The 53,081-nt window shown below is 60.3% G+C and carries 66 protein-coding genes and 1 pseudogene (1 of these 67 running past the window's edge); 47 read left to right on the forward strand and 20 right to left on the reverse strand.

Going from position 1 to position 53,081, the window contains the following annotated elements; translation table 11 throughout:
• From P0N66_RS05255 to P0N66_RS05280, 7 genes are all read left to right on the forward strand, one after another.
• Positions 1–202, forward strand: a 202-nt coding sequence (locus P0N66_RS05255) for a DUF4160 domain-containing protein (protein ID WP_275802976.1), incomplete at its 5' end; no start/stop codon positions are given.
• Positions 162–428, forward strand: coding sequence for a DUF2442 domain-containing protein (locus tag P0N66_RS05260; protein ID WP_275802978.1), 267 nt, complete (start codon positions 162–164; stop codon positions 426–428). The genes P0N66_RS05255 and P0N66_RS05260, both read left to right, overlap by 41 nt.
• Before the next feature lie 120 nt (positions 429–548).
• Positions 549–1,643 (forward strand): DUF6765 family protein, encoded by a 1,095-nt coding sequence (locus P0N66_RS05265; RefSeq protein WP_275802980.1) that lies wholly within the window; start codon positions 549–551, stop codon positions 1,641–1,643.
• A 146-nt stretch (positions 1,644–1,789) separates the two neighbouring features.
• Positions 1,790–2,083 carry a nucleotidyltransferase family protein gene (locus P0N66_RS05270; protein WP_275802982.1) on the forward strand — a complete coding sequence of 98 codons (294 nt, stop codon included), beginning with the start codon at positions 1,790–1,792 and terminating at the stop codon, positions 2,081–2,083.
• A gap of 138 nt (positions 2,084–2,221) precedes the next feature.
• Entirely contained in the window at positions 2,222–2,413 is a 192-nt protein-coding gene (locus P0N66_RS12895; RefSeq protein ID WP_431190013.1) for an addiction module protein, read from the forward strand.
• A complete protein-coding gene (locus tag P0N66_RS05275) occupies positions 2,382–2,573 on the forward strand; it encodes an addiction module protein (RefSeq protein WP_275802983.1) in 192 nt (63 codons plus the stop codon). The genes P0N66_RS12895 and P0N66_RS05275 overlap by 32 nt, the downstream gene beginning before the upstream one ends.
• 20 nt (positions 2,574–2,593) lie before the next feature.
• A complete protein-coding gene (locus P0N66_RS05280) occupies positions 2,594–2,767 on the forward strand; it encodes a hypothetical protein (RefSeq protein ID WP_275802985.1) in 174 nt (57 codons plus the stop codon).
• Here P0N66_RS05280 and P0N66_RS05285 read toward each other — a convergent pair.
• The 6 genes from P0N66_RS05285 to P0N66_RS05310 all read right to left on the reverse strand — a co-directional run bounded on the left by P0N66_RS05285 (position 2,750) and on the right by P0N66_RS05310 (position 6,215).
• On the reverse strand, positions 2,750–3,418 hold the full coding sequence (locus tag P0N66_RS05285; protein ID WP_275802987.1) for an RloB family protein: 669 nt from the start codon (positions 3,416–3,418) through the stop codon (positions 2,750–2,752). The two genes, P0N66_RS05280 and P0N66_RS05285, sit on opposite strands and share 18 nt — an antisense overlap.
• Positions 3,418–4,671: an AAA family ATPase gene (locus P0N66_RS05290; protein WP_275802989.1), complete on the reverse strand. Its 1,254-nt coding sequence runs from the start codon at positions 4,669–4,671 to the stop codon at positions 3,418–3,420. The genes P0N66_RS05285 and P0N66_RS05290 overlap by 1 nt, the downstream gene beginning before the upstream one ends.
• Before the next feature lie 148 nt (positions 4,672–4,819).
• Positions 4,820–5,215, reverse strand: coding sequence for a type II toxin-antitoxin system VapC family toxin (locus P0N66_RS05295; RefSeq protein WP_275802991.1), 396 nt, complete (start codon positions 5,213–5,215; stop codon positions 4,820–4,822).
• The gene (locus tag P0N66_RS05300) at positions 5,212–5,445 is read right to left on the reverse strand and encodes a type II toxin-antitoxin system Phd/YefM family antitoxin (RefSeq protein WP_275802994.1); all 234 of its coding nucleotides are present in this window, start codon (positions 5,443–5,445) and stop codon (positions 5,212–5,214) included. The genes P0N66_RS05295 and P0N66_RS05300 overlap by 4 nt, the downstream gene beginning before the upstream one ends.
• Before the next feature lie 100 nt (positions 5,446–5,545).
• On the reverse strand, positions 5,546–5,986 hold the full coding sequence (locus tag P0N66_RS05305) for a type II toxin-antitoxin system VapC family toxin (protein ID WP_275802996.1): 441 nt from the start codon (positions 5,984–5,986) through the stop codon (positions 5,546–5,548).
• Positions 5,973–6,215: a type II toxin-antitoxin system Phd/YefM family antitoxin gene (locus P0N66_RS05310; protein WP_275802998.1), complete on the reverse strand. Its 243-nt coding sequence runs from the start codon at positions 6,213–6,215 to the stop codon at positions 5,973–5,975. Before P0N66_RS05310 ends, P0N66_RS05305 begins: the two co-directional genes overlap by 14 nt.
• A gap of 190 nt (positions 6,216–6,405) precedes the next feature.
• On the opposite strand from P0N66_RS05310, the gene P0N66_RS05315 reads away from it, so the two are divergent.
• From P0N66_RS05315 to P0N66_RS05330, 4 genes are all read left to right on the forward strand, one after another.
• Entirely contained in the window at positions 6,406–7,656 is a 1,251-nt protein-coding gene (locus P0N66_RS05315; protein ID WP_275803000.1) for an ATP-binding protein, read from the forward strand.
• 98 nt (positions 7,657–7,754) lie between these two features.
• On the forward strand, positions 7,755–8,177 hold the full coding sequence (locus P0N66_RS05320; RefSeq protein ID WP_275803002.1) for a secondary thiamine-phosphate synthase enzyme YjbQ: 423 nt from the start codon (positions 7,755–7,757) through the stop codon (positions 8,175–8,177).
• 19 nt (positions 8,178–8,196) lie between these two features.
• A complete protein-coding gene (locus P0N66_RS05325; RefSeq protein WP_275803004.1) occupies positions 8,197–9,171 on the forward strand; it encodes an RluA family pseudouridine synthase in 975 nt (324 codons plus the stop codon).
• Between the two features lie 78 nt (positions 9,172–9,249).
• Complete coding sequence (locus tag P0N66_RS05330; RefSeq protein ID WP_275803006.1) at positions 9,250–9,396, forward strand: hypothetical protein; 147 nt, start codon at positions 9,250–9,252, stop codon at positions 9,394–9,396.
• A 76-nt stretch (positions 9,397–9,472) separates the two neighbouring features.
• Here P0N66_RS05330 and P0N66_RS05335 read toward each other — a convergent pair whose 3' ends face one another.
• Entirely contained in the window at positions 9,473–9,838 is a 366-nt protein-coding gene (locus tag P0N66_RS05335; RefSeq protein WP_275803008.1) for an SHOCT domain-containing protein, read from the reverse strand.
• Between the two features lie 244 nt (positions 9,839–10,082).
• On the opposite strand from P0N66_RS05335, the gene P0N66_RS05340 reads away from it, so the two are divergent.
• Positions 10,083–10,487 carry a sigma factor gene (locus P0N66_RS05340; RefSeq protein ID WP_275803010.1) on the forward strand — a complete coding sequence of 135 codons (405 nt, stop codon included), beginning with the start codon at positions 10,083–10,085 and terminating at the stop codon, positions 10,485–10,487.
• A gap of 86 nt (positions 10,488–10,573) precedes the next feature.
• On the opposite strand, the gene P0N66_RS05345 is transcribed toward P0N66_RS05340, so the two are convergent.
• Positions 10,574–11,164, reverse strand: coding sequence for a DUF6448 family protein (locus P0N66_RS05345; protein WP_275803012.1), 591 nt, complete (start codon positions 11,162–11,164; stop codon positions 10,574–10,576).
• A 232-nt stretch (positions 11,165–11,396) separates the two neighbouring features.
• Between P0N66_RS05345 and P0N66_RS05350 the strand changes: the two genes are divergently transcribed.
• The 3 genes from P0N66_RS05350 (at position 11,397) to P0N66_RS05360 (ending at position 13,981) form a co-directional block, all read left to right on the forward strand.
• Complete coding sequence (locus P0N66_RS05350) at positions 11,397–12,350, forward strand: DMT family transporter (RefSeq protein WP_275803014.1); 954 nt, start codon at positions 11,397–11,399, stop codon at positions 12,348–12,350.
• 70 nt (positions 12,351–12,420) lie between these two features.
• Positions 12,421–12,573 (forward strand): hypothetical protein, encoded by a 153-nt coding sequence (locus P0N66_RS05355; RefSeq protein ID WP_275803016.1) that lies wholly within the window; start codon positions 12,421–12,423, stop codon positions 12,571–12,573.
• Between the two features lies 1 nt (position 12,574).
• Positions 12,575–13,981: a dihydrolipoyl dehydrogenase gene (locus P0N66_RS05360; RefSeq protein WP_275803018.1), complete on the forward strand. Its 1,407-nt coding sequence runs from the start codon at positions 12,575–12,577 to the stop codon at positions 13,979–13,981.
• Between the two features lie 36 nt (positions 13,982–14,017).
• On the opposite strand, the gene P0N66_RS05365 is transcribed toward P0N66_RS05360, so the two are convergent.
• Positions 14,018–15,451, reverse strand: coding sequence for a mechanosensitive ion channel family protein (locus P0N66_RS05365; RefSeq protein WP_275803020.1), 1,434 nt, complete (start codon positions 15,449–15,451; stop codon positions 14,018–14,020).
• Between the two features lie 434 nt (positions 15,452–15,885).
• Here P0N66_RS05365 and P0N66_RS05370 point away from each other — a divergent pair, with 434 nt between their 5' ends.
• Both P0N66_RS05370 and P0N66_RS05375 read left to right on the forward strand, forming a co-directional pair.
• Positions 15,886–16,437 (forward strand): superoxide dismutase family protein, encoded by a 552-nt coding sequence (locus tag P0N66_RS05370; protein WP_275803022.1) that lies wholly within the window; start codon positions 15,886–15,888, stop codon positions 16,435–16,437.
• Positions 16,438–16,587: 150 nt separating this feature from the next.
• A complete protein-coding gene (locus tag P0N66_RS05375) occupies positions 16,588–17,607 on the forward strand; it encodes a serine hydrolase domain-containing protein (protein ID WP_275803024.1) in 1,020 nt (339 codons plus the stop codon).
• A gap of 44 nt (positions 17,608–17,651) precedes the next feature.
• Here the strand turns inward: P0N66_RS05375 and glgX are convergent, their stop codons facing one another.
• From glgX to P0N66_RS05410, 7 genes are all read right to left on the reverse strand, one after another.
• Positions 17,652–19,760 carry a glycogen debranching protein GlgX gene (gene glgX, locus P0N66_RS05380; protein WP_275803026.1) on the reverse strand — a complete coding sequence of 703 codons (2,109 nt, stop codon included), beginning with the start codon at positions 19,758–19,760 and terminating at the stop codon, positions 17,652–17,654.
• Between the two features lie 103 nt (positions 19,761–19,863).
• The gene (locus P0N66_RS05385) at positions 19,864–20,361 is read right to left on the reverse strand and encodes a ferritin-like domain-containing protein (RefSeq protein WP_275803028.1); all 498 of its coding nucleotides are present in this window, start codon (positions 20,359–20,361) and stop codon (positions 19,864–19,866) included.
• Positions 20,362–20,519: 158 nt separating this feature from the next.
• On the reverse strand, positions 20,520–20,876 hold the full coding sequence (locus tag P0N66_RS05390) for a TusE/DsrC/DsvC family sulfur relay protein (RefSeq protein ID WP_275803030.1): 357 nt from the start codon (positions 20,874–20,876) through the stop codon (positions 20,520–20,522).
• 101 nt (positions 20,877–20,977) lie between these two features.
• On the reverse strand, positions 20,978–21,832 hold the full coding sequence (locus P0N66_RS05395; RefSeq protein ID WP_275803032.1) for a thiamine pyrophosphate-dependent enzyme: 855 nt from the start codon (positions 21,830–21,832) through the stop codon (positions 20,978–20,980).
• On the reverse strand, positions 21,829–23,544 hold the full coding sequence (locus tag P0N66_RS05400; protein ID WP_275803034.1) for a 2-oxoacid:acceptor oxidoreductase subunit alpha: 1,716 nt from the start codon (positions 23,542–23,544) through the stop codon (positions 21,829–21,831). The genes P0N66_RS05395 and P0N66_RS05400 overlap by 4 nt, the downstream gene beginning before the upstream one ends.
• A gap of 17 nt (positions 23,545–23,561) precedes the next feature.
• The gene (locus tag P0N66_RS05405; RefSeq protein WP_275803036.1) at positions 23,562–23,858 is read right to left on the reverse strand and encodes a hypothetical protein; all 297 of its coding nucleotides are present in this window, start codon (positions 23,856–23,858) and stop codon (positions 23,562–23,564) included.
• Positions 23,859–23,927: 69 nt separating this feature from the next.
• A complete protein-coding gene (locus tag P0N66_RS05410) occupies positions 23,928–24,185 on the reverse strand; it encodes a hypothetical protein (protein ID WP_275803038.1) in 258 nt (85 codons plus the stop codon).
• Positions 24,186–24,593: 408 nt separating this feature from the next.
• Here P0N66_RS05410 and P0N66_RS05415 point away from each other — a divergent pair, with 408 nt between their 5' ends.
• Positions 24,594–25,112, forward strand: coding sequence for a type 1 glutamine amidotransferase domain-containing protein (locus P0N66_RS05415; protein WP_275803040.1), 519 nt, complete (start codon positions 24,594–24,596; stop codon positions 25,110–25,112).
• Between the two features lie 310 nt (positions 25,113–25,422).
• Positions 25,423–26,460, forward strand: coding sequence for an Lcl C-terminal domain-containing protein (locus P0N66_RS05420; protein WP_275803042.1), 1,038 nt, complete (start codon positions 25,423–25,425; stop codon positions 26,458–26,460).
• Between the two features lie 44 nt (positions 26,461–26,504).
• On the opposite strand, the gene P0N66_RS05425 is transcribed toward P0N66_RS05420, so the two are convergent.
• Positions 26,505–26,630: a hypothetical protein gene (locus P0N66_RS05425; RefSeq protein WP_275803044.1), complete on the reverse strand. Its 126-nt coding sequence runs from the start codon at positions 26,628–26,630 to the stop codon at positions 26,505–26,507.
• 60 nt (positions 26,631–26,690) lie between these two features.
• Between P0N66_RS05425 and P0N66_RS12970 the strand changes: the two genes are divergently transcribed.
• The 4 genes and pseudogenes from P0N66_RS12970 to P0N66_RS05445 all read left to right on the forward strand — a co-directional run bounded on the left by P0N66_RS12970 (position 26,691) and on the right by P0N66_RS05445 (position 28,690).
• On the forward strand, positions 26,691–26,867 hold the full coding sequence (locus P0N66_RS12970) for a DUF4382 domain-containing protein (RefSeq protein ID WP_275803047.1): 177 nt from the start codon (positions 26,691–26,693) through the stop codon (positions 26,865–26,867).
• 18 nt (positions 26,868–26,885) lie between these two features.
• Positions 26,886–27,140, forward strand: a pseudogene (locus P0N66_RS12975) (DUF4382 domain-containing protein); the annotation flags it as partial.
• A 256-nt stretch (positions 27,141–27,396) separates the two neighbouring features.
• Entirely contained in the window at positions 27,397–28,017 is a 621-nt protein-coding gene (locus tag P0N66_RS05440) for a tetratricopeptide repeat protein (RefSeq protein ID WP_275803049.1), read from the forward strand.
• Positions 27,983–28,690 (forward strand): InlB B-repeat-containing protein, encoded by a 708-nt coding sequence (locus P0N66_RS05445; protein ID WP_275803051.1) that lies wholly within the window; start codon positions 27,983–27,985, stop codon positions 28,688–28,690. Before P0N66_RS05440 ends, P0N66_RS05445 begins: the two co-directional genes overlap by 35 nt.
• 36 nt (positions 28,691–28,726) lie before the next feature.
• Here the strand turns inward: P0N66_RS05445 and P0N66_RS05450 are convergent, their stop codons facing one another.
• Positions 28,727–29,497 (reverse strand): formylglycine-generating enzyme family protein, encoded by a 771-nt coding sequence (locus P0N66_RS05450; RefSeq protein ID WP_275803053.1) that lies wholly within the window; start codon positions 29,495–29,497, stop codon positions 28,727–28,729.
• 220 nt (positions 29,498–29,717) lie between these two features.
• The gene (locus P0N66_RS05455; RefSeq protein ID WP_275803055.1) at positions 29,718–31,889 is read right to left on the reverse strand and encodes a glutamine synthetase III family protein; all 2,172 of its coding nucleotides are present in this window, start codon (positions 31,887–31,889) and stop codon (positions 29,718–29,720) included.
• A 476-nt stretch (positions 31,890–32,365) separates the two neighbouring features.
• Between P0N66_RS05455 and P0N66_RS05460 the strand changes: the two genes are divergently transcribed.
• The 9 genes from P0N66_RS05460 (at position 32,366) to ccoS (ending at position 39,903) form a co-directional block, all read left to right on the forward strand.
• Positions 32,366–32,758: an RrF2 family transcriptional regulator gene (locus tag P0N66_RS05460; RefSeq protein ID WP_275803057.1), complete on the forward strand. Its 393-nt coding sequence runs from the start codon at positions 32,366–32,368 to the stop codon at positions 32,756–32,758.
• Between the two features lie 163 nt (positions 32,759–32,921).
• Positions 32,922–34,325, forward strand: a complete 1,404-nt coding sequence (locus P0N66_RS05465; protein WP_275803059.1) for a cbb3-type cytochrome c oxidase subunit I — start codon at positions 32,922–32,924, stop codon at positions 34,323–34,325.
• A 12-nt stretch (positions 34,326–34,337) separates the two neighbouring features.
• On the forward strand, positions 34,338–35,204 hold the full coding sequence (locus P0N66_RS05470; RefSeq protein WP_275803061.1) for a cbb3-type cytochrome c oxidase subunit II: 867 nt from the start codon (positions 34,338–34,340) through the stop codon (positions 35,202–35,204).
• On the forward strand, positions 35,201–35,359 hold the full coding sequence (locus tag P0N66_RS05475) for a cbb3-type cytochrome c oxidase subunit 3 (RefSeq protein ID WP_275803063.1): 159 nt from the start codon (positions 35,201–35,203) through the stop codon (positions 35,357–35,359). Before P0N66_RS05470 ends, P0N66_RS05475 begins: the two co-directional genes overlap by 4 nt.
• Complete coding sequence (locus P0N66_RS05480) at positions 35,356–35,568, forward strand: cbb3-type cytochrome c oxidase N-terminal domain-containing protein (protein WP_275803065.1); 213 nt, start codon at positions 35,356–35,358, stop codon at positions 35,566–35,568. The genes P0N66_RS05475 and P0N66_RS05480 overlap by 4 nt, the downstream gene beginning before the upstream one ends.
• Before the next feature lie 3 nt (positions 35,569–35,571).
• Entirely contained in the window at positions 35,572–36,369 is a 798-nt protein-coding gene (locus P0N66_RS05485) for a 4Fe-4S dicluster domain-containing protein (protein WP_275803067.1), read from the forward strand.
• A gap of 175 nt (positions 36,370–36,544) precedes the next feature.
• Positions 36,545–37,054 carry a FixH family protein gene (locus P0N66_RS05490; protein WP_275803070.1) on the forward strand — a complete coding sequence of 170 codons (510 nt, stop codon included), beginning with the start codon at positions 36,545–36,547 and terminating at the stop codon, positions 37,052–37,054.
• Complete coding sequence (locus P0N66_RS05495; RefSeq protein ID WP_275803072.1) at positions 37,033–39,672, forward strand: heavy metal translocating P-type ATPase; 2,640 nt, start codon at positions 37,033–37,035, stop codon at positions 39,670–39,672. The genes P0N66_RS05490 and P0N66_RS05495 overlap by 22 nt, the downstream gene beginning before the upstream one ends.
• Before the next feature lie 63 nt (positions 39,673–39,735).
• Entirely contained in the window at positions 39,736–39,903 is a 168-nt protein-coding gene (gene ccoS / locus P0N66_RS05500; protein WP_275803074.1) for a cbb3-type cytochrome oxidase assembly protein CcoS, read from the forward strand.
• On the opposite strand, the gene P0N66_RS05505 is transcribed toward ccoS, so the two are convergent.
• Positions 39,900–40,934 (reverse strand): LysM peptidoglycan-binding domain-containing protein, encoded by a 1,035-nt coding sequence (locus P0N66_RS05505; protein ID WP_275803076.1) that lies wholly within the window; start codon positions 40,932–40,934, stop codon positions 39,900–39,902. The genes ccoS and P0N66_RS05505 overlap by 4 nt on opposite strands.
• A 233-nt stretch (positions 40,935–41,167) precedes the next feature.
• On the opposite strand from P0N66_RS05505, the gene P0N66_RS05510 reads away from it, so the two are divergent.
• The 15 genes from P0N66_RS05510 to P0N66_RS05580 form a co-directional block, all read left to right on the forward strand.
• Positions 41,168–41,905: a sulfite exporter TauE/SafE family protein gene (locus tag P0N66_RS05510; RefSeq protein WP_275803078.1), complete on the forward strand. Its 738-nt coding sequence runs from the start codon at positions 41,168–41,170 to the stop codon at positions 41,903–41,905.
• Between the two features lie 206 nt (positions 41,906–42,111).
• Complete coding sequence (locus tag P0N66_RS05515; RefSeq protein WP_275803080.1) at positions 42,112–43,704, forward strand: HDOD domain-containing protein; 1,593 nt, start codon at positions 42,112–42,114, stop codon at positions 43,702–43,704.
• A 232-nt stretch (positions 43,705–43,936) separates the two neighbouring features.
• On the forward strand, positions 43,937–44,299 hold the full coding sequence (locus P0N66_RS05520) for a cupin domain-containing protein (RefSeq protein ID WP_275803082.1): 363 nt from the start codon (positions 43,937–43,939) through the stop codon (positions 44,297–44,299).
• A complete protein-coding gene (locus P0N66_RS05525) occupies positions 44,296–44,811 on the forward strand; it encodes a DUF2452 domain-containing protein (RefSeq protein ID WP_275803084.1) in 516 nt (171 codons plus the stop codon). The genes P0N66_RS05520 and P0N66_RS05525 overlap by 4 nt, the downstream gene beginning before the upstream one ends.
• Before the next feature lie 104 nt (positions 44,812–44,915).
• Complete coding sequence (locus P0N66_RS05530; protein ID WP_275803086.1) at positions 44,916–45,329, forward strand: PA2779 family protein; 414 nt, start codon at positions 44,916–44,918, stop codon at positions 45,327–45,329.
• Positions 45,310–46,293 carry a PA2778 family cysteine peptidase gene (locus P0N66_RS05535; RefSeq protein WP_275803088.1) on the forward strand — a complete coding sequence of 328 codons (984 nt, stop codon included), beginning with the start codon at positions 45,310–45,312 and terminating at the stop codon, positions 46,291–46,293. Before P0N66_RS05530 ends, P0N66_RS05535 begins: the two co-directional genes overlap by 20 nt.
• A gap of 108 nt (positions 46,294–46,401) precedes the next feature.
• A complete protein-coding gene (locus P0N66_RS05540) occupies positions 46,402–46,902 on the forward strand; it encodes a Na+/H+ antiporter subunit E (protein WP_275803090.1) in 501 nt (166 codons plus the stop codon).
• Positions 46,902–47,195, forward strand: coding sequence for an MrpF/PhaF family protein (locus tag P0N66_RS05545; protein ID WP_275803092.1), 294 nt, complete (start codon positions 46,902–46,904; stop codon positions 47,193–47,195). The genes P0N66_RS05540 and P0N66_RS05545 overlap by 1 nt, the downstream gene beginning before the upstream one ends.
• On the forward strand, positions 47,192–47,725 hold the full coding sequence (gene mnhG / locus P0N66_RS05550) for a monovalent cation/H(+) antiporter subunit G (RefSeq protein WP_275803094.1): 534 nt from the start codon (positions 47,192–47,194) through the stop codon (positions 47,723–47,725). Before P0N66_RS05545 ends, mnhG begins: the two co-directional genes overlap by 4 nt.
• The gene (locus P0N66_RS05555; RefSeq protein ID WP_275803096.1) at positions 47,722–47,964 is read left to right on the forward strand and encodes a Na(+)/H(+) antiporter subunit B; all 243 of its coding nucleotides are present in this window, start codon (positions 47,722–47,724) and stop codon (positions 47,962–47,964) included. The genes mnhG and P0N66_RS05555 overlap by 4 nt, the downstream gene beginning before the upstream one ends.
• Positions 47,961–48,701: a hydrogen gas-evolving membrane-bound hydrogenase subunit E gene (mbhE, locus tag P0N66_RS05560; RefSeq protein WP_275803098.1), complete on the forward strand. Its 741-nt coding sequence runs from the start codon at positions 47,961–47,963 to the stop codon at positions 48,699–48,701. The genes P0N66_RS05555 and mbhE overlap by 4 nt, the downstream gene beginning before the upstream one ends.
• Complete coding sequence (locus P0N66_RS05565) at positions 48,701–49,066, forward strand: sodium:proton antiporter (protein WP_275803100.1); 366 nt, start codon at positions 48,701–48,703, stop codon at positions 49,064–49,066. The genes mbhE and P0N66_RS05565 overlap by 1 nt, the downstream gene beginning before the upstream one ends.
• Complete coding sequence (locus P0N66_RS05570) at positions 49,067–50,590, forward strand: complex I subunit 5 family protein (RefSeq protein WP_275803102.1); 1,524 nt, start codon at positions 49,067–49,069, stop codon at positions 50,588–50,590.
• Entirely contained in the window at positions 50,590–52,101 is a 1,512-nt protein-coding gene (locus P0N66_RS05575) for a proton-conducting transporter transmembrane domain-containing protein (RefSeq protein WP_275803104.1), read from the forward strand. Before P0N66_RS05570 ends, P0N66_RS05575 begins: the two co-directional genes overlap by 1 nt.
• 67 nt (positions 52,102–52,168) lie before the next feature.
• On the forward strand, positions 52,169–53,081 hold the 5' portion of the coding sequence (locus tag P0N66_RS05580) for a complex I subunit 5 family protein (RefSeq protein ID WP_275803106.1). It continues 515 nt past the right edge of the window; 913 of the gene's 1,428 nt are visible here — the first part of the coding sequence; it begins with the start codon at positions 52,169–52,171; its stop codon lies beyond the right edge, outside the window.

Consider the following 53,081-nt stretch of genomic DNA (forward strand, 5'->3'; position numbering starts at 1 on the left):
TTTTCTTTTTTCCCGCGAAGAAACCAGGATGCATGTGCATGTAATTTCCGGCGAAGGAGAGGCCAAGTTCTGGCTGCAACCCGAACTTGTCTTGGCAAATAGTTGCCGCTACAGCCGACAGCAGTTGAAAGAGATCGAAACGATAATCGAGGGTCATTACCATGAGCTTATCAGCGCTTGGCAACGCCACTTTGGAGGTTGAGGTCACCAACATCTCCAGTCATGGGGTCTGGCTCCTGGCCCATGGCAAGGAGTTATTCATGGCGTACGACGACTTTCCCTGGTTCAAAAACCAGCCGGTCAGCGCCATTTTGCATGTGGAGGAGCAGGCCCCCGGTCATTTCCACTGGCCTGAGATTGATGTAGACCTCACGGAAGAAATGATCGAACATCCCGAACGGTTTCCCAATCGGGCTAACGTCGTATAGCGAATGGTCGAATTCGCCTCAGTTCTGGCATGCGGACGTTCTCAGGGCCCGGGAAGAACGTATTGCCGCTGGCACCCCGTTTTTTAGATGTCGCGGCCGCTAAACAAAAGGAGGCCATCGATGCAAATCGACTTCCATCACGGCACGGTTTACGTCATTGCCCGTTATGCCGGGTTCGGGCATCGGGAGGCGGCGGTTGTTGCTTACTGTTCGCAGTATGTGGATGACGCCACCAACAGCGGCATCATCCACTTTACCAACGGGGCCATGTATCAGCGGACCAGTTCGGCCCATAAAACCCTGGACTACCGCAATTTCAGAAAACTGGCCAACCGCCATGTCTGGATTCCCTTTCACTTCCTGCCGGGCAACGGCGGCCGGCGGGCCGGGGAAAACCCCGATGGCACCTTCATCGACAAGCTCATCTGCCGGCCGGACAGCCCGGTGGCCCACGATATGCTCAGGGAGTGCATCCGGCAGCGGGACAACCTGCACGGGCTGCACCGCCTGGGGATCGCCATGCACGTTTACGCCGATACCTGGTCCCACCAGGGCTTTGCCGGCGTCAGCCACCAAGTCAACAACATCGCGGCCCTTGACCGGCAGGGCAAGCCGGACCACGAACTGCAAGGGCGGCTGAAGCGCTTCTTTGGCAACATCTTCAACGACGCGACTAGCAGCTTCGTGGGCGGCACCCTGCCGCTGGGGCACGGCGCGGCGCTGAGTCATCCCGACCGGCCCTACCTCAAGTGGAGCTACCGCGACCACCAGGGCCAACTCGTCAAGCGAGACAACCCGGCGCAGTTCAGCGCCGCCGCCCACGCCATGTGCAAGGCCATGCAACGGTTCCGGATCGGCGACGCCGATGCCCGGACCCCGGGCCTGCCCAACGAGGCCCGGGACAAAATCAACCACCTGCTGCAAACCCTGACGGCCCCCGACGGCGACAGCCGGCACCGGCAATGGCTGGCCCGGATCAAAGACGGCTACTTCGATTTCCCACCGGTAACCCTGGAATACCGGCCAAAGGGGGTGAAATCATGGAAATACGAAGCCTTGCAGACCCGCAAAGCAACAGACCGGCAAAAAGATCGCTTTCCCTACCACCCCTCTTTCCTGGGCAGCGACTGGAAACTCTTCCATGACGCCCTGCTCGCCCACCGCTACACGGTAATCCGCAAAATCCTCCCACGCTACGGCATCTGCACGGCCTGATCCGGGTCGACAATCAGCAACTTGCAAAGAGAGCGCGCCGATGCCACCGACGCTAGCAAGGGGCAGCATAATGCGGTAAGATCAATCGAAGAGACAATCGCGGTACATTTTCAGGAGAATAACCATGCAATTTGCCGTGGAGAAAGATGATGAGACAAAGGGAAATCATAAAAATCCTGCACGACTATAAGCAGGAACAGGCAAAACAGTACGGCATCCTCGCCATCGGTGTTTTCGGGTCCGTCGCCCGTGGTGAAGCGGCGGACGACAGCGATGTGGATGTGGTGGTCCGGGTTGCCAAGCCCGATCTTTTCCTCCTGGCCGGCCTCAAGTACGAGCTGGAAGAGCGATTGCACCGGCCCGTTGACATCGTTGCCTACCGGGAGAACATGAACCGATTCCTCAAAAAGAAAATCGACGGGGAGGCGATATATGCCTGACCAGGAACTCGTCTTGGAAGTTTTACGGTCATAAGCGCCGAAGCGGTTTATTACACCTGTCAGGACAAAATCCCGCAACTCCTGGCAACAATCAAAAAAATACACGCGGAGTTGGGTGAAAAATCTGGAGAATAATAGATGGGATTGCTAACGACTTGGACTAAGGCAACTTCTGCCTCCGATGTACCTGTCCACGACTGGCAGAAAAAAGAACTGGATCTTCGCAAGGCCAATTTTATGAGCAACCCGGATTCGGGGCGATCATGGAGCGAGGTAAAAACCAGAATAAGGATGTCGCATGAGCGTCACCAAAAAACTGGAAGCACTTGAGGAAATCTGGGCGAACTTGGCCCGCAACCCGGAGGATGTATCGTCTCCGTCCTGGCATGCCGATGTTCTCAAGGCCCGGGAAGCCCGTATTGCCGCCGGCACATCCCGCTTTTTAGAAGTCGCGGACGCCAAACAAGCGGTGCGGGACAGGCTAAACTAAGAGTCTTCAGGAGATATTCCATGGCAACAAAGAAGACTAGAAGCAGAGCGTTGGAGGAAATGCACGAGACCGCCAGAGGCCTGCACAAAGCCGGAGTCATCACCAAACGCCGGATGCAGGAATACGACGCCCTGTGCAACCTTGAAAATACGGCAATGAAGAAGCCACCGAAGTCGTCACCCGTTTTGGCGTAAATTTCGCAGATAATCGACCAGTTCATCCATTTGGGTGGAAGGGTGGTCGGTGCCGTTGGTCTGGTTGTATTCCCGTAACTGGCTGGCGTTTTTCATTGCCTTGGGCAGGTGGGGTTCGAGTTGGCGAAAAACATTGTGCTGCCCCTTGTCGTACTTGGGCAGGTGCTTGCGTCGTAAGGCGGTGATCACTTCGGCGCAGATTGACGAATCAGGGCCGCCTGACCCGAATTGCCGGGTGGTGTATGTGAAGTGGAGCAGGAGCCAGATTTCGAAGCAGGGCACCGACGTGATCGCCTGCAAGCTTCTTTTTTTGCTCAACCGGGTCTGCCGTATTTTGTCCAGGGTTGCCTGGTATGAGGTGTGGCGATCCTGGTCGAAAACGCAGTATATCCGGTCGTAGTCCTGATCTTCCCGGCTCCTGCTGATGGCATACTCCGCAACATTTTGGGGGTCGGAACCGCGTCCGATGACATCGATGTTGGCTGTGTTCAGCTTATAAAAGTCGATCAATTCCTGCAGGTAGTGCGGCTCGGTTTTGCTGCCTTCGCAAACAATGAGCACCCGATCGTAAGGAGCGCGCCGGGCTCGGCTTCGGCTCAACGAAGCGGCCTTGCGTTCTTTTCTTTTGTGAAAAAGATCGTCGCTGCCCATCAGGCCACCTTACGCAAATAGGGCAGGGCGCCGTAGCGGCCTTGGAGGTAGTTTTTCTCCAGCGCCTCCTTTTTGCGGGGGCTGAAGTCGGACAGGGGATAAAGGCGGGTGGCGTTTTCCAGGTTCTTTTCCACGAACCAGATCTGGTCGCGGCGCATTATCTCCTGGTCGAGCAGGTTGGTGTCGTGGGTGGAGAAGATCACCTGTCCGTTTTTATGGTTGGTCTGGCTGCTGTGCAGGAGGCTGAGCAGGAAGCGGACCATTTTGGGGTGGAGGCTGTTGTTCAGCTCATCGACCAGCAAAATGCGTCCATTGGTCAGGATGTCCAGCCATGGCCCGGCATAGGCGAAGAGCTTGCGGGTGCCGTCGGACTCCTCTTCCAGGGGCAGGGGCACCATGGACTCGCTGCCGGCCACCGGGTGCAGGAATAGCGGTCGTACCATTTCCTTGCCGACGATCTTCTTTTTTAAACTGTCCGGCAAATCAGCGGGTAGTTCATCTTCGGCCAGGGTCTTTTTCTCCAGGCGGATATCCTGGATGCTCAGGTCGGCGGCGTTCAGGAAATCGATGATTTGGCGGCAGCCATCCTCGTCCCCGCACTGTTGGATGGTAAAGCCGGGGTCCAGCAGGGCACCGGGTTCGATGATCGCCAGGTTTCTGAACCACTGGAAGACGGGTTTCAGTTGCTCGCTGTTAAGTTGAATGGCGGTGGAGAGGAACAGGGCGTTGTCGCGGGTGGCCTCCTGCCAGAGTTTTTTTCGGCCGCCTAATTTGCTGCCGAAATGCCATTCTTCCCGGCCGGTTTCAGCGTCGCGGAGGCGTTCAAACCAGCGTTGGGCCCGGCCTTCCGGATAGGCGAGCAGCCATTCCGCCTTTACCTGGTCCGAGGTTGCGGCAAATCCGTACTGGTAGCGGACACCGTCCTGCACAAAAATAACTTCAAACTCGGAGGGCCGGTCTTTGCCTTCTGGATGAAACAGAAAAGGGCGCACCCCGATGGTTTCCCCTTCCTGTTTCTCCTTGGCGGATTCAAGGACCAAGCGACGCATAAAGGCCAGGGCCCTGATCAGGTTGCTTTTTCCTCCCGCGTTGGGGCCGTAAACCACAGCGGAACGCAGCAGGTCGGGAAGGCCGGCGACCCCGGAAGCAAAAACATTGCTTTCCCGCAGCTCCGGCCCGGCGTCGGCGGTCATCTTCAGGGTCTGGGTTTCCCAGAAAGAACGATAGTTGGCAACACTGAATTCAATAAGCATAACGCCCCCGATTGGTTGCTAGTTGTAGTCTGAAGGCAATTATTGCACAAAAAGAGCAAAAAATGCACTTTAATTTTAACAAGGGCGAAGATTTGTGGAACTGAACCCCTCCGACTGGCTCGGCCCGTTCTGTACGGCCGACAACGTCTTACCAGATGGTTTGCAGGTGCGGGTAGTTGAGGATTTTATCGTCGCGGGTAACGAGGGGGAGGGCCATGGTCATGGCCGTGGCCACGATGATGCGGTCGGCCGGGTCGGGATGAAAATCGCCGGGAAGATCCACCGAACGCAGGGCGATGATGTTGTCCACCGGGGCAAAATGAACAAAGGGAAGTCCTTCCGTCTTGCCGATCCAGTCCCGATGATCAATGGCCAGCTCAAGGCGACCACGAGCCACCAGCAGGGCGATCTCCCAGCTTGAGATAGAGGAAATGATGATCCCTTCGTCCCGTACGCCGTCACTGATGGCCCGCGCGGCGGCAGGCGACAGTTTTTCCGGGTTGCTGAGCCACCACAGCCAGACATGGGTGTCCAGCACAATCACTTAAGAGCCTCCCAGTCGTTTTCGCCGACCGGCTCCAGCGGTTGCTCGTAGCACCGCACCGTGTTACGAAGCTCCCGCAACACGGCCGACGGTTGCTCCCGGTAGGGAATGATCTTCAATACCGGCTTGTTGTGATCGGTGATAATCAGCTCCTGGCCGTCTTCCTGAATTCGGCGGAAGTGTTCTAACGCCCTGGGCTTAAAACGAGATTTCGAGATGGTTTGCGACATGACCTGCTCCCGGCGAAATAATTTAATTTATGACCACTTTAGCATGGTCACAAAACGGCGTCAAAAGAAAGGCGGCCCTCGTCCTAAAAAAAGCTGGCGGCTATGTTTGGATGAGTTGGCTGGCAATTCCCAGGGTTTGAGCGGCCTGGTGCATGGTGCGGTCGCAGGTGACCAGTTGGGCCCGGTCGGTGTGGCAGCAGGCAAGGTGCAGGGCGTCCAGGGTTCTGAGGGGGGTGGTGCGGGCGGTAAGCCATTTTTCCGCTTGCCGATAATGCCTGGTGGCCAGTGGCCGCACTCTAAAAAGTCCGGCCTCGAGATCGGCGGCGATGGCGTTTGTCAGCAGGGCGGCTTGGGATTCATCAAGTTCTTCCATGCGGACCCAGCGGGCAATGGCAGAGGACAGTTCCACTTTGGTCAGGTCGCTGATCAACACCGGCGGCCGTAATTGGCGCAGTAAAACCAGGATTGCCGCCGTGGCCGGTTCCGTTCGATAATAGGGGAGCAGGGCGCTGGTGTCGAAATAGCGATTAACCGCGTTCATCCCGCATCTCCCGCAGCATGGCGGCACTGCTTTGCCTTTGCGGCGGCAATTGGGCCCGCAGTTCGGTGTGCTCGGGAAATCGCGCCAATCCGCCGCCGGGCTGTTCAACCTGCAGCAGGCGAGCGACGGGTTTACCCCGCCTGACGATCACGATTTCCTCGCCGCCGGCCACTGCATCCAGTAAGCGGCTGATATCGCGGCGGGCCTCTCTGACGTTGACTTTTTGCATTTTTCTTTCCCCTGATGTTTATCGGGCAACAGGTACACAAAATAGGGTACACATGGCCGGTACGGCTGTCAACCGATAAGCGGCCCTCGTTGATTCCGGTGCCCTGACGATCTGGCAAAGAACTGACCGGTATTAAGCTCCACAGGCGCCGTCCGATTTTATCTTGCATTTTAAAAGTCGGCCTTTTAAAATGCAAGGTATGAAGAGCCGAGCCTGCGCCAAATTACTCCATGAACTGCTGTCTTTATTTCCGTGTGTGGCCTTGGTTGGGGTACGCCAATGCGGCAAGACTACCCTGCTTGGGCAACTGCCGCCGCCCTGGCAGCTGTTCGACCTTGAAAAGACCAATGATTTCGAGGCGATCTCACGAGATCCCGATCTGTTTCTCCGTCTGCATCCAAACCGGGTCGCCATTGACGAGGCGCAACTCTTGCCGCCGCTGTTCAACAGCCTGCGGGTCGCCATCGACGCCGACCGGAGTCGCGCCGGGCGCTTCCTCATCACCGGCTCCAGCTCTCCGGATCTGCTTGGCGCCATCTCGGAAAGTCTTGCCGGCCGGGTGGCCATCCTGGAGCTTGCGCCGTTTTCTTTTGCCGAGGTGCAGCAGCCCGAGCCGGGTGCCGGCATCGCCCCGCTCATTGCCGATCCCGAATCCACCGCCCACTCGTACCTTTCTCTTTTTTTACCGAAAGACTCTCTCCGGCTCCAGCATGATTACTGGTTTGGCGGCGGCTATCCGGAGCCATGGCTCAAGCATAGCCCACGATTCAGCAAGCTCTGGATGGAGAACTACATCCAGACTTACCTCAACCGCGATATTCAGCGGCTTTTCCCCGGCCTGAACCGCCAGAAGTTCCTCCTTTTTTTGCAGATGCTTGGCAGTTGCTCCGGCACGATCATCAACTATTCCGATGTGGCCAGAGCGCTCGGTGTTTCTCAGCCGACCGCCAGGGACTACTTCCAGATCGCGCACGGTACCTTCATCTGGCGGCACATCCCGGCTTTCGCCGCAAATACGGCCAAGCGGCTGGTGAAACATCCCAAGGGCTACCTGCGGGACAGCGGCCTGCTCCATTTCCTGCTCCACCTCCGCGACTCCCGGGATCTGCTGGCCCACCCCGCCATGGGCCGTTCCTGGGAAGGGATGGTCATCGAAGAGATTCTGCGCGGCCTGAACTCCTTGGGGCTTTCCTTCGATTATTTCCATTACCGCACCAGTGGCGGGGCCGAGGTTGACCTGGTATTGCAAGGCGAATTCGGGCTGATTCCCATCGAAATCAAGTACGGCCAACGGGTGGGCGGCCACGATCTGCGCGGGATTCGCGACTTTATCAAACAGCATGGCTGTCGTTATGGCCTGGTCATCAACAACGACGAGCGGGTGCGCCTCTACGACGACACCCTGGTGGGGATTCCCTTTGGGTGTCGTTTGGGGGTATGAGGCGGGCCGACGGAGCAGGAGCTGACAAACAGCTTAGGCCGCTGACTGCGGGTGGACGATATTTTCGGCCGGCTGTCAACTTACAAGGAGGCAAGAACATGGGCAAGCAAACCACCACTACCCTGGAGATCAACTGCCGGGGCCGGGGGCTGTTCGAGTTTACCGACCGGGTGCGGTCCTTTGTAGCCGAAAGCGACATCGGCCAGGGGTTGTTGACCCTGTTTTGCCGCCACACCTCGGCTTCCCTGCTGATCCAGGAAAACGCCGACCCCGATGTCTGCCACGACCTGGAGTCCTTTTTCGCGGCCCTGTCGCCGGACGGCCAACCCGGCTGGCGCCACCGCAGCGAAGGCCCGGACGACATGTCGGCCCATATCCGCGGCGCCCTGACCCAGACCTCGTTGAGTATTCCGGTGCTCGACGGCCGCCCGGCCCTGGGCACCTGGCAGGGCATCTACCTGTGGGAACACCGCACCAGTCCCCACCGCCGCCAGGTGGTCCTGCACCTGCTGGGCGAATAATTTCATGACTGGTATAGGGATGACGAACCGTATTGTGAAGCCGATCGGGCCGGAAAGAGTTTGTGCGGTGCGGATCGAGGCCGGCCGGGCCGGGGGAACGGTGCTGGATTTTGTCGCCGGGCGGTTTACCTATCTGACTCGGGAGCAGTGGCAGGGGGAACTGGCCGCCGGACGCCTGCGGGTAAACGGCGAGCCGGTGGCCCCGGAGCAAGTTCTTGCCGCCGCCGACCGGGTTTCCTACCAGGGAGCGGAGTTGGCGGAGCCGCCGGTGGCCTCGGACTTCAGCGTGGTTTATGAGGATGATGATCTGCTGGTGGTGAACAAACCGGCCCCCTTGCCCTGTCATCCCGGCGGGCGTTATTTCCGCCATACCCTTTGGTGGCTGCTGCGGGAGAGGGGAGGGCTGGACCAGCCCCATTTGGTCAACCGGCTGGATCGGGAAACCTCCGGCCTGCTGGTGGTGGCCAAAAACCGGGCGGCGGCCCGGGACTGCGCCCGGCAATGGCAGGAGCAGCAGGTTGAGAAAAAATACCTGGTCCTGGTGGAGGGCGAGTTCCCCCCCGACGAACAGGCGGCCACCGGCTTCCTGGCCCCGGACCCGAACAGCCGGATTCGCAAGAAAAGCCGGTTTTTCCCCCAGGGCCAGCCGGTTCCCGCCGGGGCCGTGCCATGCGCCACCCATTTCCGGCGTCTCGCCTTTCAGCTAGGCATCAGCCTGCTGGAGGCCCGGCCACTGACCGGGCGTTGCCACCAGATTCGCGCCACCCTTTGCAGTCTGGGCTCTCCGGTGGTGGGCGACAAAATCTACGGCCCGGATGAAGAGTTATTCCTCCGCTTCCTGGCCGACCACCTGACCCCCGCCGACCACCACCAATTGCGACTGCCCCGCCAGGCCCTGCACAGTGCCGGCCTGAAAATGCGCCATCCTGCCGATCAGCGCCCCCTGGAGTTTTCCTGCCCGCTACCCCCGCAAATGGCTGCACTGTTCCCGTAGCCATCCCGGCCGGTGCCAGAAACAAAAACAATCGCGTTCAGCTCAATTTTCGCCGGGTGTTCGGTTGGGTGTTTGGTCTTGCATCAGGGCGGCTACCTCGGCCATGCGCCGGCCAAGGTTTCTGGCGGTGGCAATACCCATGGTGTCGCCCTGGTAGCCATCGGGATGGTTGGCCCAGCCGGTTCCGCCGAAATGATCGCCATCGCCGATAATCCTGCAATCTAAGTGATTATAAAACTGAGGTCAAGATTGGGCGTCCACCATTTGCGGCTGCCCGGTCTGACCCTTTCGCCCGTCGGGCTTATGAAAGCAGGTCTCGTTTCTTTTCCTCAAATTCCTCCTTGTCAATTTCTCCGCGGGCGTAGCGGGACTTCAGAATTTCCAGGGACGGCGGCTGTGAAGACGAAGATCCGGACGACGCGGAGCGGGTCTGGATCAGCAGCCATTTGATCAGCAGGATCAGGCCGAAGATAACCAGGGCCCAGAAGATCAGCACGAGGATCACCCCCAGCCACCCCATGCCCCCCATGCCTCCCATCATGCCAAACCCCATGGGTGATTCCCGGTATGGTCCCCACTGGGCCAGGGCCTTCCCGGCTACCAGAAGGAAGGCGGTACCAATGATAATCACGACTGACCAGTATGTTGCGATGGTTCTCTTCTTCATGTTTCGTTCCTCCGTGGTTGTTTTTGCCGTTTCCCGCAAGGGTGTTTCGGGAAAACATGCATCAGTTACATCGTGGCAGGCTCAAGGGGTGCTGTAAAGCAGTTTTCAACCCTTGACCTGGGTCAAGGCTTACCCTTCTCTTCACGGTTAAAATCATTTTCGCTTTTCTTTTTTGCCGCTTGTTTTTGTCACAAAAACGGCGGCAATAGCGTCTAATGGTTGAGAAGGAGGAATGTGGTCGGCAATGAGTCTTGAGGATCGTAGTGATGAAGAGTTGATGGCGGCCTATGCCGTCGGCGATCTGGATGCCTTTGCCGTGCTGTATGCCAGACACCGGGGGAGAATTCTGGGTTATCTGTTCAGCCGGTTGGCGGGTAGGGACGAATCCGAAGAGGTCTTCCAGAAAGTTTTTGCCCGGTTGCATGGGGTGCGGCAAAAATATCGGGTCGGCACCCCCTTCCTGCCCTGGGTGTTTGTGCTGGTGCGCAATGTGCTGATCGACCACGTGCGCGAGGCGCAGCGGCGCCGACGGCGGTTGGTGTATTCGGAAGAGGCGGTAATGGGGGCCGCAGTCCCGGAGACGGTGGCGGGGGGCGGCTGGCTGCGGCGGACTTTTGGCCGCTTCCGGCCGGTCCTGGGCCAGGCCTGACCCATTGCCCCCAAAAAAGGCGGCGCCGGTCAGTATGCAAAGGGAAACTGACCGGCGCCGCTCTGGTTAATTGCCGCCAGCTGTGGTTAATGGGCGTGATCGCCGCTGATAACGCCCACGATTCCTTCCACGAAATGGACATACTGCACATAAGCCTCGACAAATTCCCGCCCGGCTTCCGGACTTCGCCCCGCCGACTTTTTCTTGGCCAGGGCCCGGCTGAAACGTTCCCGCATTTCCCGGCCCACATGGTCGGCCACGTGAGTAGCCAGTTCATCCACCGAACCCTCGGCCAGGGCCGCATCCGCCCGGGCGATGGGACCGGGAATGGTGCCGGCCGCTTTGATGCCGGTGTAGGGGGCGCCTTCACTGGCCCGATGTAGTCTTACCAGGGTCTCCAGAAAATAATTGTCGGCCACCTCCCGGGCCTCCTCTCCCAGCTCTCGAACCTGCATGGTTTTGGCAAAGGTTTGGTGAATCTGTTCCTCATGCTCCGGTAGCACCCATTTCAGCAGGGGCTGCGGATCGCCGGCGGCCATGGCCTGACGGGCTTCGACAACCACCGGGCCGTCCAGGGCGTCACAGTGGGCGGTGGCGGTGTGCGGCGCCAGCAGAGTAACGGCCAGCAACAGGGCCGAGATCATTTTTTGCCAATGGGTGATTTTTCCTGACATCATCTTTTTCCTCCAGGTTTTAATTTGTTCAGCAAACGCATTCCAGATTTGATAACCTGTAAAACGTTCACGCTTGGGTGGTCCGGTGGACCCGATAATTCCAGGGACTCATAAAGTCACAACGCCGCCACCGGCAGTTTTGTGACAACCGGCGAAAAAAAATCAACCGGCTTTGTTCGGTTGTCCCTGGGGCCGGCTCATCAGCGGTTTATTATACCGGGAGAGGGTTTACGGAATGGCAAGGAGTTCGCCTGCCCCGTCGGGGTTGATTTCATCAGACAAAATGGTGGGTCTGAGTACCACTTTCGTGGTGCTGGCGGCGCTATGCTGGGGGTTGTCAGGCGGGATCGGCGGTATTCTCACCGGCCAGGGCTGGGACCCGGTGGTGGTGTCGCTCTACCGGGGCGCGATCGGGTTTTTGTTCGTTCTCGTCTGGCTGGCCTTGCGCCCGCGCGGCAGCGGCCTGGCAAATCGCCGGTTATGGTTCTGGTCGGTGATCGCCGGGGTGGGGGTTGCCGGCAACTTCGCCTTTTATTTTGTAAGTATTGCGGAGGGCAGTGTCGCGGTTGCCGCGACCCTGATGTACTGCGCCCCGGTGTTCGTCTACCTCGTCTCCTTCACTCTCAAGCTCGAGAGGCCCACGCTGTTCAAGTGGGCCGCCATCGCGCTGGTAATGCTTGGGGTGGTGCTGCTGACCGGTATTTACGAGATTGGAGCGGGGGAGGTCACGCCGCTTGCCGCCGGTGCCGGGTTGCTTTCCGGTCTGTCCTACGCGGTATTCATTTTCGGCTTCAAGTATGCGGCCCCCCACGGTAGCCCCCAGGCGATTCTGGTGATAGCGTTCGCGGTCCTTGCCGCCATCCTCGTCGGGCTGGCCGATGCCGATCAGACCGCGGCCGTGCTGCAAACGTCAAGTTGGCCACTGTTCGTGGCATTGGGGGTGGTTGGCGCCGGTTTGTCGTTCATTCTCTACATCGTCGGTTTGAAGCATACCGCCCCGGCAGTGGCGTCTGTGGTGGCGATGGTCGAGCCGGTCACCGCATCGCTGTTTGGCGTGGTGGTCTTAAATGAAAGCCTGGCCGCCTTGCAGATTTTTGGCATGGGACTGATTTTGGTCACGGTTACCGCGCTGAGCGTAAATTCGAGCGCTAAAAGCAAGGCTCTTGCGCCCCGGCCAAGTGTTGAGTAGCGTTTGGCAACGCCGCTTTGGCGGTTGAGGTCACAAATAATTGCAGTCACCGATTACCAGGAGGTGTGCCATGCAACTTACCAGCCCTGCCTTTGCCCATGAGGCCCTGATTCCGGCCCGTTATACCTGCCGAATTGAAGTTGATCAGCGGCGGAAGCCCGATTCCCTGATGACAATCTGCTCCGGTTGCACCACTGAACAACCCACAGGCAAGGAGAGATGAAATGCAGAAAAAAGTGGATGTAGTCATCATCGGGGCGGGCAGCGCCGGTCTCTCGGCGGTGAGTGAAGTCAAAAAAAAGACCGACAACTTTGTCCTGATCAACCAGGGCCACTACGGCACCAGTTGCGCTCGGATCGCCTGCATGCCCACCAAGGCTCTGGTCGAGGCGGCCAGAGCCTGTCGGGTACGGCATTTGCTCAAGGAAATGGGGGTGGGTGGCACACACGGGTTGACCATCGACCGCCGGAAGATATTCGAACATGTCCGCCGGTTGCGGGATGGTTTTACCAACGGCATGATCGAGTCCACCGAAAAACTGGGCGACAGGAATATCACCGGCCGCGCCAGCTTCATCGATCCTGAAACCATTGAGGTTGAGGGCCGTACCATCAAAACCTCCCGGACCATCATCGCCACCGGCTCAAGCTCGATCGTGCCCTCTGCCTGGCAGGAACTCGGTGACCGGATCATTACCAGCGAGGAAATTTTCGAACTTACCGACTTGCCAGACACCATGGCGGTTATCGGCCTGGGGCCGACCGGCCTGGAAATGGCCCAGGCCTTGGCGCGGCTGGGGGTCCGGGTGATTGGGGTTGAACAGGGGGAGACCATCGGCGGCCTTTCCGATCCCGAGGTTTCCGCCGCCATGGTGGAGATCCTGCGCCGTGAAATGACGATCCTTACCGGGGTGACGGCGGAATTGGCGGCGGCGGCAGGATTGGAAATCACCATCGGAAATGAAAAGCTGCCGGTAGCAAAAGCGCTGATTGCCATGGGCCGACGGCCGAATCTTCAGCACCTGGGGTTGGAAAATCTGGGCCTGAAAATCGATGACCGCGGCCGGATCCCCTGCGATCCTGCCACCATGCAGGTAGCGAACCTGCCGGTTTTCATCGCCGGCGATGCCGACAGCAACCGGCCGCTGCTCCACGAAGCCATCGATGAAGGCCGCATCGCCGGCTACAATTCGGTCCGTAAACAGACGGAATGCTTTCAACGGCGAATTCCGCTGGCCATCACCTTTTCCGAACCCGATATCGTCAGTGTCGGCCGGCGTTATGAACAGCTCGGAGCGCATGAAGAATTGGTGGTCGGCAGCCATGATTTTGCCGGTCAGTCTCGAGCCCGCATGAATAACAGCGACCAAGGGAGTATTCGCATTTATGGCCGCCGGACGGACGGTTTGATACTGGGGGCGGAAATGGCGATCCCGGCTGGCGAGCATGTCGGCCATCTGTTTGCCTTTGCCATCCAGAAAAAGGCCACGGTTGCCGATTTGCTCCGGATGCCATTTTACCACCCCGTAATTGAGGAGGGGGTGCAGAGTGCCCTCCGGGATTTGCATAACCAGACCAACCAGGCCGGGGTCTCGGGAATTGAACTGCTGCTCTGTCATAGCTCGAAATAAGCGATTACTTATCACTTTATCGCTATCACTTTCCTGTCACCTACCGGGCAACAACCCCCGGGAATCATTCGAGCCAGGGGAAGATAACTCCGCGCGAAATCTCGGCAAAGCCTCAGGATAATTATCACGGATAAACTCGATCATTTCCTCTCGAACCTGGCAGCGCAAATCCCATGCGGAACCTGCATCCGCCGCACTGACCAGGATTCGCAGTTGAAGTGTCCGCTCCAATGCATCGGTGACCTGAAGGACCTTGACCTTCTTATCCCACTTTGGAGCATGCTCCAGAATCCGATCCATTGCCCCGCGCATCTCCGAAATCGGCACCGTGTAATCCACGTGCAGGAAGACCGATCCAAGGATGTCGGCTGAGGTTCGTGTCCAGTTCTGAAACGGCTGTGTAATGAAATAATCGATTGGCAGAACCAGACGGCGCAGGTCCCAGATGCGGACGACAACGTAAGTGAGCGTGATCTCCTCGATCCTTCCCCACTCGTTCTCGACGATGACGACGTCGTCCAGGCGAATCGGCTGCGTGATCGCGATCTGGAAGCCTGCCAATAACGTACCGAGACTCCTCTGAGCAGCGAACCCAATGATAATACCTGCAATACCGGCGGAAGCCAGAATGCTCGTACCAAAGCGACGCAACGGCTCGAAAACCATCAGGATCGACGCCAACGCAAAGATACTGATGGCCACCAGAGCAACCTTCTTCAGCACGGTCACCTGAGTGTGCAGTTTTCGGGCCTGCAGGTTGTCGGCCACATCCACCGGGAAACCTGCGAGTATCCCCTCTTCCAGCGCACGCACAACTTGGAAAAGAATCGCGGAGATAAAAACGACAAACAGCACACTCAGACCCGTCCGGAAATGGATGACCGCCTCTGCAGTGATCGGGAAGAGCGGCAGACCTACAATGATCGCGACAAGTGGCAAAATGAGTCGCAGCGTTCGGCCCACGAGCGGTGACAGGATCATGTCCCATCTGCTGCCGGTCTCGTTCGCCTTCTGGCGCAGAACAACGTCGAGCGCATCGATCATCCGAAAAAGGAACCAGACGAGGATCACAAAAAATCCGACGTCCCTGACCCAATCGATAACAACGAGGACCAACGGGGTTTCCTCCAGCTCACGCAAAGTGAGCAGCAGGACGGTGAACGCGAGGTACAAGCCGTAAACCCAGACGAGCACAGCCAACGGAGCAAGCGCTGCGCCCAGAAACAAATCAAACCACTTTCGGGCGTCCCGTTCATGTTGAGGTTCAGCAGAAACTTCGACCGCGTCTCGTCGTAGTTTCATTCGAATGACCCAGTGAACCCCCAGGTGAATCAACTGGGCCGCCATCGTGATAGACAGAAAGGCAAGTAGATTCCACCACGTGACCGCGGCAAACACTTCTTGTCCGAGCCAAGGGATCCGCGCCTCCCAGCTTTCCTTCGCCTGAAGAAAAAAAGAAATGAGCATCATTTCACCGCCTGACACAACACTGCCCGGGACGGATATTAAGACCGCTCATAACGTGCCTCCAATGAGTTGCAGGGGAAATTACCGGGGCGCCTGATAATGGCGACACCGGTTTATTAACTCCATCATTGTTGAAGAGGCCCGGAAATGTCAACGCTGTTTTCTGTTGTCTTCCGCAGTCATTATTCAATTCCGGTCTTTTACTTTACAGATTTGTGAACACAATTTCTGTGCCGTTTCCGGAATAATGAACTGCAGCAGTACGGATTACCGAGCACAGTCATTCAGTACCATCTTCTTTCGTCGGCAAATTATTGATATACCAAGTGTTTTTGTTTGGCACATCATGGCACATATCGTGCAGCATAAACCTTGGCCAGAAGGTAAAGCGGTGCGGGATAGAGTATCAAAAAATAAAAACATCTTGGAGATATCTTATGAAGATGAAAAAAACTCTGATCACAGTGGCTGCAGTGGGTATCGTAGCAGTGGGTATCGTAGCAGCGGGTTCAGCTACCGCCGGCGGGCACACTGCAACGGCGCAATTCATGAATACGAAAGGTGAAGCAATCGGTAAGGCCGAGTTGACTCAAAGTCCCCATGGGACATTGATCCGTCTTGAGCTGCGTGGTTTGGCCGATAGCTCCGGGTTTCATGCCATCCACATCCACGCCGTCGGTGACTGCAGCGACCACGACGATGGGTTCCAGGCATCCGGCGGGCACATCAATCCGGAGGGCAAGAAACACGGACTGATGAACTCGGAGGGGCCGGATCCGGGGGACTTTCCCAATATCTACGCCGATGCCAAAGGCGATGTGAACTATGAGCTCTTTACAACGCTGGCCAGCCTCGACGGTTCTGTGGGGGCGCGAATCCTCGGCGAGGACGGTGCGGCGCTGGTGATCCACCAAAACCCGGACGATCACAAGACGCAACCCATCGGAGGAGCTGGCTCCCGGATCGCGTGCGGGGTGATCAACCGTTAGTGAAGTGAGGTCGAGCTGACCCGTCCCCCGAGGAGCTTGGGCCCCGGGGCGTTGAGCATTGTCGCAACACTCATAGCCATACTCTTTTATGGCTTTTTCTCCGATCTTCTGTTTGTGTGAGGCTGCAAAAGCCCGCTAGGGAGCTCTTGATTGCAACGAGATATCATAATCACCCTGATCGCGGCCCTCCTCACCCTGTCGCCGCAAGCCTCACTGGCCACAGCGGAGCCGGCCCGCCCGGTGGCGCAGGCCGCTGAACAGTTCGGCGAGTTGGAGCGCACCCACGGCCTGGTCGTCGCTATTGAGGGTGAGATCGTCTTCGAGCATGCGTTCGCGGGCCCGGCCGTGGACGAACCCGTGAATGTCAAATCCCTGGCGAAGATATTCCTCGCCGCCCTGGTGGGCGCCGCCATCGAGCGCGGCGTGGTCGCGGGGGCGGATCAGCCCGTGGTCGAGCTGTTGGGCGAACGGGTCCCGGCAGAGGCGCCGGCAGGGATCGATCGCGTCACCATCGGCCACCTGCTATCGATGCAGGCCGGCCTCGAACCCACCTCGGGCTCAAACTACGGAACCTGGGTCGCGAGCGATGACTGGATCGCCGATGCCCTCGGCCGCCCGTTTATCGACGAGCCGGGCGGTCACATGCTCTATTCCACGGGTAATAGTCATATCCTCTCGGGGGCTCTCACCGAGGCCACCGAAACCAGCACGCTGGCGCTCGCTCGCGCCTGGCTCGGCAATCCTCTGAACATTAGTATCCCAGACTGGCCGACCGATCCACAGGGTATTCATTTCGGCGGCAACAATATGCGCCTTTCACCCCACGCCCTGATCCGGCTCGGCGAACTCTACCGCAACGATGGTGTCGTGGACGGCCGGCGGGTCCTCCCGGAGGGTTGGGTTGAGACAAGCTGGGCTCCCCGTGGGCAGTCGCAATATCACGACGATTACTATGGTTACGGCTGGTTTGTCGGTGAGCTTGCCGGCGAGCGCGTGTACTACGGCTGGGGTTTCGGCGGCCAGGTGCTCTATGTCGTTCCGTCACTGGCGCTTACGGTCGCTCTGACCTCGGACCCTACCCCCCCGAGTCCGCGCAGCGCGTACCTTGCCCGCATCCACGAGGTCATGGCCGAGTATCTGATCCCCGCCGTGCGCGAAGCCGCGCCCTGAATGCCGCGGCAGCTGGTGGTTCCGTGGGCCACGCGGGGACGGGATCAGGAGGCATGGCGCAGTACCGCCAGGCTCCGGGCTTCGACCGACAGTTCGCTGCCGGGGGCAAGCCTTTTTTCTTCCTCTTCCCAGCCGCCGGCGGTGTCGAACACCCGGACCCATCCCTTCGCCCACTTGGCAGCCGGGAGGTTGAAGGTCAGGGGTTCATGGTGGGCATTGAACACCAGATAGAAGCGGTCATCGCTGACCCGTTCGCCCCGGGGACCCAGGGCGGTGATGCTCTCGCCGTTTAAAAACAGGGCAAACGATTTGGCGTGATCCTTCTCCCAGTGCTTATCCTCCATTTCCCGGCCATCGGGGTTGAACCAGGCGATGTCGGAAACCCCCGCCCCGCGGATCGGCCGACCATGGAACCAGCCCCGGCGATGGAAAATCGGATGCTCCTTGTAGAATCTAATCAGTCGCCGGGTGAAAGCCAGTAACTCGCTGTCGGCCTGGTCCCAGTTGAACCAGGAGATCTCGTTGTCCTGGCAGTAGGCGTTGTTGTTGCCGCCCTGGCTGCGGCCGAACTCATCGCCGCCAAGCAGCATCGGCACCCCCTGGGACAAAAACAGGGTGGCAAGAAAGTTGCGCTGCTGGCGGGTGCGCAGGGCGTTGACGGCGGGATCGTCGGTGGGGCCTTCGCCCCCGCAGTTCCAGGAGCGGTTGTCGTCGGTGCCGTCTTGGTTATCCTCGCCGTTGGCCTCGTTGTGCTTGTCGTTGTAAGAGACCAGATCGCGCAGGGTGAAGCCGTCGTGGGCGGTGACGAAGTTGATGCTGGCATAGGGGCGGCGACCGGTGTTTTCGTAGAGATCGGAACTGCCGGTGAAGCGGCTGGCAAACTCCGCCAGGTTTTGGTCCTGACCGCGCCAGTAGTCGCGGACGCAGTCGCGATAACGGCCGTTCCACTCCGACCACAGCGGCGGGAATTTGCCAACCTGGTAGCCCCCTTCGCCAAGATCCCAGGGCTCGGCGATGAGCTTGACCTGGCTGATCACCGGGTCCTGCTGGATAACATCGAAGAAGGCCGACAGGCGGTTCACCTCGTGAAGCTCCCGGGCCAGGGTGGAGGCGAGATCAAACCGAAAACCGTCCACGTGCATTTCCTGCACCCAGTAGCGCAGGCTGTCCATAAGGAGCTGGAGCACATGGGGATGCCGCATGTTGAGGCTGTTGCCGGTGCCGGTGTAATCCATGTAATAACGGGGGTCATCGGCCATCAGGCGATAGTAGGCGGCGTTGTCGATCCCCTTGAAACTAAGCATTGGCCCCAGGTGGTTGCCCTCCGAGGTATGGTTGTAGACCACGTCCAGGATCACCTCGATCCCCGCCTGGTGCAGTGTCTTGACCATTTCCTTGAACTCGACGGCCTGGCGACCGGGTTCTTCGGCGGCGGCATATTCATTGTTGGGGGCAAAATAGGCGATGGAGCTGTAACCCCAGTAATTGCGCAGGTTTTTTTCCACCAGGTGGGGATAGTGAATGAACTGGTGCACCGGCATCAGTTCAACGGCGGTGATCCCCAGCTCTTTTAAATAGTTGACGGCCGCCGGGTGGGCCAGACCGGCATAGGTGCCGCGCAGTTCGGGGGGGATGTCTGGGTGGTTTTTGGTAAACCCCTTGACGTGGGTTTCGTAAATGATGGTCTGGTGCCAGGGGGTTTCCGGATGGCGGTCATCGCCCCAGTCGAACTGTGGATCGATCACCACCGAACAGGGGACGAAGGGAGCGCTGTCCTGGTCGTTGCGGCTATCCGGTTCGCCGAAATGGTAGGGATACACCGCCTCGTCCCACTGGACCTGGCCGCGGACCGCCTTGGCGTAAGGACCGAGCAACAGCTTGGCGGGATTGCAGCGCAGGCCATGTTCCGGCTCCCAGGGGCCATGGACCCGGTAGCCGTAACGCTGCCCGGGCCCGACCCCGGCCAGGTAACCGTGCCAGCAGTAGGCGGAAACCTCGGAAAGTTCAAAACGTGATTCCCGGCCCTGGTCGTCCAGGAGACATAACTCCACCCGCTCGGCCACACTGGAAAACAGGGAGAAGTTGGTGCCCTCCCCGTCATAGGTCGCCCCTAGGGGATAGGGTTTGCCGGGCCAGACCTTGAGAGAACTCATAACGTGCCTTCGATGGATTGCAGAGAAAGTTACCGGGGCGCCTTATTCTTATCATGGCGTCATGGCATCATGGCGACACCGATTCATCACCTCCATAATTGCCTCAGTACTCTTCCAGGTGAGGCCACTCCGCGTCTTCCAGCCAGTTGCCCGGTTCCGGCCGGGAAACAAACTCCAGGAGGGTTTCCATGACCCGCAGGTGGTTGGCCTCTTCCCGGGCCAGCCGGGAGAGGATCTGCTGTTCATGCTGGTCGGTGGCCTGGGCGGCTTTTTCCCGGTAGAATTTTTCGCTGTCCGCCTCGATGGTGCAGGCTTTCCGGAAGCTGTTGCTGGCGGCGGTGGTGTCGATGAACAACTCATTTTTCTCATCCCGCATGGCGCTGAAGACATTTTTGACATTGCTCAGGATCGGGGTGTCTGCCAACTGAGGATTGCTCTCTTTCCGGCTCAGTTTTTCTACCACCTCGTAATGCTTGACCTCTTCGTCGGCCAGCATGGTGAAGATCCGGGTCAGACCTTCGACTTTGCTTTCCAGGGCCAACTGGCGGTAGTAATTTTCTCCATCCTTTTCCATCTTCATGGCGAACTGATAGATATCCATAGGTACGGCTCCATGTTTTTTGCGGCGGACCCGGGTTTTCCTGGTCCGGCTGGGTGAAATTATTGCACAAGGTGATCGGTTCCGGTGGTCGGCGGCGCTGCACAACAAGACCGCGTGGCCGACCAACACCTACGGTCAGGCGGCAACCCCGGTTGTACTCATGATGGCGCTTCCATCACGTAATGGCGGCCATCCGTACTTATGAAGTGGAACCCTTCCATTTTGGGCAAACCTGCTATTTTCCATGCTTTTTCCGGGTTAATGAATTCGTCGCTGACACAATTACGGGGTTGGTGGATATTTTTGCACACGTAGTTGAGGATCGGGAAGGCATTGAACTTCTGGTAATATGACCGCAAGAACCGGATCACTTCCAGCATTGCTTCGTCCAGTTGGTCCATGCCTTCCCGGGTGGCCACGGCCTGGGCGACATCTTCGTTCCAGTCTGCAAGGTTAACCAGGTAGCCCTGGTCATCAATTTCGACGCTGCCGCCTGCATAAGTGAGTTGTGGCATTGGTGTTCTCCTTGTTAAGTTAGGGTTGCCGGTCACGGTATTTGGGGTCGATATCGACCGGATTCTCCCGGAAAAATCAGGGCCTGGGTCGGTCGTGGTAGCTAGGCATACCGCTGCATCAACTGTTGCAGTTCCTGCCGGGGAACCTCCTGGCGGGCCAGGGGGCCCTTGCTGAGGGTTGCGAACTGTTCTTCAAAAAGCGGCCTTTCCGTTTGGTAGATGATGCCCAGCGGAATCCGTTCCCCGAATTCCAGAGCGACCTTAAGGGCCTGCTCCCGGTCGGTGGGGTCATGCTCCTCGGGCAGTTCATGGCAATGCTCCTGGTACCATTGATAGGTGTTGAGTTTATTGAATGAGACGCAGGGCTGCATAATATCGACCAGGGCCGTGCCCTTATGCTTGATGGCCGCGGCGATTAGGCCGCTGAGCTGCTCCAGCTTGCCGGCATAACCCCGGGCCACAAAGGAGGCCCCCATGGTCACCGCCACCGCCACCGGGTTGAAGGGCGAGGCAAAGGCGCCGTGGGGTTGGGTTTTGGTTACCATGCCCTGCTGGGAGGTCGGGCTGGCCTGGCCTTTGGTCAGCCCGTAAACCCGGTTGTCGTGGGCCAGGATGGTCAGATCAAGATTGCGGCGCAGGGCGGCGAGAAAATGGTGGTTGCCCCCCTCGCCGTACAGGCAGCCGTCGCCGCTTTCGGCGATCACCGTCAGTTCCGGGTTTGCCAGCCGGGCCCCGATGGCGGCCGGCAAACTGCGGCCGTGCAGGCCGTTGAAGACGTTGGCCCGCAGATAATGGGGCGCCTTGGCCGCCTGGCCGATGCCCGCGACCATCAGGACCTGGTGGGGCGCCAGCTCGCAGGCCACCAGGGCCTGCTTAAGGGCGTTGAGGATGCCGAAGTTGCCGCAGCCGGGGCACCAGGCGGTTTCGTATTTGCCGTAGTCTGCGATGGTTGTCATCTGTCACCTGTTTCAGCTCGTTGAGTTTCCAAGCGTTCCAGCAGAAAGTCGGCCGTAAAGGGCAGGCCGTCGTAGCGGTTGATCAGCTCGGCGATGGTAAAGCCGGTTTCGCGGCGAATGAGCCGGGCAAACTGGCCGGTGGCGTTACCCTCCACGCCAACAACCCGGTCGGCCTTTTGCAGCAGGTCCAGGAACTGTTCCGGCAGCAGGGGCCACACCTGGGAAAAGTGCAGGGTGCCCACCTTGAGCCCGCGATCCCGCAGGATGGCGGCGGCTTCGCGCACCGGCCCCAGGCTGGAACCCCAGCAGACCAGGAGCAGGGCGTCTTGGTCCCCTTCCAGGGTGGGGGCGGTAACTTCCTCTTTGAGCAGTTCGAGTTTCTGCAGCCGCTTTTTCACCATGGCCGTGCGCAGCCCATAGTCCTCGCTGAGATGGCCATCTTCGTCGTGCTCGTCGCTGTCGGCCACCACCAGATGCTCCGACAGGCCCGGCAGCAGCCGCGGGGAGAGGCCATCGGGGGTGAGACGGTAGCGCCGGTAGGGGGTTGCCACCTTTTCGGGGTCGTCGCCGGGCCGGACCGGGGTGATGCCGTTCAGCTCAAAAGGCGTTACCGGCCGCGCCGAATCGGCCAGAAACTGATCGGTAAGCAGGAAGACCGGCGACTGGGAGCGTTCGGTCAGGGCCAGCGCCCGGGCGGTAAGGGTAAAGCACTCCTCGATGCTGCCCGGTGCCAGGATCGCCCGGGGGAATTCGCCGTGGCCGGCATGAAGAACAAACTCCAGGTCCCCCTGCTCGGTGCGGGTGGGCATGCCGGTGGCCGGTCCCGGCCGTTGGGCCACCACCGTCAGGACCGGCGTTTCGGTCATCGCCGCCAGACTGATTCCTTCGGCCATCAGGGCGAAACCGCCGCCGGAGGTGGCCACCATGGCCGGCGCTCCGGCAAAGGCCGCGCCGATGGCCATGTTGATGGCGGCAATCTCGTCTTCGGCCTGCTCGATTACGCAGCCCATGGTCTCGGCATGGGTGATTAACTCCAGGACGACGGAGGTGCTCGGGGTCATGGGGTAAAAAGCACAGAACTTGAGGCCGCCGGCTAAAGCACCCAGGGCGATGGCCTGATTGCCGTTGAGCAGCAGTCGTTTTTGGGTGCTGTCGGCGGTGGCGGTGGCATCGGCCAGAACAAAATCGTGCTCCGGAAGGTGGGCCTTGGCCCATTCCCGGCTTTTTTTCATGATCTCCTGGTTTTCCTCCAGCAGTTCCGGCTTTTTTTGGCCCAGCGTCGCTTCCACCGCCTGGTAGAGCTGTTGCTCTTGCAGCCCCAGTACCTGACCGAGCAGGGCCAGGGCGGCGGTGTTCCAGAGTTTCTCCGGCCCCAGTTCGCCAAATGGGACCGCAATGGCCCCCGGCAGTTCGGGGGCAAACGCGGCATCGGCGATAATCAGGGCCCGTTTGGTCAGTTGCGGCCGGTGCAGTTCCACGGTTTCGGCGTTGAGCGCCACCAGGATGTCGATGCTCTCCCGGGGGGCGGCAAAGGGCCCGGCGCCCACCCGCATGGCAAAGGTGTTGTGCCCCCCGCGGACCCGTGAATGATAGGTCTGGCTGGCAAAAATCTCCCGGCCTGCGCGGACCAGCGCCTTGCCCAGCAGCTGGCCGATGGTCACCAGGCCCTGGCCGGCTTCGCCACCAATGAGAATCTGGATGTCTTGCTGCATCTTCCAGGCCCCCGGCGCTATTTTTTAACCGCTTTGTACTGACTGTAAAGATCGTGGATACGACGGCGCAGGTTACTGATCCTCTTGGAATCCTCGTCGGTAAGCCAGCGCGGTTCGCTGATTGAAAAGACCAGTTTGGCCATTTCATCGAGGGTTTCTTCGGCGGTGGCACACCACTCGTCGGTGCAGACCTGGGGCTCTCCCTGCGCGTCTTGAATGTCCTGGGCCACCAGTTCGATTGATTTTTCAAGATTGTCCAAAAAATCCCGATGGGCGCGCAACATACACTCCTGCATTTCAACTTGACGCTTCATGACACACCTCCTGGTTTGGTTGGTTCGTTATGGTTTCCGTGGCGGCCGCGGTCAGCCTCGGGGAAGGCATCATGCTGTCCGCATGTCCTCGATGTTCTTTTTGAGTTGAGCGATCTGCAGCCCCAGCGACACGCACTGCTTGCCAGCCATGCACTGGTCGGCCTCGGGCTCTTCCAGGAAGGTTTTAAGCTCGAGATCATTCTTCTTGAGATCCACCGCCCAGGCCTTGTTGTTGTCGTCGTAATCAACCGTCAGGTCGATGCCGCAGGCCCCGATATCCGGAAAAACTTCATGGATTTTGGCGCACAACTCTTCTTTGGTTGTCATCTTCTTTCCTCAAAGGGTTGAATTGATAATTTGCAAGGCTGCCATCCGTTACTGCTTGTGTATCAAGCCTAGGGAAATGAATCTTGGATGTCAACGGGTTGGGTGTCGACGGAGTGGTCACCGCAAGGAATGTGCCAATGGTTTATTCATCTGAATATCCAGCCGAATTAAGATGAAAAAAACCGTTCAGAGAGTTTTGTTTATGAAAAAAAATAAGATAAAAAGATGTCCCGGTTCCCGGAAACTGGACTCGTGTAGTTCTAAAATCTGAACGAATGGGTGTGGAGGGCACAGGAAAAGGGACTTGGCCGGGGCGGGTTTTGAGCGGCTTGGGATTCGCCCGGAAAAAGAGTACACTTGGCTGATGTGGCAATCGGCGAAAACCCAATCCAACAAGGAGGAGTAAACATGGCCGCGCAAGGAAAGAAAATTTTGCTTATGGTGGAAGAACTCTACAACGACCGGGAGTTCTGGTATCCCTATTACCGCCTGTTGGAAGAAGGCTGCCAGGTGCTGGTGGTCAGCCCCATGGCCGGCAAGCTGTACAAAGGCGGGGCGGGGATTGTGGCCAAGTCCGATCTGGCGGCGGAGGAGGTCAATCCCGCCGACTATGACGGCTTAGTCATTCCCGGCGGCTACGCCCCCGACCATATGCGGCGGCATCCTGCCATGGTCAAGCTGGTCCGGGAAATGGCGCAAGGCGACAAGATGGTGGCGGCCATCTGCCATGCCGGCTGGATGCTGGCCTCGGCCGGGGTGCTCAAGGGCCGGCGGGTCACCGGCTTTTTCGCCATTAAAGACGACCTGGTCAACGCCGGGGCCGACTACGTCGACCAAGAAGTGGTGGTGGACGGCAAGCTTGTCACCAGCCGCACCCCCGACGACCTGCCCGCCTTTTTAAAGGCCATAATCGCCGCTTTGGCCTGAGCGCAGCAAGCGGTGACCAACCATTGGCGACATATTGTCCCGGGTGAGAACTTCCGGCTGCTGACCATCGCCGCCGGTTGCGGCTGCCCCGCCAGGCCCTGCACAGTGCCGGCCTGAAAGTGCGCCACCCCGCCGACCACCGTTCCCTGGAGTTTTACTGCCCGCTACCGCTTTTCAGGTTTAATAAGCAGTTTTGTGACAACCGGCGAAAAAATACAACCGGCTTTGTTTGGTTGTCCCCGGGGTTGGCTCAGGGTAGGCTGTTTGTTTGGGTTCGTTTTCGCACCGCTTGGAAAACAAAGGAATAAATATGGATAAGGTTGATGTTGAGCTGGGTGGCAGCCATCTGCCGCCGGCCACCGGCCAAGACCATTGTTTTGATGGCCGGGGCCGGGAGATCCCCTGTTCGGGCAGTGGCCAGGATGGCGAGATGCGCTACGGAAGGGTCTGGCCGGAGCCGCGTTTTGCGGTCGTCGGCGAGGTGGTGCGGGATCTGCTTACTGGTCTGAGTTGGACCAAAAACGCCAATCTTCATGATTTCCCCGGCAGCTGGCCGGAAGCCCTGGAACTGGCGGCGGCCATGAATGCCGAAAAGGCCTTCGGCTTTGACGACTGGCGGCTGCCCAACCGCCGCGAACTGTTGAGCCTGCTCAGCTACCAGGCGAAAAAACCGGCCCTGCCGGCCGGGCATCCCTTCGACAACGTCTTTCTCGGCTGGTACTGGACGTCCACCAGTGCCGCCATCAATCCCGCCTATGCCTGGTATATTCACCTGGAGGGAGCCAGGATGTTCTATGGTCGCAAGGACCAGGACTACCTGTTCTGGCCGGTGCGAGGGCGCAACGAGTTGTTGGCCGCCACCGGCCAGGAGGCCTGTTACGATCAGGTGGGTCGGCCCATGGAGTGCCGTGGCAGTGGCCAGGACGGTGAGTTTCGGTACGGCCGGTTGTCCCCCGTGCCCCGTTTTGCGGTTAATGCAGGCACGGTTATGGATCGCCATACCGGCCTGTTATGGCTGGCTGATGCCGATTACTTTCAAAAACCAATGCCCTGGCAGGAAGCCCTGGACGCGATAGCCCGCCTGAACCAGGCCGGTTTGGCCGGCCGCCGGGACTGGCGCCTGCCGCCGGTCAACGCCCTGGAGTCGCTGGTGGACTGCAGTAGCCACAGTCCGGCCTTGCCGGCTGGGCATCCATTCGTGAATCTGAGGGAAGTTTACTGGTCCGCCACCACCAGCTTTTTTGAAACCGACTGGGCCTGGGCCCTTTATCTGCATAAAGGAGCCTTGGGGGTCGGTTACAAGCCGGACACCAGCTTCGCCGTCTGGCCGGTGTGCCTGCCGGGGTGAACGGTCTGCAGTTTGGGCGTGGCCCGGGGGCAGCGGGCGGGAAATCATTGCTGGTAGCGGCTCAGCAGTACCTCCTGGAGGATCCAGGGTGACGTCAGGCAACTGCAGCCGTGGCCGCTCTCGCTGATCAGTGAGCAGAAGGCGACAAATTCCTGCATCAGGCCGGTCATCGTTTTGTTCTTGTAGTAGTACTGTATTGATAGGTTTTAACTTAAAGCAGGAATGGAAAAATGAAAATGTTCAATGGTTTAATGTTTGCCGGGCTGTCCGCCGCTTTGTTGTTGGGCTGCAGTGGTGGCAGCGGTTCGAGCAGCGATAAGCAGGGGACGCTTTCCCTCGGCGTGACCGATGCGCCGGTGGCCGAGGCTACAAATGTTTGGGTCCGGTTCAGCGGGGTGGAACTGTAGAGCAGCAGCCATGGCAGGCAAACTTTTGATTTCAGCGATGACCCCAGGCAGATCGATCTGCTGGCCCTGCAAGGCGGTGGCTCGGAGCTGCTGCTAGAGGAAGTAAGTCTGCCCGCCGGTCGCTACCAATGGGTGCGCCTGATGGTGGATACCGTTCCCGGGGAGCTTGATTCATACCTGGAAACCGCCACCGGCCAGCATGAACTGAGCATTCCCAGCGGGGATCAGGCCGGCCTGAAACTGGTGCAGGGTTTTGTGGTGCCGGCCGAATAGTCACCGATTCCGCCGGTTGACGAAGCGACGGGGATAGTTCACCATTTTTAGCCGGGCCCGGCTGGCAGTTTGGGCCCGGCTTTTTTGTTTACGGGGCGGTGGCACAATGTGTCAGGAATGATGTGCAGGTTAATATGTATTGACAAGTCGAGAACTATCGATTTATTAATATAATGTGAAATTTGGCAACCGTGAACAAGCAACTCCGATTTTAGGAGGCTTACTGGTCCGACAAAGTACGGCAAAGGTGCTGGCAATGAAGAAAAGTTTTCTGGCAGCCGGGTTGATGGTCTTTACATTGTCCTTTTTGCCGCCGATGGCGGGCCGTCTGTTGGCCGCCGATTGCCGGGCCATCGGCCATCAAATTGAAAGTGAGACCAACCTGTTAAAGCGCCAGACCCTGGCCCGGCATGGGGTGGCCGTCTGTCCAGACGATCCGGTAATCAATTTTCACCACGCTTATTCCCTGGAGCGTTTTCGCGATTACCGGGAAGCTCTCAAGCACTATCAGCAGGCGGCTAGACTGGATCCGGAGTATGCCGCCAGCTATTTCGGCATGGGCGACATGTACCTGCAGCTTGGCCGGGCGGAAGATGCGGTCAAGGCTTATGAGTTTGGTCTGAATTTGGCGCCGGACGCCAGGCGGGCACAAAGATCACTGGAGCAAGCCCGGGCCAGGCTGGAGGGTCAGGCGACAGAGCGCCGGGAGGATGTCGCTTCTTTTGCCAGTCTGTTGGGGCTTGAACCGGAGGAGGAAGCGGTTGCGGAGCCCGCCCCACCGGTGGCCGAGTTGGTTCAACCGCGGCAAGCTGAGCCGGAAGTGGCTTCTCATATGCTGATTTATGCCGCCGGTACCGGGGGGCTCGATTGTCGGTGATGTCTCCCAGAAGGTGGTGGCAGGTGATGACGGCCGCCCGGTTGTCGCCGAGCCGGAGGTCGGCTATCAGTTCGTCGCCTGGAGTGACGGGCGCACCGACAACCACCGGGTTGACAGCGAAGTGAACGGCGATGTTACCGTCACTGCCGGCTTTGCGCCGCTGGTTTACACCGTCTCGGCCCTGGCCGGCTCCCACGGCATCATTGAAGGCCCTACGTCGCGTCCGGTGACCCACGGTCAAGAGACAAATTTTGTAGTTAAACCCGACGAGGGGTATATGGTCGACGTGGAAGAAAGCTGCGGTGGGCACTTTGACGGTGAGTTATACCGCACCGGCCCGGTTACCGCCGACTGCACGGTAAACTTTACCTTTGCCGCCATCCCGGCCGTGCCGGATGAAGTGTTTGATTCTCTGGCCGATGGGCCGGAAGGTGAGCCGGTGGCGCCGGTAGACGCCGCAGTGGTAACCACCGTGGCGGCACCGCTCATGGAACCGTCGATGGCGGTTGGCGAAAATGAAAATATGGTTGAAGGCGAGCGTCTGGGCGATACCTGGTGGCGGGTGCGGGGCATCGATGCGGAAGGGGTAGCGGTCGAGCCGACCGCTGTCGAACAGAAACAAAAGCCGGGTGAGCGTCTTGGTGATACCTGGATCCGGCCATCGTCAAATTGACAGCCGTCGGCCGTTGAGGGCGGTGAATCGGCCCGCCTAACGGGCCAGGCGCAGGCCGATGACGAAGAAGCGGTAGTCGATGTCGTTCCAGTCGCGGTAGGTGGTGCGGGCGTTGAGGGCGTTGAAGTTCCAGGAGCCGCCCCGCATTACCCGGCGGCGGGCCTCTCGATCGCCGGGCTCTACGCTGAGCCGGGGGGAGGAGTCGGCCGGAGCACCTTCGTAATTGGGGTGCCAGACATCTTCGCACCATTCCCAGACGTTGCCGCTCATGTCGTGCAGGCCCAGGCCGTTGGGTAGCTTGCGGCCCACCGGTTGTGGCCGGCCTTGGCTGTTGGCGCTGAACCAGGCGTATTCGGTCAGCGTTTTTTCGTCACTGCCGCCGGCCCATTTGTGCTCTTTGCCGCCGGCACGGGCGGCGTATTCCCATTCCGCCTCACTGGGCAGGCGGTAGTTTTCCCCACCGGCGCGGTTGAGACGGGCGATGAATTCCTGGGCGTCGTTCCAACTGACATTGACCACCGGTTTATGGTCGCCAACAAAGATCTCGCCGGAAACTGCCGCCGGGTTGTCTCCCATCACCGCCTGCCACTGGGCTTGGGTGACGGGGTAGCGGGCCAGCTGAAAAGCCGCCACCTGTACCAGGTGGACCGGCTGTTCATCACGCCCGCCGTCGTCCCAGATATTGCCCATCCGAAAACTGCCCGCCGGCACCAAAACAAGCTCCGTGCCGGTCTTCGGGTCGACCCAGAGGCCGGTGTCCGTCGCGCCGGTTAATTCCTGCTCGGGCAGAGCTTCACCGCAGAACATGCAAAATCGTGATTCAACCGGGACAGACTGCTTGCAATTCGGGCAATTCAATACCGCCTCCTACAAACTTGAAATACGTTTACCAGAGACCAAAGCTGTTACCGTTTAAAAAACGGGCCGCAAACGTTTAGTGGTGCCGCAGATTAGGGCAAGCAGCCAGGAACCGCGTATCAGTACGCAGGCCTGGCTGATCGCCCTAATCTGCGGTGCAGCTGGACTTTTACAATTTGAAGAGCAGTTCGCTGTAAGTCGGCACCGGCCACATGTCCGCCGGCATCAGTTCTTCCAATTGGTCGACGTCTTCGCGCAAGCTGAGCATGGCGGGGATCACCTTGTCGCGGAAGGCGGCGGCCTGTTTGCCCACGTCCTCGATGGCCCGGGCCTTTTGCGCTTCCGTTTCCAGTTTGTCCACCTTTTTGCCGGTCGCTTCCAGCAGAACGGAGACTTTTTCCAGCAGTTTTTTCTGTACTCCACCGTGTTTACCGGCGGCGCTGGCCGAAGCCCCCAGTACGCTGATATAGCGGATAACCGTCGGGATGTACTGGCGCCGGGTCATCTGCACCGCCGCCCGGGCCTCGATGTTGAGGTGCTTGGCGTACTGCTCCGAGTAGATCTCGTAGCGGGAATGCATTTCATCTTTGCTCAACACACTGTATTTGCTGAAGAGCTTGATCGCTTTGGAGCCGATCAGGGTTTTCAGGGCGTCGGCGGTGTTCTGTACGTTGGGCAGGCCCCGTTTTTTGGCCTCTTGCACCCATTCTTCGGAGTAGTTGTTGCCATTGAAGATTATCCGGCTGTGCTTGGCCATGGTCTCCTTGATCAGGGCCTGGATCTCTTTATGGACATCTTTGGCTTTTTCCAGCCGCGAGGCGATCTCATCCAGGGCCTCGGCGGCGATGGTGTTCAGCGCCACGTTATGGCCGGAAATCGACTGGGAAGAACCCACCATGCGGAACTCGAACTTGTTGCCGGTGAAGGCAAAGGGTGAGGTCCGGTTGCGGTCGGTGTTGTCCTTGGGCAGATCCGGCAGGGAATCGACGCCGATCTTGACGAACTGGCAGCCTTCCGGGGAACAGATCTTTTCGCCCTTGGCCAGTTTTTCCAGGATATCGGTCAGTTCCTGGCCCAGGAAGATGGAAATGATGGCCGGCGGCGCCTCGTTGGCTCCCAGGCGGTGATCGTTGCCGGAGCTGCCGCAGGTGGTCCGCATGATGTCGGCGTGTTCGTCCACCGCCTTGATCATGGCGCAGAGGAAGACCAGAAACTGAGCGTTGTCGCCGGGGGTCTGGCCGGGCTCCAGCAGGTTGATGCCGTCGTCGGTGGCCAGCGACCAGTTGTTGTGCTTGCCGGAACCGTTAACCCCGGCGTAGGGCTTTTCATGCAGCAGGCAGACCATGTTGTGGCGCAGGGCCACCTTCTGCATGGTCTCCATCACCAGCTGGTTGTGATCGGCGGCGATGTTGGTGGAGGTGAACACCGGCGCCATTTCGTACTGGGCCGGGGCCACTTCGTTGTGCTTGGTCTTGGAGGTCACTCCCATCTTCCACAACTCGGTGTCCAGATCCTTCATGTAGGCGCTGACCCGGTCCTTGATGGCCCCGAAGTACTGGTCGTCCAGTTCCTGGCCTTTGGGGGAGGGAGCGCCGAACAGGGTGCGGCCACAGCTTATCATGTCCAGTCGCTTTAAGTAGTACTCCTTTTCCACCAAAAAGTACTCCTGTTCGGCCCCCACGGTGGGAATCACCTTGTTGGAGGTGGTGTTGCCCATAGCCCGCAGCACCCGCAGAGCCTGCTTGGAGACGACGTTCATGGAGCGCAGCAGCGGGGTTTTCTTGTCCAGAGCCTCACCCTTGTAAGAACAGAAGGCGGTGGGGATGCACAGGGTGACGTTGCCGCCCCCGTCCTCCTTGAGGAAGGCCGGCGAGGTGCAGTCCCAGGCGGTGTAGCCCCGGGCCTCGAAGGTCACCCGCAGGCCGCCGCTGGGGAAGGATGAGGCGTCCGGTTCACCCTGAATCAGCTGTTTGCCGGAAAACTCCATGATCACCGAACCGTCCACGGAAGGGGCAATGAAGGAATCATGTTTCTCGGCGGTGGATCCGGTTAAGGGCTGAAACCAGTGGGTGTAATGGGTAGCTCCCCGCTCAATGGCCCAGTCCTTCATGGCGTTGGCCACTACCGCCGCCACGTCCGGCTGCAGAGAAGCTCCGGCATTGATGGTGCGCTGCAGGGCCTTGTATGTTTCCTTGGGCAGACGTTCGCGCATTACCTGATCGCTGAACACGTTGGCCCCGAACAGTTCCGGTACGGTGGCGTGGTGGTTAGTTTTACGCCGGTGACAGCAGCCGCCGTGCGGCTTGTGGTGCTTGCCGAGCAGGCAGGATGTGGTGGACATTGCAGGTTCCTCCTTGGTTTGTAATGGGTGGTGCGCGCTTGCTTGCTGAACCGGCCCCGAACAAATGCAGTTTAGTCGATTTGATTGTTGGTCGACCTCTTATTTTGTTGCGGGCCGGGCTCAGATTGAACGCGGTTTACAGTCCAGCATGATGAGCAAGAGCTGTGCCAGCAGCAAAAAAAGATGGTCGTTGCGACGATTAATTCGTTGGTTGTACGTTATTAAAATCTAGTGATAGTGGTTAGCCTATGTTGGTGGTAGCAACGGCATGATACTACAAAAATGTAATCTTGTGCGGGCCGAATCACAATTTTGTTGTTTTTTGCCAGCGATCGGCAGCCGTTAAATCATGTCGTAAATTACTGAAAGTACCAGGAGTTGTCAAGCATGCTGCGCTTTTGAGGGAGGCGTGTTTGGTTTGGATAAGAAAAAAAAACTGGACAAGGCCGCAGGAAAGAGGATAAAATCGGTCCACTATGCAAATTACTCGTGCCACCGATTACGCCATTCGCTGTGTTTACTGCCTTGCTCGGCATCCAGGTGAGCTGTGGATGATCGACGACATTGCCCGGGAAATGGAGATTCCCAAAAGTTTTCTGGCCAAGATTCTGCAAAAGCTGGCCCGGGCGAAGCTCGTCGAGTCGCAGCGGGGGGTCCGGGGCGGTTTCCGCCTGGCCCGCCCGCCGCGGGAGATCAGCCTCCATGATGTGATGGTGGCCATTGAGGGGCCGGTGGCAATGAACGTTTGCACCATGGAAGGAGGTCGGTGTGACCGGAGCGGTCAATGCCGGGTGCACCCGGTGTGGGTGACTGTTCGGCAAGAAGTGGAGGAAATTCTTAAGGCGCGGAATTTTGCTGATTTTTTGTAAATTTTTTTGACCCTTAAACGGGACCGAAAAGGTCTTGGTTAAGGGTCAAGCGGCAGAATTTATTAGGGTGCCGTTGCCGGCCTGTGGTATTTTTGGTTTTGTGCTGCCCGGGAAGGAGAGGAAAATTTTCAGGTGAAAACATAGGGCAAATAAAGGAGGGAGTATGGAAAGACCTGCGTACAATTACGACATCGTTAAGCACTTTGTCCACTGGAGCATCCTCTGGGGTGCGGTGTCAGTGCTGGTCGGGGTGGTCATCTCGTTTCAACTGGTGATGCCCCAGTTGAACTTTGGTGAATACCTCAGTTACGGCCGGTTGCGACCGGTGCACACCAATGCCGGCATCTTCGGCTTTGCCGTGGGCGGTTTTTTCGCCCTGTTCTATTACATGGTCCAGCGCCTTTGTCGGGTGCCGATCTGGAGCAACGGCCTGGCCCGGTTCCAGCTCTGGCTGTTTAATATCGTCATTGTGCTGTCGGCGGTGACCCTGCTGCTTGGTTTTTCCCAGAGCAAGGAATACCATGAGATGGAGTGGCCCATCGATATCCTGATCACCGTGCTCTGGGTGGCCTTTACCATCAACATCCTGATGACCATCTTCAAACGCCGCGAGGCGCAGATGTACATCTCGTTGTGGTTCATGATGGCGGCGCTGATCGGGGTGGCGGTGCTGTTTGTGGTCAACGGGCTGTCGGTGCCGGTAACTCTCTTTAAATCCTATTCCGCCTTTGCCGGCACCAACGACGCCAACGTGCAGTGGTGGTACGGGCATAACGCGGTGGCCATGGTGCTTACCGTGCCGCCCTTGGCCGTTTTTTACTATTTTCTGCCCAAGTCGACGGGGGTGCCGATTTACAGCCACCGGCTGGGAATTGTCGCCTTCTGGTCGCTGATCTTCATGTACCTCTGGACCGGGGCCCACCATCTGCTCTGGACCCCGATTCCCGACTGGGTGCAGACCCTGGCCATGGCCTTTTCCATCATGCTCATCGCCCCCTCCTGGGGTTCGGTGATCAACGGCTATCTCTCCATGAACGGCCAGTGGCACCAGATGCGGGATAATTACCTGGTCAAGTTCTTCATTCTGGCCATCACCTTTTACGGCCTGCAGACCCTGCAGGGGCCGCTGCAGGCGGTGCGCAGTTTCTCCGGTTTTATCCATTACACCGAGTGGGTGCCCGGCCATGTCCACATGGGCACCATGGGCTGGATCACCCTGCTGATCTGCGGCGCCTTTTACTACCTGGCGCCGCGCCTGTACGGCCGCGAACTGTACAGTATTCCCCTGGCCAACCTCCATTTTTGGCTGGTTCTCATGGGTCAGTTGATCTACTCGGTCAGCATGTGGATTGCCGGGGTGGTGCAGGCCTCCATGTGGCACAGCCTCAATGATGACGGCTCTCTTACCTACACCTTCATGGAGTCGGTGCTGGCCATGTATCCCTACTGGTGGATTAGAGGCCTGGGCGGGGTGGTTTACCTGCTGGGGATCGGGGTTTTTGTCTACAATATCGCCATGACGGCACGGGGGGCGCAAGCCTCGCCCGGGGCCGCGGCGCAGGCATAAGGGAGGCTGACCATGTGGGAAAGAAATCCGGTAATATTTTTGCTGCTGGCAACGGCGGTGATCATGGTGGGTACCATCGTCACCATGGTTTTGCCCTTTGCCTACGTTAACACTGAGCGGGACGCCATCGCCTCGGTGGTTCCCTACAGTGCCCTGGAGTTGGCCGGGCGCGATGTGTACATTAAGGAAGGTTGCAATAACTGCCACACCCAGACGGTGCGGCCGCTGGTGGCCGAGGTGATCCGTTATGGCGATTATTCCAAGTCCGGCGAGTTTGTCCATGATCGGCCCCACCTCTGGGGATCGCGCCGCACCGGCCCTGACCTGGCCCGTATCGGTGGCAACTACCCGGATCAGTGGCACTACGATCACATGCGTGAGCCTGCCGCCATGGCGCCGGGCACCAACATGCCCCCCTACGATTTTCTAGATAATCGCGACGTGGACCCGGAATTGACCCGCCGCAAGATGGAGGTGTTGGGCTTCCCGTACAGCGATGAAGAGATCCAGGCGCTGGCCGGCAAGACCGACATGGACGCCATGGTCGCTTATCTACAGAAACTGGGCAGTGATATCCCCTGGCGGGAGCAGCAGCGGGTGACCCTGGTAGGTGAGCTGGTTAACCCCTTTGCCGGCGATCCGGCGGCTATTGTCGAAGGGCGGGAGCTTTACGAGCGCAACTGCGCCGCCTGCCACGGCAGCGGCTTGAGCGGTGGATTTGCCGCCGATCTGACGGCCCTGAACTATCCCGAGGAGATCTTTTTTCGGATCATCCACGACGGCATCCAGCCCTTGCGCATGCCCGGCTTTGCCACCCTGGGCAATGAGCGGTTGTGGAAAATCGTCAGCTACATGGATAGCGAACAGGTGGCGCCATGACTTGGGCCGGAGTGGTCTACCTGCTGATGACCATCGGCATGTTCGCAGTTTTTGCCGCCATTGTGATCTGGACCTTCAGCGGCAAGCGCAAGAAACGGCTTGAGGAGCCCAAGGAACGGATGCTGGAACCGGACGATAAGGAGGAAGCACAATGATGAGTAAGCAAAATTCCGCCTCCCAGGCGGGATCTCACAGTGATGGAATCAAAGAAGGACACGCCCCTCTCCCGGGTTATTTCAAGCTGCTGTTCGGTGGGTTGGTGGTCTGGGCGGTGCTGTTTATGGGTTATTTTCTGTTCAGCGGTTGGAGTTCGGCGGAATATTTCGACCGCAAGATGACCGAACACCAGGAAGCCATCCGCTAGGCGATGATCCGGCCCTGGCGGCGCGCCGTCCAATGGCTGGGCGCTCTGCTTTTCTTTAGCCTGCCGTTTTGGCGCTGGCAGGGCGAGAGCCTGCTGCGGCTGGACGTCCCCGCCTGGACCCTGTACCTGCCGGGCCGGCAGTTGGGGGTCCAGGAGTTTTACCTGGTGGTGCCGGGGCTGCTGGCCCTGATCTTCCTGTTCCTCTTGGTGGCCAGGTTTCTGGGCCGGGTCTGGTGTGGATGGCTCTGCCCCCAGACCTGGCTCAACAACCTGGTGGAATGGCTGGCCCGGGGGCTGGGGCTGCGGGTTGATCCCTGGCGGCTGAGTGGGGCCTGGTGGCGCCAAACCGCCCTGCATCTGGTGATGCTGCTGCTGGCCATGTGGGGCGGCGCCACTCTGGTCTGGTACTTTGTGCCGCCGGAGGTTTACTGGCAGCGGCTGCTGGTCGGCGCGCCCGGCCCCTGGGCCCTGGGCTTTACCCTGGGCCTGGCGTCGCTGATTTATCTTGACGCCCTTTTTGTCCGGCGCCTGGCTTGCCGGGAATTTTGCCCCTACGGCCGCATTCAGGTCATTCTGCTGGGCAAAGACACTTTAAACCTCGGGCTAACCGCCGATCATGCCCAGCGTTGCCTGGATTGTCGGGCCTGTGTCCGGGCCTGCCCCATGGGGATTGATATCCGCCGGGGCTACCAGGTGGAATGCATCAACTGCGGCAACTGCCGGGACGCCTGCCGTCGGGTTATGGCCAAGGCCCAACCTGGCCGGCCGGGACTGATCAACTATCGTTTTGGCGAATTATAAATTTTTGGTAACTATTAAGCTCATTCTGGTACGTAACTGTTCAGCAGTGCCCCATATTGCGGTAAGCCAAATAGACGTAGCGTACATCAGGTACTCAAGCCGACCTGATCGCCGCAAGATGGGGTGCTGCTGGACAGTTACAAATTTTACCCAGTTTTTCTGTGAGGATCCAGTTATGTCGAAGAACATCGCCCCAGCCGTCGATGCCGTGCCGGTTTACCGCTGGCCATTGCTGCTGGGAGGCCTTTTTCTGGCCTTTCTGCTCTTCAGTTCATGGTCTATCATTCAGGCCGGAGCCCGGGTCAGCCCGGTGGTGGATTCCGATTACTACGCCAGTGGCCAGGCCTACCATGCAGATGAACGGGCCTGGCGGGCCGCCGCCGAGGCCGGTTGGCGCCTGTTGCTGGCCAAAGAAGATGAAGTTCTGCAGGTGCGCTTGGTGGATGGCGACGGCCGGCCGGTGAGCGGGGGGCAAGTCAGCCTGCGTACCTCCCGCCGCACCGCCGGCAATCCCGTGGCCTGGCAACTGGCGCTGCCGGAAACCGCGCCGGGGATTTACCGGGCCCCGGCGGCGGATTTCCCCACCGACCCGGTGGAAATGGTGCTGTCGGCGGCCACCGCCGAGGCCGAATTGCAGCGGCGTTTCCGGGTCAACACCAGTCAGTGGCGGGAGTTGGCGCTCTGAACGATTTGCGTTGTCACCATTGCCAGGACCCGCTGCCCGCCGACGGTGGTTTTCGCGGCGAGCGTGATGGAGCCGAATACCGCTTCTGCTGCCGGGGTTGCCTGGGAGCCTGGCTGATCATCACCGGGGCCGGGCTGGAGGATTATTACCGTAAGCGCTCCTGGCAGGATGCCGGCGGCATGGCCGAAGTCTTTGCCGTTGAGTACGACGACCAGTTGCTGGCCCGCCATGTCCGAGTCGGCGAGGAGGGCGACGAGCTGGCCTTCCTGGTGGAAGGAATTCGTTGCGCCACTTGCGTCTGGTTGATCGAAAAGATCGTCGGTCAGTTGGACGGAGTGAGAACGGTGCGGGCCAATTACGGCAGCCACCGGGTTTTTGTGGTGTATGATCCAACCCGCTTGACTCCGGCCCGGCTGTTTGCCGCCGTGGCCCGCCTGGGCTACCGCCCTCGGGTGCTGACCCGCGACAACCTGCACCGGGCCGCCGAGGCGGAAAGCCGCGATCTGCTGCTGCGCTTCGGCACCGCCTTTTTTCTCGCCATGCAGCTCATGGGCTACTCTTTTGCCCTCTATGCCGGCTATTTCCAGGGGATGACCCCGCTGACCCGGGATGTCATGCAGTGGATGGCGGCCCTGGTTACCACCCCCGTGGTCTTTTATTCCGGCTGGCCCTTTCTGGTCGGCGCCTGGCGCAGTCTGCGCAGCAACCTCCCCAACATGGACCTGCTGGTCGCCATGGGGGTGCTGGCCGCCTACTTTTACAGTATTTATGCCACCGTGGTGGGGGCCGAGGTCTATTTTGAAACTGCGGCCATGATCGTCACCCTGATCCTGCTGGGCCGGCTCTTTGAGCATAACGCCCGCCGCCGGGCCGCCTCCGGGGTCGACCGCCTGCTGCACCTGACCCCGGACACCGCCGTGCGCCTGGAGGAGGGGGAGTGGCAAGTGGTGGTGGACAGCGCCGAGCTGCGGCCCGGTGATATGATCCTGGTGCGTCCCGGCGAGCGCTTCCCGGTGGATGGCAGGATTGTCGATGGTCACTCGGAAGTGGACGAGGCGGTGGTCAGCGGTGAGTCCCGGCCCCTGGCGCGGGGGCCGGGCGAGGCGGTACTGGGAGGCAGCATCAATTTGACCGGCACCCTGCGGGTGGAGGTGGCGAAAACCACCGCCGAATCATTTGTCGCCCGCATGGCCATGCTGGTGGAAGAGGCCCAGAGCCGCCAGGCCCCGGTGCAGCGCCTGGCCGATCGCCTGGCCGCCGCTTTTGTGCCCCTGGTGCTGAGCTTGAGCCTGGCGGCCCTGCTCTTCTGGCTGTGGCAGGGGCTCGGCCTGGGACCGGCCCTGTTGATCGCCATTGCCGTGCTGGTGGTGGCCTGTCCCTGCGCCCTGGGGCTGGCCACCCCCACCGCCGTGCTGGTGGCCGCCGGCCGGGCCGCCGGCCGAGGGATTCTTTACCGGGGTGGGGATGTGCTGGAGGAAAGCGCCAAGATCACCCACGTGGCCTTCGATAAAACCGGTACCCTGACCACCGGTAGCCCACGAGTGGTGGCGGTGCGACCTTATCTCCACGCCGGTACCGACGAAGCGACCGGGGCTGCAAGCCGAGCCGGGGAAGGGCTTGAAAATCGTCTGCTGGCCCTGGCGGCGGCGGTGGAAAGCGGCTCCACCCATCCCCTGGCCGAGGCTATTGTTACGGAGGCCGAAAGCAGGGGATTGATCTATGAACCGGGGGGGCAAGGGCCGCCGACTGCCTCCTGTGATCGCTCACCGGCGGTGGCGTCGGAAAAGACCTCGGAGCAGGTTATCCAGAAACAATCTGGTTTGCCGGCAGTCGGTGCTGTCAGCGAAATCAGCGCCGTCGCCGGGCGTGGTATGATTGCCGCCGGGTCGGCCGGCAAGGTGGTGGTCGGCAACCGGGATTTTTTGGCCCAGCAGGGCATAGATGTGCCGCCTCGGGAAGAGTGGACGGCGGACCGGGGCGGCATGTTGAAGGCCGGCGCCAGGCAGGGGCAAAACTCCGCCGCCGGAGAGGCTCTGACCGAAGTGCATTTGGCCGAGGCCGGCCAATACGCCGGGGTCATCCTGCTGCAGGATACCTTGCGCCCCGATGCCCCGGCCCTGGTCCGGGAACTGCACGCCCGCGGGCTGCAGGTGCTGATGCTCAGCGGTGACAATCCCGGGGTGGCGGCCCGGGTGGCTGCCGAGGCCGGGATTGAAAAGGTGTACAGCGCCATTGATCCTGCCGGCAAGAAGGCGATCATCGAAGAGTTGCAACACGCCGGCGCCCGGGTGCTGATGGTGGGCGACGGGATCAACGACGCCCCGGCCCTGGCCGCCGCCCGGGTGGGCTGCGCCCTGGCCGGTGGGACTGATATAGCGGTGGGTGCCGCCGGCCTGGTGCTGACCCGTAACCGGCTGGCGGAACTGGCCGGTGCCCTGGCTCTGGCCCGCCGCACCATGCGGATCATCCGGGAAAATCTTTTCTGGGCCTTTTCTTACAATATGGTAACCTTGCCTTTGGCGGTGGCCGGACTGCTGGCGCCGGTTTACGCCGCCGCCGCCATGGCCGCCAGCTCGGTGCTGGTGGTGGCCAACTCCTTGCGCCTGGCAAAACGGTAATCGTTCAGCAGCAGGATAAGGGGCCTTGGTGAGCAGTTACGAAAAACGGTAGGGGACAAGTCGATGCTGGAATCCACTATAGCCTTGATCATCATTTCCCTGGGCCTGGGCCTGGGGGCCTGGCTGGCCTTTGTCTGGGCGGTGAAAAAGGGCGAGTTTGATGATCCCGAAGGCCCCAAATACCGGATGATGAACGATGACGATGAGCCCCCGCCACCCGCCGGCGGCTAACGGACCTGACCCAGCAGATCACCCGGCCGCACGTGGTTGTTGCTGGCGCTGGTCACCAGGGCGGCGGAGCGTTCCGGGGTGACCAGCAGGATCAGCAGTTCGGCCCGGCGCCGCAGGCCCTCGCCGCCGTCGGGAGAATGGGCGGAGAAGGTCTGGCCGGGAGCCAGCCCGTGGTTTTCGCCCCGGTCCAGGTAGACCACGTTGTCGCTGGCGGCCGTCATCCGGTGGTGTTTGACGGCCACCACGGTGGCGGGAATGGTGTAGGCGTCTTTTTCCAGCAAGCCGGCCGTTACTTCCGGCTTCGGCGGCACCGGTCCCAGCAGGTCGCCCTGTTTGATTTCGGTAAAGGCCCGTTCAACCACGGCCCGCTGTTTGCCGCCCTCGGCTTTGATGACCTCAACAATGCCGACGTCCGCCAGCAGGTGGCCGGGGCTTTTCCCCAGGTAACGCTGGGCGGCGACCCGGCCCAGATCGCGATAAATGCCCAGGCGTTGGCCGGGCTGGGCGCCGGGGGCCTCGATCAGTATCGTCTCTTGGCCGGCGGCGTGGTGCCAGCCTACGGCTGAACCCAGTACCTGGCCGCCGGTGGGCAGATCCCAGGTGACCATGCCGATACCCCGGTTGTATTGCCGGGCCAGTTCCGCCGCCACGGCGTCCCGGCGTTCATCCACCTCCGGTTCAACTTCCACCACCGGCCGGGTGGGGGTGGTGACCTGCATCGGTAGAGCTTCACCGGGGCTGACGATGGGTGGTGGTTTGATAACCACTTCTTCTCTGGGTGGTGGTGGCGGGGGCAGGGGAATCAGCACGAACTGGCCGGGATAAATCCAGTGGGGGTTGGTGAGCTCGGGATTGACTTGCCAGATGTCCAGCCAGCGGCCGGGGTCAGACAGGTACTGTTCACTCAGGCTCCAGAGGTTGTCGCCTTCCTGCACCTGGTGACGGATAAACTCTTCGGCGGCTGCCTGCGGTCCCGGGCTGATAAAGGCGACGGAGGCAATGAGAGCGGCCGTCAGAATAGTTTTTTTCATGGTCGACTCCTGGAGTTGATGGCCTGGCAAAGCATCAAAAGTTGCGTTGAATTAATTAGCTGTGTTTGTTTTTGCCGCCCCTTGGTACAAGGGTGATAAGCTGTGGCCGGGAAACACCTGCCCCTGATTTCGGATACATAATGAAACTTGTCGGCACGGATGTCAAGTGTCTGGTAAACGTTCAGCCTTGTCGCGGCACCCAAAAAAAGATTTTGCGCCGGGGAGTAAAAAAGATGTTTGGTGGGCTGGAAATTGATCCGCTTTACGGTTTGGCCTTGGTAACTGCTCTGCTGGGGTCGGGGCACTGCCTGGGAATGTGCGGCCCATTGGTGGCGGCGCTGTCCCTGAGTTCGCCGGAGTTGCAGCGAGCCCGGACGGGAGTGGCTTTTCATCTGCTGTACAGCGCCGGTCGGATTGTCACCTATACCGCCATTGGCGCGCTGGTGGGCTGGTTTGGTTCGGCTCTGGCCTACACCCAGAATCTGGTGATGGTTACTGCGGTGGCCCTGATTTTTTCCGACCTCTTTATTATTGCCGTGGGCCTGGCCACCGCTGGGGCTTTCCGGCGCCTTAACGTCATGGGGCTTAATTTTCCCGCCCCCACGGCGTTGATCACCGGCCTGGTGAGCAGGCTGGCGGTGCTGCCGCCGGCTCTGCGGGCCTTGCCGGTGGGGCTGCTGATGGGCTTTTTGCCCTGCGGCTTTCTCTACGCCATGTTTATCGCCGCCGCCCAAAGCGCCGATCCTCTCACCGGGGCGCTGACCATGCTGTTCTTCGGCCTGGGATCGGTGCCGGCCTTGTTGCTGTTCGGCAGCACCGCCGCCTGGCTTTCCGGCCGGGCCCGGGGGCGGATGCTGCAGGCCGCCGGGATCATGGTGGTGCTCATCGGGTTTTACAACCTCTACCGCCACCTGCAGATGTTCGACTGGCTGGTGGCCGGTATTCCCTTCGTGGAGGCGATCTGCCATTGACCAAGGGCCCCATTGGCCTTGCTGTCTCCGTCCGCGCTGGACTTTGACGGATCCCTCGCCACAGAACGACCACCGGTACATAAAACTTGCGTTTAATGGTGATTTCTGTTCACCTGAAACGGTTACTGGCCGGTGTTTGCGGCCGGTAACTGATGGAGCAGGTGTTTTTTCTTTTCTTTTTTTCTATTGGCGGGTGGTCTTTTTTGATGAACAGTACGGTTGACCAGGAAACCGAGAACCTGCCGGAAGAAAGCCGGCTGGTGGAAATCTTCGCTCGGATGCAGATCAAGGGATTGCCGGCCATGTCCGGCCATGTCCAGGAGCTGATCTCGCTCACCCAGAGCAGCCAGAGTGCCGGCTATGAGCTGGCCCAGGTTATTCTCAAAGACTATTCCCTGACCAACAAGGTTCTGCAGGTTGTCAATTCGGCTTACTATTCCCTGGGGCGACACGTTAATTCCATTTCCCGGGCGGTTACCATTCTCGGGTTCGACGCGGTGCGGGAACTGGCCATGGCCATTGCCCTGTTTGAGGATTTTGTCAAAACCGGGCAGGAAAAGGAACTGGTCAGCCGGGTGCTGACTTCTTCCTTTCTAAGCGCCATGCAAGCCAGGGAAATGGCGGCGGAAAAAGATTTCGGGGTCGCCTCGGAGGAGGCCTTTATCTGTGCCCTGCTGCATAATCTGGGCAAGATCATCATCTGTATTTATCTGCCGGAACAGTACCGGCAAATCGAAGATCTACAGGCCCGGGGGCAGGACGAACAGGCGGCGGCCCGCAAAGTACTGGACGGTTTGACCTTTCATCGGGTGGGGATGGAGGTGGCCGCTTTCTGGAATTTATCGGAAAACGTCATTGCCTCCATGGCGCCCAACCCCGAAGAGCCGAAAAACAAGCGGGACCAGACCGGTTATCTGCGCAATCTGGCAGCCTTCACCAATCGTTTAACGGAGCAGGTGTGTCAGGGGGCGGACGTCAGCCGGCTGGTCCGGCGTTATGAACAGGGCCTGCAGGTCAATCCCGAAGAGGCTCTGGCCCGGCTTAACCGCAGCGTCGACAGTTCCGAGGAGGTTTCTGCCGCCATCCGTTTCGGGTTGAGTAAGCTAAAAATCAGAAACAACCTGCAGCGGGTCGAAGAAGAGTTGCGCCAGCCCGGAAAGGCCCAGAAAAAAAGAAAAAAAGAAGAGACGGCCGGCAAAAAAGCCCCGCCGGAGGCCGCCGAAGTGGCGGGCCAGGCCGAGGATACTCAGGTGATCGAGATTGCCGCCCCGGTCGCCGATCCTGAAGCACCAAAATCGATCAACGATTTTATCCAGGAAATCACCGAAACTCTGATGGGTGATTTCAATATCAACGATTTTTACATTACCCTGTTGGAAGGGTTGTACCGTGGGGTCGGTTTCGACCGGGTACTGCTGGCCATTATGACGGTGCAGGGGCAAAATCGCCTGTTGTGCGGCCGTTTCGGTTTTGGCGACCTTGATCGCGCCGGTATTACCGGATTCCGCTATGATTTGAGCTGGCCGGGGGCGATTCTTCAGGCCATGAAAAACTGTCGGGATCTGGCGGTGCCGCCCGGAGTGCCGGGAGCCTTTCCGGAACCTTTGCAGCCGCTGGTTAAGGGCCGTACGATCTACCTTTTTCCGGTATGCCTGGATAAAAAACCCATCGGGCTGATTTATCTCGACCGAAAGCAGGACCAGCCCCGGCTTGATGCCGCCACCCTGCAGACGACCCGGATGTTTCGGGATTTTGCGGTCATGGCCATCCGTAAATTGCAAAAGGCAAGAAAGCGCTGAACCTGAACGGACTGGCTTCCTCTGTAGGGCCTGCTGTACTGTGACAGGTGGGGAGACCCCTTTAAGGCCGCGCCTGAACAGGATTACCGGCCCCCACCTCGGTGCGGGGCCGGTTACTTTGACCCGCTCTCCGGGCAGGCACGACTGATAGTTGCAGTCATCAGCGGCTTGTGGTTACAATGTTAACGAAAAGACGGTGCCGGACCACCGGCGGCAAGGGGCATGCGTAAGGATGAGTAAAAGCAGCTACCGGGAAATAAAAGCCTATATTACCAAAGACGGTTCCGAGATCCGGGAGTTGATGCATCCCGCCGTGCATGGCAACACCAACCAGAGCCTGGCCGAAGCCCGGGTGCCGCCAGGCTCGGCGACCATGGCCCATCGCCATCGGGAGAGCGAGGAAATTTACCATTTCACCGCCGGTCGGGGCATGATGGGACTGGGGGAGGCCACTTTCCCGGTGGCCGCCGGTGATACCGTGGCCATCCGCCCCGGAGTGCTGCACTGGCTGGAGAATCCCGATCCGGAACCCCTGGTGGTCCTTTGCGCCTGCAGCCCTGCCTATAGCCACGAGGACACGGAGCTTGCTTTATGAGTGAGCGGAAAGATAAACTGCTCCAGGAGAGTGTCGAGAAGCGGAGTCCTTCTCTGTATCGCGGTCCCGATCGCCGTGCACCGTACCCGGTGAGCCGGATGGCGCCGGCCTTTGATCTGGTGGACCTGGCCCGCCAGATCGAAGACGCCGATCGCCTGATCGGCACCAGCGTGGGCGGCAAACTGCAGGTGATTGCCGAGCAGGTAAAGCAATTGCGCCGGCAGGCCCATGAAATTCTTGATAACGCCCGACGCGATCAGGAACTGCACCGGGCCCGCTGTAATTTTCGCCGCATTCCCGGGCACACCTACCATCTCTACCGCCGACCCGATGGCGAGACCTATTTTTCCATGCTGGCGCCGGAGGAGTGGCGGGACGGTCCTCCCCATGAATACGCCGGTTCCTGGCGGCTGGAGGCCGATCAGTCCTGGACACCGGTGGGTGAGGGTGAGGATCAGGGGGAGAGCGAAGAGCAGCAGGCCCTGCTTACCGCCCTGCTGGAAAAACGGTAAACGTTCAGCAGTATCGCAACCTGCGGCACTGCTGAACGTTTACGGCTTGTTGATGATTTTGTTATTTATAACCGCTTAAATCATTTATCTTTGGAGGGGACGAGATGCGTAGATTCATGTTGTCTGTTGGGAAACCGTTGTGTCTGGTTTTGTTGTTTTCCTTCGTGCTGCTTGATCTGAGTATTCATTCCGCACAGGCCGGGATGATCGGTACGGAAACTGTTATCGAGGCCCGGGCGGCCGAGGTCTCCCGTGAGCGGGTGGCGGAATTCCTGGAGCGCGATGATGTTCGGCGGGCCCTGGTCAGGCAGGGGGTGGCTCCGCTGGAGGCGCAAAAACGGGTGGCGGCCCTGTCTGATGCCGAGGTTAACCAGATTGCCCAGGAACTGGAGCAGTTGCCCGCCGGGGCAGGCATAGGCAGTATAATCGGGGCGGCGGTGTTTGTCTTTCTGGTGCTGCTGGTAACCGATATTCTTGGTTTTACCGAGGTTTTTCCTTTTGTCAATCCCGTCAGGTGATGGCTTTTGGCTGCTTGCCGGCCTGCTGTTGGTGCCTTTGCTGTTGTCGCTGACCGGCTGTTCTCCCGCTTTTCATGAATCCCTACGGGAGCAGGTCGGCTCCGGTCGGGTGACCATTGATTCGGTTCCATTTTATCCCCAGGAAGAATATCAGTGCGGCCCGGCCGCCCTGGCCATGCTGTTGGCATGGAGCGGCCCGGAAGTATCCCCGGAGGAGCTGGTGCCGCAGGTTTATTCTCCCGCCCGGCAGGGCAGTCTGCAGCCTTCCATTGTCGCCGCAGCCCGTCGCTATGGCCGGGTGGCTTATCCGGTGAGCGGGCACGATCAACTGCTGACCGAGGTGGCGGCCGGGAATCCGGTGCTGGTACTGAAAAATCTTGGTCTGGATTGGTTCCCTCGCTGGCACTATGCAGTGGTTATCGGCTATGATCGTGAACAGGAAGTGGTTTATCTGCACTCCGGCAGCCGGCCGGATAAAGCGGTATCAGCCCGGGTGTTTGCCAACACCTGGCAGCGTGGCGGCGCCTGGGGGCTGCTGGTTTTGCCGCCGGATAAGCTGCCGGTGACGGCGGCGGAAGAACCATGGCTGGCGGCGGTGCTGGGGCTGGAACGGGCCGAACAGTGGCAGGCCGCCACCGAAGCCTATGAGACGGCCCTGCGGCGCTGGCCGGACAGTGTGGTAGCCTGGATGGGGCTGGGCAACAGCCGCTATGCCCTGGCGGATTATCCCGCCGCGATTCCGGCCTTCAGGCAGGCTGTCGCCCTGGCACCCGATTTTGTCCCGGCCCGCAATAATCTTGCCTTGAGCCTGGCCGCCGCCGGGTATTTTGCGGAAGCACTGGCTCTGATAGGCCGGGCCATCCACCAGGGAGATGGCTGGCTTGAGCAATTAAGCCAGACCCGGCGGGAAATCCTGACTCTTCAGCAGCGCCATATCGAAGGGGATACTGGTATCAGGGAATAATGACCAAGTGACGGGCAAAACGTCGGATGCTGCTCCTCGTTCCGTCGGAGCAGCGGTAAGCACTGGCCGTTGTACCCCTGGAAATTTATATCGGGAGGTAAGCCACGCATGAATTTTTGGCCGCTGACCATCCTGTTGCTGCTGTTCTGGGTGTTGCTTACCGGTTCCCTGGCCTGGTTCAATTTGTTCCTTGGGTTGCTGCTGTCCCTAGGGCTGGGTTATTGGGCCGTCCGTTTTCTTTGGGGGCGGACGTCGCCCCTGCCGACTTTTCGTCGCCTTATTGCCCTGCCGGCTTATTTTTTGGTACTGCTGGGGCTGATCGTGGTCGCTTCCTGCCAGGTGGCCCGGCTGGTCCTCAACCCCCGCCTGCCGGTGGCGCCGCAGTTTATTCGCTACCGGATGGGGTTGCGCGGAGAGGCGGCGCGGGTGGCCTTTGCCAACTCCATCAGCCTGACCCCCGGCGCCCATACGGTGGATATGGAGGATGATCTCCTGGTAATCCACTGCCTGGCCCCGGCCTTTGCCCGCGAGCTGGCCAGCGGTCGGCTGGAGCGGCGGGTGGCGGTGGCCTTTGAGCCGGAAAGCACCTTAAAGCCGGAGAGCGAGTGATGACGGCGTTCTTCTGGGCCCTGGCAATTTTTCTGCTGCTCAATGCCTTTCTTTGCCTGTGGCGGGCCTGGGCCGGTCCCTCGGTGGGGGATCGGCTGCTGGCGATGAACGTTATCGGCACCAAGACCCTGGTGGTGCTGGTGATCCTGGGGGTGGTGGCCGGCGGCGGGCTTTTCCTTGATGTGGCCCTGATCTACGGCCTGCTCAACTTCGTCATCACCGTGGCCGCCGGCCGTTTCCTGGAAACCGGGCGCCTGTCGCAAGAAGAAGGCCGATGGGGGGGCGCGCCATGACCTTCCTGCCATCCGCCATCACCCCGCTTGCTCTGTTGATTCTCTGCCTGGCCATCTTCGGGGCCGCCTTCTTCCTGGTGGGCACCATCGGGCTGCTGCGGCTGCCGGATTTTTTCTGCCGGGTGCACGCCGCCACCAAATGCGACACCCTGGGCGCCGGCGCCGTGCTGCTGGCCATGGCGCTGTTCAGCGGCTGGGGTGTCGATGCGGCCAAGATCATCGCCTTGCTGCTGCTGGTCCTGATCTACAGCCCCACCTGCGGTCACGCCCTGGCCCGCGCCTCCTACCGTACCGGGGTAAACGTTCAGCAGTACCGCACCTTCGGGCGATCAGCCAGGCTTGCGTGCAGGGGGCACGCGGCGCCTGGCTGCTTGCCCGAATCTACGGCGCTGATGAACGTTTACAGCCCGTTAAGTCGGCAGGATGCCGAGATGCCTCGGCCGGAATCGCCGTGTGATACCCTTTGCGGCCCCCACCCCGCAGCCAAGAGGCACGGCCCTGAACAAGGTTGCGGCAAGGCGAAACCATGAGTGAACTGTTCGATCTGGTGCTGCTGGCTTTGTTGATCACCATCGCGCTGCTGGTGGTGCGGGCGCGGGATCTGCTGGTGGCCGCCATCATCTTTTCCGGCTACGGTCTGGGGCTGTGTCTGCTCTGGTTGCACCGGGGCGCCCCCGATGTGGCCATGGCCGAGGCGGCGGTGGGGGCCGGGGTGACCACGGTGCTCTTCCTGGTGGCCATCGGGGTGACGGGAAGGAAGGAGAAATGAAAAAGCCCCTGGTGATTGCCCTGCTTATCCTGCTGGCCCTGGCGCTGCTGGCGGCCATGGCGGAACTGCCGGCGGTGGGCCAGGCCGACGCCCCAGTGCATACCCATGTTTCGGCCCGTTATATTGAGCAGGGCGAGGCGGAAACCGGAGCCCACAACCTGGTCACCGCGGTACTGCTCAACTACCGGGGCATGGACACCTTCGGCGAGGTGCTGGTGCTCTTCACCGCTTTGTGCGCCGGCTTTGCCGTGCTGCTGGCCGCCGCCCGGAACGGCAACAAACACTACCGCCAGCCGCCGGCACCGCAAGAATCCGGCGCGGTCCCGGTAATCGCCGTCAGCCCGGTGGTTTCCTTCGTGGTCAGGCTGCTGGCCCCCTTTATCGCCCTCTTTGCCGCCTACGTGATCCTCAAGGGGCACCTCTCGCCGGGGGGCGGTTTCCAGGGGGGGATGATCCTGGGGGCACTGTTCATCGCCCTGACCCTGGTGCTGGGCAAGCAATACAGCGCCCGGCTGCTGCCCGTTGCCTGGCGGCCCTGGCTCTACGCCCTGGCTCCCGCCGCCTTCCTGGTGGTGGGAATGATCGGGCTGCAGCTCACCGGTTATTTCCTCGGCTACCCGCAGGAACCGGCCTGGCACGGGGTGCGGGAGGCCATGATGGTGACCCTGGAGATCGCCATCGGGGTGGGCGGGGCGGTGTTGGTGGCCTCGCTCTTCCTGGCCCTGGAGAGTGACTGATGCTGCCGGAAATGCTCCTGGAACTCAGGCCCAACCTGGACTACGCGGCGGTGGTGGTGCTGTTCTGCATCGGCCTCTATGCGGTGATCGTCAAGAACAACCTGATCAAGAAGCTGCTGGGGCTCAATATCATGGAGACCGCCGTTTTTGCCTTCATCGTCACCTCGGGGATGGTGGAGGGGGGAGCGCCGCCGGTCCTGGGGCCGGGGGTGATGCCGCCGTTGGCCAGCCCCTTGCCCCACGCCCTGATCCTCACCGGCATCGTGGTCGCCCTGGCAACCACCGCCCTGGCCCTGGCCCTGATCATTCGGATCTACTTGCAGCACGGCACCATCGAGGCCGACCAACTGCGGGAGCTGGACTAGATGGCGGCGGCGTTGACGGTTTCCTGGTCGGCTTTGGCGGCCTGGCCCCACTGGCTGATCGTGCTGATTCTGCTGCCTCTGGGCGGGGCGGTGCTGACCCCGGCTTTGTACGCCCTGCAACGGCGGCTGGTGCCCTGGTGGGCGCTGCTGGTGGCCGGCCTGACGGCGCTGACGGTGCTGCCCCTGCTCTGGCGCCTGGCCCACGAAGGCCCCTTCAGCTACCTGCCCGGCGGCTGGGCCCGGCCCTACGGGGTGGAACTGCGGTTTGACGAATTTGCCGCCTTGCTGGCGGCGGCGGTGGCCCTGCTGGCCCCGCCGGTGCTGCTTTTCTCCCGCCGATACGCGGCCCGGGCGGTGCCGGCCGGCCGTCTGCCCTTTTACTACACCCTGCTGCTGCTCAACTTGGGTGGCCTGCTGGGGCTGGCGATCACCGCCGATCTCTTTAACCTCTTTGTCTTCCTGGAGGTGGTCTCCCTGTCCGCCTACGCCCTGGTGGCGGTGGGCGGCCGGCCGGTGGCGGAGCTGGCCGCCTTCAAGTACCTGCTGATGGGGGCCATCTCCTCGCTGCTGATTCTGCTGGCGGTGGGAATACTATTTGCCCTGACCGGTTCCCTCAACATGGCGGATGTGGCCCAGCGGTTGCCCGCGCTGGCAACCCCCGCCGCTCTGACCCTGGCTGCCGCCGCCCTGCTGGTGGGCTTTATGCTCAAGGCGGCACTTTTCCCTCTCCACAACTGGCTGCCCGAGGCCCACGCCAGCGCCCCGGGGGCGGTCAGCGCGGTGCTCTCCGGGCTGGTGGTCAAAGCGGGGATCATCGGCCTGGTGCGAACCTACCAGCTTTTTGCCGGGGTCGAGCTGCTGGATACGGCAAACCTGGGCGCCATCCTGGTCTGGCTGGGCGCCGCCTCGGTGGTGATGGGTTCCTTTTTCGCCGTCTTTCAGCACGACCTGAAACTGATGCTGGCCTACTCCACCATCACCAATATCGGCTATATCGTCATGGGCTGGGCCCTGGCCTCCCCCCAGGCGATGCTGGGCGCCTCCCTGCACCTGTTCAACCACGCCCTGATCAAGACCACCCTTTTTCTGGCCGCCGGCGCCTTGATTTATCGCACCGGCCTGCGTACCCTGGAAGAACTGCGGGGGATCGGGCGGACCATGCCGCTCAATTGCGCCGCCCTGGCCCTGGGCGCCCTGGCCATTGTCGGGGTGCCGCCCACCGCCGGTTTTGTCGGCAAGTGGTTCATCGCCCTGGGCGCCTTGCAGGCCGGCCGCCCCTTTTTCGCCCTGGTGGTGGTCTTCGGCGCCCTGCTAGCCGCTGTTTATTACGTGCGGATCATCAACGCCTTCTACTTTCGGGAGCCGGAACAAAAGGCGGTGGTCACCGCCCGCGAAGTGCCCTGGTCCATGCTGGCCCCGGTCCTGCTGCTGGCCCTGCTCTGCCTGGGCATCGGCCTGCTGGCCCGCCTGCCGGTGGAGTTTCTTGAGCCGGCGGTGGCCCGCCTGCTCGATGGGAGGAGTTAATGGAAATTGTTGATCCGCGCCCGCTGCTGGCCCTGGGGATTTCCCTGGCCTGCGCCCTGCTGGTCTTTGCCACGGGGCGTCATTACGGTCGGCGGGTGTTGTGGAGCATGGGGGCGGCCCTGCTCAAGTTCGGGGTGGTGATCTCCCTGTTGCCAGGCGCCATGGCCGGCGAGGTCTACCTTTTTCGCCTGGTGGAGTTTCCCCCCGGGGTGGGGATCGGCTTCAGGGTGGACCTGATGGGACTTTTCTTTGCCCTGGTTTCTTCCACCCTCTGGATCTTCACCACCATCTACGCCATCGGCTATATGCGGGGAGAGGCCGACCGGGCCCAGGTGCGTTTTTTCGGTTTTTTCGCCCTCTGTGTGGCCGCCACCGTGGGTATTGCCTTCGCCGAAAACCTGCTGACCCTCTTTATCTTTTACGAACTGCTCACCGTTTGCACTTATCCCCTGGTGATCCACAAGGAAACCCCGGCGGCGCTCAAGGCCGGCCGCAAATACCTGATTTACACCCTGGGCGGCGGCGGGCTGGTGCTGCTGGGCCTGGTGCTGGTGCAGCACGCCGCCGGCACCCTGAGCTTCGGCCAAACCGGGCTGCTTGCCGCCGGGGCCCATGACGGGCCGTTGGGGGGTGGACCCTTGGGAGGCGGCCAACTGGGGTTGATCTTTGCCGTTCTGGTGTTGGGCTTCGGGGTCAAGGCGGCGGTTATGCCGCTGCATGGCTGGCTACCCAGCGCCATGGTGGCGCCGACCCCGGTGAGTGCCCTGCTGCACGCGGTGGCGGTGGTCAAGGCCGGGGCCTTCGGGATTCTGCGGGTTATTTACGATATCTTCGGGCTGGAGCTGCTGGCGCAGTTAAATTTTACCCAGGCGCTGGCCTGGCTGGCGGTGGTTTCCATCATCGGCGGCTCCCTGCTGGCCTGGCGTCAGGTTAACCTGAAGCGGCGGCTGGCCTATTCCACCGTCAGCCAGGTCTCTTACATCCTGCTGGCCGCCAGCCTGCTCAACCCGACGGCCACGGTGGTGGCCATCATGCACCTGGCCAACCAGGGTTTCGCCAAGATCACCATGTTTTTTGTCGCCGGGGCCATCGAGCAGGGCAGCGGCAGGACGGAAATCAACCAGCTCGACGGCATCGGCCGGCAGATGCCGTGGAGCCTGGCGGCCTTCACCGTGGCCGCCCTGAGTTTTATCGGGGTGCCGCTGCTGGCCGGGTTTCTCACCAAGTGGCTGGTGATTCTGGGTGCCCTGGAAGGTGAGGCCTGGTGGTTTGCCGCCGTCATGGTGATAAGCGGTCTGCTCAACGCCGTCTACTGGCTGCCGGTGGTTTACCGCGCCTATTTCCGGCCCGTCACCGGTGTTGTTGCCGATCCCGGCTGGCTGCTGCGGGGGCCCATTATCGCCTGCGCCGCCTTTGTGGTACTGCTGGGCACCACCGCCCATTTCCATCTGCTGCCCTTCAGCGTGGCCTCGGAGGCCGCCCGGGTGATTTGGGCGGAGGTGGCTAATTAAGGCGGTAACGGCGCCACTTTTTGCGGTGCTGACAACCGAGAGCAAAGTTGCGGGAAACTGGTAGATAATGACTCAACCGCAGAACATACCAAAAATTCCGGCGGCGGGTTACGAGTTGCCCCTGATGCTGCTGACCGGGCTGATCATAGCGGGTTGTTGGGCCCTGATCCCCGGGGCGCTGGCCGGGCGGGCGCCGGAGTTCAGTCTGCTGCAACTGGCGCCGGGGGCCTGGCTGCTGCTGCGCATCGATCCTCTGGGGGTGCTCTTTACCGCCACCATCACCCCCCTGTGGCTGCTGGCCCTGATCTACTCCCGGGGCTATATCGGGACGGCCCACCGGGATCGCTACTACCTGGTGCTGATGCTCTCCCTGCCCCTGGCCCTGGGGGTGGCTTGGGCCGGCAACCTGTTGACCCTGCTGGTTTTTTATGAACTGCTGTCGGTGTTGTCCTACCTGCTGGTGGTCCATGAGGAGACCCCCACGGCCAAGGCTGCCGCCGCCAAGTATATTGTTTATGTCCTGGTGGGGGGCAGTTGCATCCTGCTGGGGGTGGTGCTGGTCTTTTATCTGGTGGGCGGCCAGACCTTTGCCGCCGAGCCCATGCTGCACGCCGGCTTGGGATGGGGTTACCTGACGGCGATCTTTGTTACCCTGCTGGCCGGTTTTGGGGTCAAGGCCGCCCTGGTGCCGTTGCACGGCTGGGTGCCGGACGCCCACCCGGCGGCCCCGGCGCCCTTTTCCGCCCTGCTCTCCGGAGTTCTGGTGGCCACCGGTGCTTTCGGGATTATCCGGGTAACTCACCAGGTCTTCGGGGTGGAACTGCTGCGGGAACTTGGTTTCATGCACTGGGTCTCGCCATTGGCCGCCATCGGGGTGCTGGCCGCTGCCGTGGCCGCCGCCCGCCAGGATGATCTCAAGCGGCGGCTGGCCTATTCCACCATCAGCCAGCTAGGTTACATCACCCTGGCCATCTCCCTGC

It is taken from the genome of Desulfurivibrio dismutans, assembly GCF_029210385.1.
In the GTDB taxonomy this organism is placed as follows: domain Bacteria; phylum Desulfobacterota; class Desulfobulbia; order Desulfobulbales; family Desulfurivibrionaceae; genus Desulfurivibrio; species Desulfurivibrio dismutans.

Coding starts and splice junctions, on each gene's coding strand:
- P0N66_RS05260 (WP_275802978.1), top strand. CDS start 162: ATGAGCTTATCAGCGCTTGGCAACGCCACTTTGGAGGTTGAGGTCACC.
- P0N66_RS05265 (WP_275802980.1), top strand. CDS start 549: ATGCAAATCGACTTCCATCACGGCACGGTTTACGTCATTGCCCGTTAT.
- P0N66_RS05270 (WP_275802982.1), top strand. CDS start 1,790: ATGATGAGACAAAGGGAAATCATAAAAATCCTGCACGACTATAAGCAG.
- P0N66_RS12895 (WP_431190013.1), top strand. CDS start 2,222: ATGGGATTGCTAACGACTTGGACTAAGGCAACTTCTGCCTCCGATGTA.
- P0N66_RS05275 (WP_275802983.1), top strand. CDS start 2,382: ATGAGCGTCACCAAAAAACTGGAAGCACTTGAGGAAATCTGGGCGAAC.
- P0N66_RS05280 (WP_275802985.1), top strand. CDS start 2,594: ATGGCAACAAAGAAGACTAGAAGCAGAGCGTTGGAGGAAATGCACGAG.
- P0N66_RS05285 (WP_275802987.1), bottom strand. CDS start 3,418: ATGGGCAGCGACGATCTTTTTCACAAAAGAAAAGAACGCAAGGCCGCT.
- P0N66_RS05290 (WP_275802989.1), bottom strand. CDS start 4,671: ATGCTTATTGAATTCAGTGTTGCCAACTATCGTTCTTTCTGGGAAACC.
- P0N66_RS05300 (WP_275802994.1), bottom strand. CDS start 5,445: ATGTCGCAAACCATCTCGAAATCTCGTTTTAAGCCCAGGGCGTTAGAA.
- P0N66_RS05305 (WP_275802996.1), bottom strand. CDS start 5,986: ATGAACGCGGTTAATCGCTATTTCGACACCAGCGCCCTGCTCCCCTAT.
- P0N66_RS05310 (WP_275802998.1), bottom strand. CDS start 6,215: ATGCAAAAAGTCAACGTCAGAGAGGCCCGCCGCGATATCAGCCGCTTA.
- P0N66_RS05315 (WP_275803000.1), top strand. CDS start 6,406: ATGCAAGGTATGAAGAGCCGAGCCTGCGCCAAATTACTCCATGAACTG.
- P0N66_RS05320 (WP_275803002.1), top strand. CDS start 7,755: ATGGGCAAGCAAACCACCACTACCCTGGAGATCAACTGCCGGGGCCGG.
- P0N66_RS05325 (WP_275803004.1), top strand. CDS start 8,197: ATGACGAACCGTATTGTGAAGCCGATCGGGCCGGAAAGAGTTTGTGCG.
- P0N66_RS05335 (WP_275803008.1), bottom strand. CDS start 9,838: ATGAAGAAGAGAACCATCGCAACATACTGGTCAGTCGTGATTATCATT.
- P0N66_RS05340 (WP_275803010.1), top strand. CDS start 10,083: ATGAGTCTTGAGGATCGTAGTGATGAAGAGTTGATGGCGGCCTATGCC.
- P0N66_RS05345 (WP_275803012.1), bottom strand. CDS start 11,164: ATGATGTCAGGAAAAATCACCCATTGGCAAAAAATGATCTCGGCCCTG.
- P0N66_RS05350 (WP_275803014.1), top strand. CDS start 11,397: ATGGCAAGGAGTTCGCCTGCCCCGTCGGGGTTGATTTCATCAGACAAA.
- P0N66_RS05355 (WP_275803016.1), top strand. CDS start 12,421: ATGCAACTTACCAGCCCTGCCTTTGCCCATGAGGCCCTGATTCCGGCC.
- P0N66_RS05360 (WP_275803018.1), top strand. CDS start 12,575: ATGCAGAAAAAAGTGGATGTAGTCATCATCGGGGCGGGCAGCGCCGGT.
- P0N66_RS05365 (WP_275803020.1), bottom strand. CDS start 15,451: ATGATGCTCATTTCTTTTTTTCTTCAGGCGAAGGAAAGCTGGGAGGCG.
- P0N66_RS05370 (WP_275803022.1), top strand. CDS start 15,886: ATGAAGATGAAAAAAACTCTGATCACAGTGGCTGCAGTGGGTATCGTA.
- glgX (WP_275803026.1), bottom strand. CDS start 19,760: ATGAGTTCTCTCAAGGTCTGGCCCGGCAAACCCTATCCCCTAGGGGCG.
- P0N66_RS05385 (WP_275803028.1), bottom strand. CDS start 20,361: ATGGATATCTATCAGTTCGCCATGAAGATGGAAAAGGATGGAGAAAAT.
- P0N66_RS05390 (WP_275803030.1), bottom strand. CDS start 20,876: ATGCCACAACTCACTTATGCAGGCGGCAGCGTCGAAATTGATGACCAG.
- P0N66_RS05395 (WP_275803032.1), bottom strand. CDS start 21,832: ATGACAACCATCGCAGACTACGGCAAATACGAAACCGCCTGGTGCCCC.
- P0N66_RS05400 (WP_275803034.1), bottom strand. CDS start 23,544: ATGCAGCAAGACATCCAGATTCTCATTGGTGGCGAAGCCGGCCAGGGC.
- P0N66_RS05405 (WP_275803036.1), bottom strand. CDS start 23,858: ATGAAGCGTCAAGTTGAAATGCAGGAGTGTATGTTGCGCGCCCATCGG.
- P0N66_RS05410 (WP_275803038.1), bottom strand. CDS start 24,185: ATGACAACCAAAGAAGAGTTGTGCGCCAAAATCCATGAAGTTTTTCCG.
- P0N66_RS05415 (WP_275803040.1), top strand. CDS start 24,594: ATGGCCGCGCAAGGAAAGAAAATTTTGCTTATGGTGGAAGAACTCTAC.
- P0N66_RS05420 (WP_275803042.1), top strand. CDS start 25,423: ATGGATAAGGTTGATGTTGAGCTGGGTGGCAGCCATCTGCCGCCGGCC.
- P0N66_RS05425 (WP_275803044.1), bottom strand. CDS start 26,630: ATGACCGGCCTGATGCAGGAATTTGTCGCCTTCTGCTCACTGATCAGC.
- P0N66_RS12970 (WP_275803047.1), top strand. CDS start 26,691: ATGAAAATGTTCAATGGTTTAATGTTTGCCGGGCTGTCCGCCGCTTTG.
- P0N66_RS05440 (WP_275803049.1), top strand. CDS start 27,397: ATGAAGAAAAGTTTTCTGGCAGCCGGGTTGATGGTCTTTACATTGTCC.
- P0N66_RS05445 (WP_275803051.1), top strand. CDS start 27,983: ATGCCGCCGGTACCGGGGGGCTCGATTGTCGGTGATGTCTCCCAGAAG.
- P0N66_RS05450 (WP_275803053.1), bottom strand. CDS start 29,497: ATGTTCTGCGGTGAAGCTCTGCCCGAGCAGGAATTAACCGGCGCGACG.
- P0N66_RS05455 (WP_275803055.1), bottom strand. CDS start 31,889: ATGTCCACCACATCCTGCCTGCTCGGCAAGCACCACAAGCCGCACGGC.
- P0N66_RS05460 (WP_275803057.1), top strand. CDS start 32,366: ATGCAAATTACTCGTGCCACCGATTACGCCATTCGCTGTGTTTACTGC.
- P0N66_RS05465 (WP_275803059.1), top strand. CDS start 32,922: ATGGAAAGACCTGCGTACAATTACGACATCGTTAAGCACTTTGTCCAC.
- P0N66_RS05470 (WP_275803061.1), top strand. CDS start 34,338: ATGTGGGAAAGAAATCCGGTAATATTTTTGCTGCTGGCAACGGCGGTG.
- P0N66_RS05475 (WP_275803063.1), top strand. CDS start 35,201: ATGACTTGGGCCGGAGTGGTCTACCTGCTGATGACCATCGGCATGTTC.
- P0N66_RS05480 (WP_275803065.1), top strand. CDS start 35,356: ATGATGAGTAAGCAAAATTCCGCCTCCCAGGCGGGATCTCACAGTGAT.
- P0N66_RS05485 (WP_275803067.1), top strand. CDS start 35,572: ATGATCCGGCCCTGGCGGCGCGCCGTCCAATGGCTGGGCGCTCTGCTT.
- P0N66_RS05490 (WP_275803070.1), top strand. CDS start 36,545: ATGTCGAAGAACATCGCCCCAGCCGTCGATGCCGTGCCGGTTTACCGC.
- ccoS (WP_275803074.1), top strand. CDS start 39,736: ATGCTGGAATCCACTATAGCCTTGATCATCATTTCCCTGGGCCTGGGC.
- P0N66_RS05505 (WP_275803076.1), bottom strand. CDS start 40,934: ATGAAAAAAACTATTCTGACGGCCGCTCTCATTGCCTCCGTCGCCTTT.
- P0N66_RS05510 (WP_275803078.1), top strand. CDS start 41,168: ATGTTTGGTGGGCTGGAAATTGATCCGCTTTACGGTTTGGCCTTGGTA.
- P0N66_RS05515 (WP_275803080.1), top strand. CDS start 42,112: ATGAACAGTACGGTTGACCAGGAAACCGAGAACCTGCCGGAAGAAAGC.
- P0N66_RS05520 (WP_275803082.1), top strand. CDS start 43,937: ATGAGTAAAAGCAGCTACCGGGAAATAAAAGCCTATATTACCAAAGAC.
- P0N66_RS05525 (WP_275803084.1), top strand. CDS start 44,296: ATGAGTGAGCGGAAAGATAAACTGCTCCAGGAGAGTGTCGAGAAGCGG.
- P0N66_RS05530 (WP_275803086.1), top strand. CDS start 44,916: ATGCGTAGATTCATGTTGTCTGTTGGGAAACCGTTGTGTCTGGTTTTG.
- P0N66_RS05540 (WP_275803090.1), top strand. CDS start 46,402: ATGAATTTTTGGCCGCTGACCATCCTGTTGCTGCTGTTCTGGGTGTTG.
- P0N66_RS05545 (WP_275803092.1), top strand. CDS start 46,902: ATGACGGCGTTCTTCTGGGCCCTGGCAATTTTTCTGCTGCTCAATGCC.
- mnhG (WP_275803094.1), top strand. CDS start 47,192: ATGACCTTCCTGCCATCCGCCATCACCCCGCTTGCTCTGTTGATTCTC.
- P0N66_RS05555 (WP_275803096.1), top strand. CDS start 47,722: ATGAGTGAACTGTTCGATCTGGTGCTGCTGGCTTTGTTGATCACCATC.
- mbhE (WP_275803098.1), top strand. CDS start 47,961: ATGAAAAAGCCCCTGGTGATTGCCCTGCTTATCCTGCTGGCCCTGGCG.
- P0N66_RS05565 (WP_275803100.1), top strand. CDS start 48,701: ATGCTGCCGGAAATGCTCCTGGAACTCAGGCCCAACCTGGACTACGCG.
- P0N66_RS05570 (WP_275803102.1), top strand. CDS start 49,067: ATGGCGGCGGCGTTGACGGTTTCCTGGTCGGCTTTGGCGGCCTGGCCC.
- P0N66_RS05575 (WP_275803104.1), top strand. CDS start 50,590: ATGGAAATTGTTGATCCGCGCCCGCTGCTGGCCCTGGGGATTTCCCTG.